This window comes from Helicobacter pylori (assembly GCF_003637685.1).
Lineage (GTDB): Bacteria > Campylobacterota > Campylobacteria > Campylobacterales > Helicobacteraceae > Helicobacter > Helicobacter pylori_CJ.
In genome coordinates this window covers 1-57,671 of sequence record NZ_MVWW01000003.1, presented here as the reverse complement: position 1 = coordinate 57,671, position 57,671 = coordinate 1, and the positions used below count along the sequence as shown (strand labels likewise).

At 39.2% G+C, this 57,671-nt stretch carries 43 protein-coding genes and 5 pseudogenes (1 of these 48 running past the window's edge); 38 read left to right on the top strand and 10 right to left on the bottom strand.

All coding sequences use genetic code 11. The features are described 5' to 3' along the window. The 16 genes and pseudogenes from gatB to xerH all read left to right on the top strand — a co-directional run. Positions 1-107, top strand: partial view of an Asp-tRNA(Asn)/Glu-tRNA(Gln) amidotransferase subunit GatB gene (gene gatB / locus EAL44_RS03290; protein ID WP_162970339.1) — the 3' end only. Its footprint begins 1,318 nt before the window's first position; the window shows 107 of its 1,425 coding nt (coding positions 1,319-1,425); its start codon lies beyond the left edge, outside the window; the stop codon is at positions 105-107. Next, entirely contained in the window at positions 107-1,351 is a 1,245-nt protein-coding gene (locus EAL44_RS03285; protein WP_121074656.1) for a peptidylprolyl isomerase, read from the top strand. The genes gatB and EAL44_RS03285 overlap by 1 nt, the downstream gene beginning before the upstream one ends. Positions 1,352-1,361: 10 nt before the next feature. Next, entirely contained in the window at positions 1,362-2,372 is a 1,011-nt protein-coding gene (locus tag EAL44_RS03280) for a tetratricopeptide repeat protein (RefSeq protein WP_121074653.1), read from the top strand. A 1-nt stretch (position 2,373) separates the two neighbouring features. Then, positions 2,374-2,860: pseudogene (rnhA, locus tag EAL44_RS03275) on the top strand (ribonuclease HI). Next, positions 2,817-3,536, top strand: a complete 720-nt coding sequence (rnc, locus tag EAL44_RS03270; RefSeq protein WP_162970338.1) for a ribonuclease III — start codon at positions 2,817-2,819, stop codon at positions 3,534-3,536. The pseudogene rnhA and the gene rnc overlap by 44 nt, the downstream one beginning before the upstream one ends. Further along, complete coding sequence (aroC, locus tag EAL44_RS03265) at positions 3,533-4,630, top strand: chorismate synthase (protein WP_121074644.1); 1,098 nt, start codon at positions 3,533-3,535, stop codon at positions 4,628-4,630. Before rnc ends, aroC begins: the two co-directional genes overlap by 4 nt. Positions 4,631-4,666: 36 nt before the next feature. Further along, the gene (locus tag EAL44_RS03260) at positions 4,667-5,182 is read left to right on the top strand and encodes a DUF2603 domain-containing protein (RefSeq protein WP_000413470.1); all 516 of its coding nucleotides are present in this window, start codon (positions 4,667-4,669) and stop codon (positions 5,180-5,182) included. Then, positions 5,182-6,555 carry an oxygen-independent coproporphyrinogen III oxidase gene (gene hemN / locus EAL44_RS03255; protein WP_121074641.1) on the top strand — a complete coding sequence of 458 codons (1,374 nt, stop codon included), beginning with the start codon at positions 5,182-5,184 and terminating at the stop codon, positions 6,553-6,555. Before EAL44_RS03260 ends, hemN begins: the two co-directional genes overlap by 1 nt. Next, positions 6,552-7,853 (top strand): (Fe-S)-binding protein, encoded by a 1,302-nt coding sequence (locus EAL44_RS03250; protein ID WP_121074638.1) that lies wholly within the window; start codon positions 6,552-6,554, stop codon positions 7,851-7,853. The genes hemN and EAL44_RS03250 overlap by 4 nt, the downstream gene beginning before the upstream one ends. Before the next feature lie 76 nt (positions 7,854-7,929). Then, positions 7,930-12,749 (top strand): annotated as a pseudogene (locus tag EAL44_RS03245) (type ISP restriction/modification enzyme). Continuing rightward, complete coding sequence (locus EAL44_RS03235; protein WP_121074633.1) at positions 12,749-13,810, top strand: ComEC/Rec2 family competence protein; 1,062 nt, start codon at positions 12,749-12,751, stop codon at positions 13,808-13,810. The pseudogene EAL44_RS03245 and the gene EAL44_RS03235 overlap by 1 nt, the downstream one beginning before the upstream one ends. A 21-nt stretch (positions 13,811-13,831) precedes the next feature. Next, positions 13,832-14,239, top strand: a complete 408-nt coding sequence (locus tag EAL44_RS07840; protein WP_162970337.1) for a hypothetical protein — start codon at positions 13,832-13,834, stop codon at positions 14,237-14,239. A gap of 174 nt (positions 14,240-14,413) precedes the next feature. After that, a complete protein-coding gene (locus EAL44_RS03230) occupies positions 14,414-15,226 on the top strand; it encodes an outer membrane protein (protein ID WP_120868629.1) in 813 nt (270 codons plus the stop codon). Between the two features lie 158 nt (positions 15,227-15,384). Then, positions 15,385-16,557, top strand: coding sequence for a pyridoxal phosphate-dependent aminotransferase (locus EAL44_RS03225; RefSeq protein ID WP_121074630.1), 1,173 nt, complete (start codon positions 15,385-15,387; stop codon positions 16,555-16,557). Positions 16,558-17,424: 867 nt separating this feature from the next. Continuing rightward, positions 17,425-17,959: pseudogene (locus EAL44_RS03215) on the top strand (hypothetical protein). A gap of 6 nt (positions 17,960-17,965) precedes the next feature. After that, positions 17,966-19,036, top strand: coding sequence for a tyrosine recombinase XerH (gene xerH, locus EAL44_RS03210; RefSeq protein ID WP_121074627.1), 1,071 nt, complete (start codon positions 17,966-17,968; stop codon positions 19,034-19,036). A gap of 62 nt (positions 19,037-19,098) precedes the next feature. Here the strand turns inward: xerH and EAL44_RS03205 are convergent, their stop codons facing one another. From EAL44_RS03205 to glmU, 7 genes are all read right to left on the bottom strand, one after another. After that, positions 19,099-19,605, bottom strand: coding sequence for a methylated-DNA--[protein]-cysteine S-methyltransferase (locus EAL44_RS03205; protein ID WP_121074624.1), 507 nt, complete (start codon positions 19,603-19,605; stop codon positions 19,099-19,101). Between the two features lie 3 nt (positions 19,606-19,608). Continuing rightward, on the bottom strand, positions 19,609-20,376 hold the full coding sequence (locus EAL44_RS03200; RefSeq protein ID WP_121074621.1) for a sulfite exporter TauE/SafE family protein: 768 nt from the start codon (positions 20,374-20,376) through the stop codon (positions 19,609-19,611). A gap of 108 nt (positions 20,377-20,484) precedes the next feature. Further along, positions 20,485-21,432 carry a Gfo/Idh/MocA family protein gene (locus EAL44_RS03195; RefSeq protein WP_121074618.1) on the bottom strand — a complete coding sequence of 316 codons (948 nt, stop codon included), beginning with the start codon at positions 21,430-21,432 and terminating at the stop codon, positions 20,485-20,487. 61 nt (positions 21,433-21,493) lie between these two features. Continuing rightward, complete coding sequence (locus EAL44_RS03190) at positions 21,494-23,860, bottom strand: ribonucleoside-diphosphate reductase subunit alpha (RefSeq protein ID WP_121074616.1); 2,367 nt, start codon at positions 23,858-23,860, stop codon at positions 21,494-21,496. 173 nt (positions 23,861-24,033) lie between these two features. Next, positions 24,034-24,516, bottom strand: a complete 483-nt coding sequence (locus tag EAL44_RS03185; RefSeq protein ID WP_121074614.1) for a hypothetical protein — start codon at positions 24,514-24,516, stop codon at positions 24,034-24,036. Between the two features lie 25 nt (positions 24,517-24,541). After that, positions 24,542-24,904 (bottom strand): pantothenate kinase, encoded by a 363-nt coding sequence (locus EAL44_RS03180; protein WP_162970336.1) that lies wholly within the window; start codon positions 24,902-24,904, stop codon positions 24,542-24,544. Between the two features lie 275 nt (positions 24,905-25,179). Beyond that, the gene (gene glmU, locus EAL44_RS03175; protein ID WP_121074608.1) at positions 25,180-26,481 is read right to left on the bottom strand and encodes a bifunctional UDP-N-acetylglucosamine diphosphorylase/glucosamine-1-phosphate N-acetyltransferase GlmU; all 1,302 of its coding nucleotides are present in this window, start codon (positions 26,479-26,481) and stop codon (positions 25,180-25,182) included. Between glmU and EAL44_RS08105 the strand changes: the two are divergent. Further along, positions 26,438-26,533, top strand: a pseudogene (locus tag EAL44_RS08105) (flagellar biosynthesis protein flip); the annotation flags it as partial. The gene glmU and the pseudogene EAL44_RS08105 sit on opposite strands and share 44 nt — an antisense overlap. A gap of 35 nt (positions 26,534-26,568) precedes the next feature. Further along, positions 26,569-27,315, top strand: a complete 747-nt coding sequence (gene fliP / locus EAL44_RS03165) for a flagellar type III secretion system pore protein FliP (protein ID WP_121074814.1) — start codon at positions 26,569-26,571, stop codon at positions 27,313-27,315. 38 nt (positions 27,316-27,353) lie between these two features. Here the strand turns inward: fliP and EAL44_RS03160 are convergent, their stop codons facing one another. Together EAL44_RS03160 and feoB are read right to left on the bottom strand one after the other, a co-directional pair. Next, positions 27,354-29,657 carry a TonB-dependent receptor family protein gene (locus tag EAL44_RS03160; protein ID WP_121074605.1) on the bottom strand — a complete coding sequence of 768 codons (2,304 nt, stop codon included), beginning with the start codon at positions 29,655-29,657 and terminating at the stop codon, positions 27,354-27,356. 250 nt (positions 29,658-29,907) lie between these two features. Further along, positions 29,908-31,836 (bottom strand): ferrous iron transport protein B, encoded by a 1,929-nt coding sequence (gene feoB / locus EAL44_RS03155; RefSeq protein WP_121074602.1) that lies wholly within the window; start codon positions 31,834-31,836, stop codon positions 29,908-29,910. A gap of 127 nt (positions 31,837-31,963) precedes the next feature. Between feoB and EAL44_RS03150 the strand changes: the two are divergent. The 16 genes and pseudogenes from EAL44_RS03150 to EAL44_RS03075 all read left to right on the top strand — a co-directional run. Continuing rightward, a pseudogene (locus EAL44_RS03150) lies at positions 31,964-32,791 on the top strand (3'-5' exonuclease); the annotation flags it as partial. Positions 32,792-33,171: 380 nt separating this feature from the next. Next, complete coding sequence (locus EAL44_RS03145) at positions 33,172-34,347, top strand: acetyl-CoA C-acetyltransferase (protein WP_121074596.1); 1,176 nt, start codon at positions 33,172-33,174, stop codon at positions 34,345-34,347. A gap of 10 nt (positions 34,348-34,357) precedes the next feature. Further along, the gene (locus EAL44_RS03140; protein WP_121074593.1) at positions 34,358-35,056 is read left to right on the top strand and encodes a CoA transferase subunit A; all 699 of its coding nucleotides are present in this window, start codon (positions 34,358-34,360) and stop codon (positions 35,054-35,056) included. Then, positions 35,053-35,676, top strand: coding sequence for a 3-oxoacid CoA-transferase subunit B (locus EAL44_RS03135; protein WP_001206234.1), 624 nt, complete (start codon positions 35,053-35,055; stop codon positions 35,674-35,676). The genes EAL44_RS03140 and EAL44_RS03135 overlap by 4 nt, the downstream gene beginning before the upstream one ends. 19 nt (positions 35,677-35,695) lie before the next feature. Then, on the top strand, positions 35,696-37,060 hold the full coding sequence (locus EAL44_RS03130; protein ID WP_121074590.1) for a TIGR00366 family protein: 1,365 nt from the start codon (positions 35,696-35,698) through the stop codon (positions 37,058-37,060). Between the two features lie 130 nt (positions 37,061-37,190). Further along, positions 37,191-38,192: a lipid A deacylase LpxR family protein gene (locus EAL44_RS03125; protein WP_000465234.1), complete on the top strand. Its 1,002-nt coding sequence runs from the start codon at positions 37,191-37,193 to the stop codon at positions 38,190-38,192. Positions 38,193-38,425: 233 nt separating this feature from the next. Next, complete coding sequence (locus EAL44_RS03120) at positions 38,426-40,567, top strand: hydantoinase/oxoprolinase family protein (RefSeq protein WP_121074587.1); 2,142 nt, start codon at positions 38,426-38,428, stop codon at positions 40,565-40,567. Between the two features lie 11 nt (positions 40,568-40,578). Then, entirely contained in the window at positions 40,579-42,876 is a 2,298-nt protein-coding gene (locus EAL44_RS03115) for a hydantoinase B/oxoprolinase family protein (RefSeq protein WP_121074584.1), read from the top strand. Between the two features lie 23 nt (positions 42,877-42,899). After that, complete coding sequence (locus tag EAL44_RS03110) at positions 42,900-43,400, top strand: acetone carboxylase subunit gamma (RefSeq protein WP_162970335.1); 501 nt, start codon at positions 42,900-42,902, stop codon at positions 43,398-43,400. A gap of 202 nt (positions 43,401-43,602) precedes the next feature. Next, positions 43,603-43,794, top strand: a complete 192-nt coding sequence (locus tag EAL44_RS03105; protein WP_121074578.1) for a DUF262 domain-containing protein — start codon at positions 43,603-43,605, stop codon at positions 43,792-43,794. Positions 43,795-43,803: 9 nt separating this feature from the next. Beyond that, positions 43,804-44,832: a hypothetical protein gene (locus EAL44_RS03100; protein WP_121074575.1), complete on the top strand. Its 1,029-nt coding sequence runs from the start codon at positions 43,804-43,806 to the stop codon at positions 44,830-44,832. Continuing rightward, a complete protein-coding gene (locus EAL44_RS03095; protein ID WP_121074571.1) occupies positions 44,825-45,211 on the top strand; it encodes a diacylglycerol kinase in 387 nt (128 codons plus the stop codon). Before EAL44_RS03100 ends, EAL44_RS03095 begins: the two co-directional genes overlap by 8 nt. A 15-nt stretch (positions 45,212-45,226) precedes the next feature. Further along, positions 45,227-47,713 carry a DNA topoisomerase (ATP-hydrolyzing) subunit A gene (gene gyrA, locus EAL44_RS03090; RefSeq protein ID WP_121074568.1) on the top strand — a complete coding sequence of 829 codons (2,487 nt, stop codon included), beginning with the start codon at positions 45,227-45,229 and terminating at the stop codon, positions 47,711-47,713. Then, the gene (locus EAL44_RS03085) at positions 47,713-48,183 is read left to right on the top strand and encodes a hypothetical protein (protein WP_162970334.1); all 471 of its coding nucleotides are present in this window, start codon (positions 47,713-47,715) and stop codon (positions 48,181-48,183) included. Before gyrA ends, EAL44_RS03085 begins: the two co-directional genes overlap by 1 nt. Beyond that, complete coding sequence (gene flgR, locus EAL44_RS03080) at positions 48,183-49,328, top strand: transcriptional activator FlgR (RefSeq protein ID WP_121074562.1); 1,146 nt, start codon at positions 48,183-48,185, stop codon at positions 49,326-49,328. The genes EAL44_RS03085 and flgR overlap by 1 nt, the downstream gene beginning before the upstream one ends. A 167-nt stretch (positions 49,329-49,495) precedes the next feature. Beyond that, positions 49,496-50,293 (top strand): hypothetical protein, encoded by a 798-nt coding sequence (locus tag EAL44_RS03075; protein WP_121074559.1) that lies wholly within the window; start codon positions 49,496-49,498, stop codon positions 50,291-50,293. A gap of 639 nt (positions 50,294-50,932) precedes the next feature. On the opposite strand, the gene uvrA is transcribed toward EAL44_RS03075, so the two are convergent. Next, a complete protein-coding gene (gene uvrA, locus EAL44_RS03065; RefSeq protein ID WP_205585218.1) occupies positions 50,933-53,758 on the bottom strand; it encodes an excinuclease ABC subunit UvrA in 2,826 nt (941 codons plus the stop codon). Positions 53,759-53,922: 164 nt separating this feature from the next. On the opposite strand from uvrA, the gene hopE reads away from it, so the two are divergent. From hopE to EAL44_RS03045, 4 genes are all read left to right on the top strand, one after another. Beyond that, complete coding sequence (gene hopE, locus EAL44_RS03060; protein WP_152034211.1) at positions 53,923-54,744, top strand: Hop family outer membrane protein HopE; 822 nt, start codon at positions 53,923-53,925, stop codon at positions 54,742-54,744. Positions 54,745-54,923: 179 nt separating this feature from the next. Further along, on the top strand, positions 54,924-55,850 hold the full coding sequence (rsmH, locus tag EAL44_RS03055; protein ID WP_121074550.1) for a 16S rRNA (cytosine(1402)-N(4))-methyltransferase RsmH: 927 nt from the start codon (positions 54,924-54,926) through the stop codon (positions 55,848-55,850). Positions 55,851-55,870: 20 nt separating this feature from the next. Continuing rightward, positions 55,871-56,215: a hypothetical protein gene (locus EAL44_RS03050; protein ID WP_001022704.1), complete on the top strand. Its 345-nt coding sequence runs from the start codon at positions 55,871-55,873 to the stop codon at positions 56,213-56,215. Positions 56,216-56,457: 242 nt separating this feature from the next. Then, positions 56,458-57,360 carry an SAM hydrolase/SAM-dependent halogenase family protein gene (locus tag EAL44_RS03045; RefSeq protein ID WP_121074547.1) on the top strand — a complete coding sequence of 301 codons (903 nt, stop codon included), beginning with the start codon at positions 56,458-56,460 and terminating at the stop codon, positions 57,358-57,360. The last annotated feature ends 311 nt before the right edge of the window (positions 57,361-57,671 follow it).

The window sequence follows — 57,671 nt, the reverse complement described above, 5'->3', positions numbered from 1 at the left end:
GCGGTAAGGACAAGCTTTTTGGGTTTTTTGTAGGGCAAGCGATGAAGAATCTAAAAGGGGCTAATCCTAGCGTGGTGAATGCTATTTTGAAAGAGAAATTGGATTGATGAGGAAAATTTTTTCTTATATTTCTAAGGTTCTATTATTTATTGGGGTGGTTTATGCAGAGCCTGATTCTAAAGTAGAAGCCTTAGAAGGGAGGAAGCAAGAGTCTTCTTTGGATAAAAAAATCCGCCAAGAATTGAAGAATAAGGATTTGAAGAATAAAGAAGAAAAGAAAAACACCGAAGAAAAGAAAACAACCAAAACCAGAGCAAAACCTAGAGCAGAAGTCCATCATGGGGATACCAAAAATCCTGCTCCAAAGATCACGCCTCCTAAAATCAAAGGGAGTGGTAAAGGAGTTCAAAATCAAGGCATGCAAAATCAAGGCGTTCAAAATAACGCGCCAAAACCTGAAGAAAAAGAAACAACCTCTCAAACTCTTGAAAAAAATAAAGGAGCAGGTCCTGGCTCGCAATTCAATTCTATTTTTGGGAATCCTAATGACGCTACCAACAACACCCTTGAAGATAAGGTCGTAGGGGGCATTTCATTGCTTGTTAATGGTTCGCCTATCACGCTGTATCAAATCCAAGAAGAGCAAGAAAAATCTAAAGTGAGTAAAGCTCAAGCTAGGGATCGTTTGATCGCTGAACGCATTAAAAACCAAGAAATTGAACGCTTAAAAATCCATGTAGATGATGACAAGCTAGACCAAGAAATGGCGATGATGGCGCAACAGCAAGGCATGGATTTGGACCATTTCAAACAAATGCTTATGGCTGAGGGGCATTATAAACTCTATAGAGATCAGCTTAAAGAGCATTTAGAAATGCAAGAATTGTTGCGTAATATTTTGCTCACCAATGTGGATACCAGCTCTGAAACCAAAATGCGCGAGTATTACAACAAACACAAGGAGCAATTCAGTATCCCCACAGAAGTAGAAACCGTGCGCTACACTTCCACCAATCAAGAAGATTTAGAAAGGGCTATGGCAGATCCTAACTTGGAAATTCCAGGGGTCACTAAGGCCAATGAAAAAATAGAGATGAAAACCTTAAACCCTCAAATCGCTCAAGTCTTTATTTCTCATGCTGAAGGTTCTTTTACGCCCGTTATGAATGGAGGTGGGGGGCAGTTCATCACCTTTTATATCAAAGAAAAAAAGGGTAAAAACGAAGTGAGCTTCAGCCAAGCCAAGCAATTCATCGCTCAAAAATTAGTAGAAGAGTCTAAAGATAAGATTTTAGAAGAGCATTTTGAAAAATTGCGCGTCAAGTCTAGGATTGTGATGATTAGAGAGTGATCTTTAGATCGTGCAACACTTCAATTTCCTCTATAAAGATTCTTTATTTTCTATCGCTTTATTCACTTTCATTATCGCTCTTGTCATTCTATTAGAACAGGCTAGAGCGTATTTCACCCGAAAGAGAAACAAAAAATTTTTACAAAAATTCGCCCAAAATCAAAACGCTTACGCGAGCAGCGAGAATTTAGACGAGCTTTTAAAGCATGCTAAAATTTCTAGTTTGATGTTTTTAGCTAGGGCGTATTCTAAAATCGCTGACATAGAAATGAGTATTGAAATCTTAAAAGGGCTTTTGAATCGCCCCCTAAAAGATGAAGAAAAAATCGCTGTTTTAGATTTATTAGCTGAAAATTATTTTAGCGTGGGGTATTTGCAAAAAACAAAAGACACCGTGAAAGAAATTTTGCGCTTTTCCCCAAGGAATGTGGAAGCGTTGTTGAAACTTTTGCATGCGTATGAATTAGAGAAAGACTATTCAAAGGCTTTAGAGACTTTGGAATGTTTGGAAGAATTAGAAGTGGTTGAAATTGAAACGATTAAAAATTACCTTTATCTCATGCATTTAATAGAGAATAAGGAAGAGACGGCTAAAATCTTACATGTTTCAAAAGCGTCTCTAGATTTGAAAAAAATCGCTTTAAATTATTTAAAATCTTATGATGAAAATCTTTTTTGGCAAGAAATTGATGCAACCGAACGGCTAGAAAATTTACTCGATCTTTTATGGGATATGAATATCCCTGCTTTCATTTTAGAAAAACACGCCCTTTTGCAAGACATCGCGCGATCCCAAGGGCTGCTTTTGGATCACAAACCTTGCCAAGTTTTTGAATTAGAGGTTTTACGCGCTTTATTGCATAGCCCTATGAAAGCGCGTCTGACTTTTGAATACCGTTGCAAGCATTGCAAACAAATCTTTCCTTTTGAAAGCCATAGGTGTCCTGTGTGTTACCAGTTAGCGTTTATGGATATGGTGCTTAAAATTTCTAAAGAAACGCATGCTATGGGAGTGGATTAAGATGCAAGAAATTGAAATTTTTTGCGATGGCTCTTCTTTAGGCAATCCCGGGCCAGGCGGGTATGCGGCGATTTTACGCTATAAAGATAAAGAAAAAACCATCAGTGGGGGCGAAAATTTCACCACGAATAACCGCATGGAATTAAGAGCGTTGAATGAAGCGTTAAAAATTTTGAAACGCCCATGCCATATCACGCTTTATAGCGATTCACAATACGTGTGCCAAGCGATCAATGTGTGGCTGATTAACTGGCAAAAAAAGAATTTTTCTAAAGTTAAAAATGTGGATTTATGGAAAGAATTTGTAAAATTCTCTAAAGGGCATTCTATTGTGGCTGTTTGGATCAAGGGGCATAACGGGCATGCCGAAAATGAACGATGCGATAGCCTCGCTAAATTAGAGGCGCAAAAACGGGTCAAAACGACCACTTAAAGGGAAAAATGATGAAAAACAAACGCTTTCAAAACAGCCCTTATGCAACGCCTAATAACCCTTATCTAACGCTAGAAAAAGCTTTAGGGTATTCTTTTAAAGACAAGCGTTTATTGGAGCAAGCCTTAACGCATAAATCATGCAAGCTCGCTTTGAACAATGAGCGCTTGGAATTTTTGGGCGATGCGGTGTTGGGCTTGGTGATAGGGGAGTTGCTATACCATAAATTTTATCAATACGATGAGGGCAAACTCTCTAAATTAAGGGCTTCTATCGTGAGCGCGCATGGTTTTACGAAATTAGCGAAAGCGATTGCTTTACAAGATTATTTGCGCGTTTCTTCTTCTGAAGAAATTTCTAATGGGAGGGAAAAACCCTCTATTCTGTCAAGCGCTTTTGAGGCTTTAATGGCTGGGGTGTATTTAGAAGCAGGGTTAGCTAAGGTGCGTAAAATCATACAAAAATTACTCAATCGCGCTTACAAGCGTTTGGATTTGGAGCATTTGTTTATGGACTATAAAACCGCTTTGCAGGAATTGACCCAAGCGCAATTTTGCGTGATCCCTTCGTACCAATTACTCCAAGAAAAAGGCCCCGATCACCATAAAGAATTTGAAATGGCTCTATACATTCAAGATAAAATGTATGCGACCGCTAAAGGCAAAAGTAAAAAAGAAGCCGAACAGCAATGCGCTTATCAAGCGCTTCAAAAACTTAAGGAAGCCAAATGAACACTTTGGGGCGTTTTTTAAGGCTCACGACTTTTGGGGAATCGCATGGGGATATGATAGGGGGGGTATTAGACGGCATGCCTAGCGGGATTAAAATAGACTATGCATTATTAGAAAAGGAAATGAAGCGCCGCCAAGGGGGGAGGAATGTTTTCATTACGCCACGAAAAGAAGACGATAAAGTGGAAATAACAAGCGGAGTTTTTGAAGATTTTAGCACAGGGACGCCCATAGGGTTTTTAATCTACAACCAAAGGGCTAGGAGCAAGGATTATGATAACATTAAAAACCTTTTTAGGCCTAGCCATGCGGATTTCACTTATTTTCATAAATACGGTATCAGGGATTTTAGGGGTGGGGGGAGGAGCTCGGCCAGAGAGAGCGCTATAAGAGTGGCAGCTGGGGCGTTTGCTAAAATGATTTTAAGAGAAATTGGTATTGTTTGTGAAAGCGGGATCATTAAAATTGGGGGCATTGAAGCCAAAAATTACGATTTTAATTACGCTTTAGAAAGCGAGATTTTTGCCCTAGACAAAGAACAAGAAGAAGCGCAAAAAACAGCCATTCAAAACGCTATTAAAAACCATGACAGCATCGGGGGCGTGGCTTTGATTAGAGCAAGGAGCGTGAAAAGAAATCAAAAACTCCCCATTGGCTTAGGTCAAGGGCTATACGCTAAATTAGACGCTAAAATCGCTGAAGCGATGATGGGGCTTAATGGGGTGAAAGCGGTTGAAATAGGCAAGGGGGTAGAAAGCTCTTTATTAAAAGGCTCAGAGTATAACGATTTAATGAATCAAAAAGGGTTTTTGAGCAATCGTAGTGGGGGGGTTTTAGGGGGCATGAGCAATGGGGAAGAAATTATTGTTAAGGTGCATTTCAAACCCACGCCAAGCATTTTCCAACCTCAACAAACCATAGACATTAATGGCAATGAATGCGAATGCTTGTTAAAGGGCAGGCATGATCCTTGTATTGCGATTAGAGGGAGTGTGGTGTGCGAGAGTTTGCTTTCGTTAGTGTTAGCCGATATGGTATTACTCAATTTGACTTCAAAAATAGAGTATTTAAAAACAATTTATAATGAGAATTAAACGAAATTGGATACAATCAGCTTAAAAAGGATATAAATGGAAAAATTACCTAAAAAACGAGTTTCTAAAACCAAATCACAAAAACTTATCCATAGCTTAACCACCCAAAAAAACAGAGCCTTTCTCAAAAAAATCAGCACTAATGAAATGCTTTTAGAGTTAGAAAAAGGGGCGTTTAAAAAGAATGAAGCCTATTTTATTTCTGATGAAGAAGATAAAAATTATGTTTTAGTGCCGGACAATGTGATCTCTCTTTTGGCAGAAAACGCCAGAAAGGCTTTTGAAGCCAGGCTCAGGGCGGAATTAGAAAGGGATATTATCACCCAAGCGCCGATTGATTTTGAAGACGTGCGCGAAGTTTCCTTGCAATTATTGGAAAATTTACGCCAAAAAGACGGGAATTTGCCCAATATCAACACCTTAAATTTTGTCAAACAAATCAAAAAAGAACACCCTAATTTGTTTTTTAATTTTGACAACATGTTCAAACAACCCCCTTTTAATGAGAATAATTTTGAAAATTTTGACAATAGCGATGAGGAAAATTTTTAATGCAAACGATTGATTTTGAAAAATTTTCACAATATTCCAAGCCCGGTCCGCGATACACTAGCTACCCCACAGCGGTGGAGTTTAACGAAAATTTTAACGAAGAGAGTTTGAAAAAAGCGTTTTTTAACCATGACAACCTCAAAAACCCCATGCCTTTATCGCTTTATACGCATTTGCCCTTTTGCAGGAGCGCGTGTTATTTTTGCGCTTGTTCAGTCATTTACACCAGCTTAGAAGAGAAAAAAGTCCGCTATATCAGTTACCTTAAAAAAGAACTCGCCCTTTTAAAAAACGCCATGGATACCAACAGAGAAGTGGCGCAATTCCACTATGGAGGCGGCACGCCGACCTTTTTTTCGCCCCCTCAATTAGATGAAATCACGCAAAGCATTCAAGAAGTTTTCCCTAATTTCAGCAAAGATATTGAAATGAGTTGCGAGATTGATCCTAGGCATTTCACTAAAGAACACATGCAAACCTTGTTTGATAGGGGGTTTAACCGCTTGAGTTTTGGGGTTCAGGATTTTGATTTGGAAGTCCAAAAAGCCATTCATAGGATCCAGCCTTTTGAAATGGTTCAAGAATCCGTAAAACTCGCTAGAGATTACGGCATCAAATCCATTAATTTTGATTTGATTTATGGCTTACCCAACCAGACTAAAGAGAGTTTTTTAAAAACTTTGGAATGGGTTTTGAAATTAGATCCGGATCGATTAGCGGTGTTCAATTACGCGCATGTGCCTTGGGTGAAAAAAACGATGCGTAAAATTGATGAAACCTTATTGCCAAGCCCTAGAGACAAACTAGAGATTTTAGAAGCTCTCATTAGTTTTTTAGAAAAAGCTAACTACCAAATGATAGGCATGGATCATTTCGCTAAAAGCGATAACGAATTGTATTTAGCCCTTCAAAAAGCGGAATTACGGCGTAATTTTCAAGGCTATACCACGAAAAAATTCACTCAAACCATTGGTATTGGCGTTACAAGTATTGGCGAAGGGAGCGATTATTACACGCAAAATTATAAAGATTTGCATCAGTATGAAAAAGCCCTTGATTTGGGGCATTTACCGGTAGAAAGGGGCGTAGCGCTCAGCCAAGAAGATGCGTTAAGAAAAGAAGTGATCATGCAGATGATGAGTAATTTAAAATTGGATTACTCTAAGATTGAAGAAAAATTTTCTATTGATTTTAAAGCGCATTTTAAAAAAGAATTAGAAAAATTAAAGCCTTATGAAGAAGCGGGCTTACTTTCTTTCAATGCTAAAGGCTTTGAAATGACAAGAACAGGGGGCATGCTCGTAAGAAACATGGCCATGGAGTTTGACGCGTATTTGCGTGGGGGCGAAAAACATTTCAGTAAAACGCTATGAATGAGAATATTAATGAAAATATTTTTGAAGAAGTAGGGGACGCTTGCGTTAAATGCGCTAAATGCGTGCCAGATTGCACCATATACCGCATTCATAAAGACGAGGCGACTTCGCCTAGGGGCTTTTTAGATTTGATGCGCCTAAACGCTCAAAACAAGCTCAAATTAGACACGAATTTAAAACACCTTTTAGAAACTTGTTTTTTATGCACCGCTTGCGTTCAAACTTGCCCCTTTCATTTGCCCATAGACACCTTAATAGAAAAAGCCAGAGAAAAAATCGCTCAAAAGCATGGCATCGCTTGGTATAAAAAATCCTATTTTTCCCTTTTAAAAAACCGCAAAAAAATGGATAGGGTGTTTTCGGTGGCGCATTTTTTAGCCCCTTGCGTTTTCAAGCAAGTGGGGGATAGTTTAGAGCCTAGGGCGGTGTTTAAAGGCTTGTTCAAACGCTTTAAAAAAAGCACACTGCCTCCTTTAAATCAAAAAAGTTTTTTACAAAAGCATGCAGAAGTTAAGCCTTTAGAAACCCCCATTCAAAAAGTGGCGATCTTTATAGGGTGCTTGAGCAATTACCATTACCAGCAAGTAGGGGAAAGCTTGTTGTATATTTTAGAAAAACTCAACATTCAAGCGATCATCCCTAAGCAAGAATGCTGCTCAGCCCCTGCGTATTTTACCGGCGATAAAGACACCACGCTTTTTTTAGTGAAAAAAAACATAGAATGGTTTGAAAGCTATTTAGAGGAAGTGGATGCGATCATCGTGCCTGAAGCCACATGCGCTAGCATGCTTATTAATGATTATTACAAGGTGTTTTTAGGCGAAACAGATAGGGATTTGTATGTGAAGCGCTTGGAAAAGATCACGCCTAAAATCTATCTTGCGAGCGTGTTTTTAGAGAAACACACCCCTTTAAAAAGTCTTTTAGAAAAAATCCCTAAGGGGAAAAAAGAGGCTATCACCTATCATAACCCTTGCCATGCCAAAAAAACCCTAAACGCTCATAAAGAAGTGCGAAACTTGCTCAATTCGCATTATGAAATTAAAGAAATGCCGGACAATTGCTGCGGTTTTGGGGGGATTACGATGCAAACCGAAAAGGCGGGGTTTTCTTTAAAAGTGGGGCTTCTTAGGGCTAAAGAAATCATAGACACCAAAGCCAGAATTTTGAGTGCAGAATGCGGGGCATGCCACATGCAACTCAATAACGCTTTAAAGTCTTTAGATGACCCTAACACCCCCACTTTTTCACACCCTTTAGAACTCATCGCTAAAGCTTTAAAAAGCGCTGAATAAAAGCCTTTTTAACCCCATTTTTCAATATCTTTTTATATAATGTAAAACTTTATAACACCACTATAAGGAATGAAAAATGCAAGAAATCAGCGCCTATAAACTCATTAAAGAAAAACTGCAAGCCATACCCAACCAACGCCTTAAAGGGAGCTGGTTTGAAAAAGTTTCTAAGCATTTTTTACAAGAACATGACAGCGCTAACGAATACGAGTCTATTGAGCTTTGGAACGATTGGGAATTAAGGAATAATGAAGGCGATAGGGGGATTGATATAGTCATTCAAACGGCTTCAAAAGAATACATCGCCGTGCAATGCAAATTCCATCAAGATAAAGTCTCGCTTAACAACATTCAAATTTTTTAACTAAATTGCAAAGCGGGGTAGGGGAGATCAGGTTTAAAAAAGGGATCATCATCTCCACTTCTGATTTAACTTCTACGGCCCAACAAGAAATTGAGCAGATCAGAAGCATAGGAATGGGTATTGATATTGACATTATCAGTGAAGAGGATTTTATCTATTCTCGCATTGATTGGGAAAAGTTTGATCCCACAAAAACCGAAGACGAAATCCCCTTATGCGATAAGAAAAAGCCACGCCCCCACCAAACAGAAGCCATAAACGCTACCAAGGAGTATTTTTCTAACCCTAAAAACGCTAGAGGCAAGCTCATTATGGCATGCGGGACAGGCAAAACCTACACTTCTTTAAAAATCATGGAAGCTTTAGATCCCAAGATCACGCTTTTTCTAGCACCAAGCATCGCTTTGCTTTCTCAAACTTTTAGAGAATACGCGCAAGAAAAAAGCGAGCCGTTTTACGCTTCTATCGTGTGCAGCGATGATAAAGTCGGGCAAAATAAGAATGAAGACAATGACGACATTAAATTTTCTGAGCTCCCTATAAAGCCCTCCACCCGCCTTGAAGACATTTTAAGCGTTTATGAAAAAGCACAAAAAGAAAACAAGCGTTTCATTATCTTTTCAACTTACCACAGCGCGTTGCGTATTAAAGAAGCGCAAGAAGCGGGTTTGAATGAGATCGATCTCATCATTTGCGATGAAGCGCACAGAACGGTAGGGGCTATGTATTCCACGAATGAAAGGGACGATAAAAACGCTTTCACGCTGTGCCACAGCAATGAAAATATCAAAGCTAAAAAACGCCTGTATATGACCGCCACGCCTAAAGTATATAGCGAAAGTTCTAAAGCTAAAGCCAAAGAGAAAGATAATGTTATCTATTCTATGGATGATGCGGAGGTTTTTGGCGGAGAAATTTATACGCTCAATTTTGGAAGAGCGATCGCTTTAGATCTCCTCACCGATTATAAAGTCATCATTTTAGCGGTGCGTTCAGAAAATTTAAGCGGCGTTACTAACAGCGTGAATAAAAAGATCAAAGAGCTTGAAGCCAAAGGCACTAAATTGGATAAAAAGCTCATCAATAACGAATTTGTGTGTAAGATCGTTGGCACGCATAAAGGGTTAGCCAAGCAGGATTTGATCGCTTTAGACGAGGAGAACAAAGAAGACAACGACTTGAAAAACAAAGCAGACACCTTTGTTTCTCAAAGAGCCATAAGCTTTTGTAAAAGCATACAAACGAGTAAAAATATTAACGACTCCTTTCAAACGATCATGAAATGCTATAATGAAGAGCTGAAGAAAAAGAGTTTTAAAAACCTAGAAATCAGCATCGATCATGTTGATGGCACCATGAATTGTAAGAAGAGGCTTAAGAAATTAGAAAACTTGAACCAATTCCAACCCAACACTTGTAAGGTTTTAAGTAATGCCAGGTGTTTGAGCGAAGGGGTGGATGTCCCGGCGTTGGATAGCGTTATCTTTTTTGATGGCAAAAGCGCGATGGTGGATATTATCCAAGCGGTGGGTAGGGTGATGCGCAAAGCCAAACACAAAAAAAGAGGCTATATCATTTTGCCCATCGCTTTAGCAGAGAGCGAAATTAAAAACCTAGATGAAGCCGTCAATAACACCAATTTCAAAAACATTTGGAAAGTGATAAAAGCCTTAAGAAGCCATAATCCAAGCTTGGTTGATGAAGCCACTTTTAAAGAAAAAATCAAAATCTTTGGAAGCGATGATGGCAAAAAGCAAGACGATGAGGAAGAGTTAAAAAAAGATAAAACCGAACAATCTCCAAACGATCCCAAACAAGCCCAAAAAACCCTTTTTGACGCTATCTTTTTACAAGATCTAGCGAACGCTATGTATAATGTCATGCCCACTAAATTAGGGGACAGGAACTATTGGGAAAATTTCGCTAAAAAAACGGGCCACATCGCAAGAACCTTGAATGAGCGCCTGAAAGACATTTTTAGTAAAAACCCTGAAATTTTTGACAACTTTTTAACTTCTTTAAGGGACAATATCCATCAAGGCATCAAAGAAGATGAAGCCTTGGATATGATCGTTTCTCACATCATCACTAAGCCCATTTTTGACGCGATTTTTGGGGACAATATTAAAAACCCTATCGCTAAAGCGTTGGATAAAATGGTTTTAAAACTCTCCGATCTAGGGCTAGAAGGAGAAACTAAAGATCTTAAAAACCTCTATGAAAGCGTGAAAACCGAAGCAGCGCATGCCAAAAGCCACAAAAGCCAACAAGAGCTCATTAAAAACCTCTACAACACTTTCTTTAAAACCGCCTTTAGAAAGCAAAGCGAAAAACTAGGGATCGTTTATACGCCTATAGAGGTGGTGGATTTCATTTTAAGGGCCACTAACGGCATTTTGAAAAAGCATTTCAACACGGATTTTAACGATAAAAACATCACGATTTTTGACCCGTTCACCGGTACCGGGAGTTTTATCGCTCGTTTGCTTTCTAAAGAAAATAATCTCATTAGCGATGAAGCCTTGAAAGAGAAGTTTTTAAACCATTTGTTCGCTTTTGACATCGTGCTTTTATCTTATTATATCGCTTTAATCAATATCACCCAAGCCGCGCAAAATAGGGACAGCTCGTTAAAAAATTTCAAAAACATCGCGCTCACGGACAGCTTGGATTATTTGGAAGAAAAAACAAATAAGGGGGTATTCCCTTTCTTTGAAGATTTGAAAGAAAACAAAGAAATCAAAACCACTCTAGCCGGCCAAAAAATCCAAGTCATCATCGGCAACCCGCCTTATTCAAGCGGCGCTAAAAGCGAAAACGATAACAACCAAAACCTCTCACACCCTAAGCTTGAAAAATTAGTTTATGAAACTTACGGCAAAAATTCCACCGCCAAAAACAAGGGAGCTACCACACGAGACACGCTCATCCACAGCATCCGCATGGCGAGCGATCTTTTAAAAGATAAAGGGGTGCTAGGCTTTGTGGTGAACGGGAGCTTCATTGACTCTAAAAGCGCGGATGGGTTCAGAAAATGCGTGGCCAAAGAATTTTCGCATCTTTATGTGCTGAATTTGAGGGGCAATCAGCGCACTTCAGGGGAAGTGTCAAAAAAAGAAGGAGGGAAAATCTTTGATAGCGGATCCAGGGCGACGGTAGCGATCATCTTTTTTGTCAAAGACAAGAACGCCCCCAATAATACGATTTTTTACTATGAAGTGGATGATTATTTGAAAAGAGAAGCCAAACTCCACTTGCTTGCGGGTTTTGAAAATTTGGATTTTGTGCCTTTTAAGGAAATTACCCCCAATGACAAAGGCGATTGGATCAACCAAAGGAATGACGATTTTGAAAAGCTCATCCCTTTAAAAAGAGACAAAAAACTCAAAATATTCAATAGTATTTTTGATCTCAATTCTGGCGGGGTGGCAACAAATCGTGATCCTTGGGTGTATAATTTTTCGCCAAACGCTTTAAAGCAATCGGTGCAAAACTGCATTGACACTTATAACGCTGATTTGAAGCGCTTCAATGAGCGTTTCAGGGAAGCCTTCAAACACCGCACTAAAGGCGTTAAAAAAGCCGTTCTCTACAAGCACCTAAACGATAAAGAAATCACCACCGATCAAACGAAAATTTCTTGGACTGATGGCTTGAAAAACAAACTCATCAACAATGAAAATTTGCCAGAAAGCAGCAAAGAGCGCATAAGGTTAGCCTTGTACCGCCCTTTTAACAAACAATGGCTTTATTGGGATAAGGATTGGATACACAGACAATCTCAATTGCCCAAAATTTTCCCAGACAAAAGCGCGCGTAATGTGGTGATTAATACCACCACAAGAAATTTTTCCTGCTTGATTGCAAACGAGATTACTGACATCCAAACAATGGCGAACAATCAAGCTTATCCCTTGTATTATTATGATGATCTAGGGAACCGCTATAACGCGATCAGTGGCTATGCGCTCAATCTCTTCAGGAGGCATTATAAAGATAATGCTATCACTGAAGAAGAGATTTTTTACTACATTTATGCGATTTTCCACCATAAAGGCTATGTGGAAAAATACAAAAACTCTCTCACCAAAGAAGCGCCACGCATCGCTTTGAGCGAGGATTTTAAAGAACTCTCTATTCTTGGCAAAGAATTAGCCGAGTTGCACCTGAACTATGAGAGCGGGGAAATGCACGCAAGCGTTGAATATAAAACGCTAATGAACGCCGCAATAGAGGGCTATTATGATGTGGTTAAAATGAAAAAAGAAAAGGATCGCATCCTTTACAACCACCATATCACCATCACCAAAATCCCCCAAAAAGCTTTTGACTATGTGGTGAATGGCAAAAGCGCGATTGACTGGGTGATCGAACGCTATTCAATCACTACCGATAAAGACAGCTTGATTGAAAACAACCCGAACGATTACGCCGGCGGAAAATACGTTTTTGAACTCCTTTGTAGGGTCATCAAACTTTCTGAAAAAAGCGTGGATTTGATTGAAAAGATCAGCATGAAGAGATTTGAGTGATGGATACTAATCTAAAATACAGCTATGAGATAGATTTTTTACCAGTAGGCGATGGAAAAAAGAGTGGGGACGCCATAGCCATGAGATGGTGGTGTGGCAAATGGAATAAGGAAAGACAAAAAGTTATGGTGATTGATGGAGGAACAAAGGAGTCTGGAAAAAAACTAGTGGAACATATAAAAGAATACTATAAGACAGAGCGTGTTGATCATGCAATCAATACGCATCCGGATCAAGATCATGCATCAGGATTGACTGAAGTGTTAGAAAATTTGGAAGTTAGAGAATTATGGATGCATAGACCTTGGGAGCATATCGAAGAAATTGTCAAGTTTGTTGATAAAAACAGCAATTTCAAAGGAGACAAAAGGGCAACTGTGGATAGTATAAGAGATAGATTTTCTTGGGACTACTATCAATATGCCAAAGAATTAGAAAAGATTGCTTTGAGTAAAAAGATTTCTGTCCAAGAACCCTATGCGGGAAAAAAGATTGGAGAGTTTTGTATTTTATCTCCAAGTCAATCTTGGCATTTGTTTGATCTTATACCAAACTCTGACAAAACAAAGGAATTTAAACCTACTAAAGAAAATCCAAAGAGCGATGGAAAAACAAGCAGAGAAAACGAAAGCAGTGTGATCCTTTATGGGAATTTAGGGTATGGAGGAATTCTTTTTACTGGAGATGCTGGGGTTGAAGCTTTAGAAGGAGCTTATGAATATGCTAAAAACCAAGGAATTAATATTGCAAAAAATTTAAAATTTATACAAGTTCCTCACCATGGAAGCCGGAGGAATGTTAGCTCACAAGTTTTAGATCATTTGATAGGAGAGATAGAAACAAACAAAGAAAAATCAATAAGCGCCTTTGTTTCTGCGGGAAAAAATGACAGCTCACACCCTAGGCAAGTGGTTGTTAATGCTTTTATTGATAGAGGATGCAAGGTTTTTGCTACACAAGGAGCAAAAATAAGACATAGTAGGGGAGATGATGTCCTAGAAAGAGAAGGTTGGACAACTGCCGATTCTCTTCCTTATAAAGAAGTTAAAAGTCATGATTGAATTAAAACAACGCTAGTCGTTATGTTGTCTAGTATTTTTGGCTTTATTTCTGCTTCATCAAGTAAAATGCTTGAGCGATTTATTTGGATCAAATGTGAAAACCCAACGATCAAATACTTTAAAAAAGAAGCCCCAAAATTATATAAAAAAATATGTCAAGAGCATGGAGAAAAAGAAGCAATATCACACATTAGAGCCAAAACAAGAGATGATGCAAAACTTTTTTGGAAAAATATAGCCTATGGTTTCTTTAGAAATTCTATTCTTTTATCTTTAGCTACTTTGTCCCTCTCGTGTTCAAGCGAATATTTTTACCTAAATATTTCCATTATTTTGATTACAATCGCAATGACTAAAATATGCTCTGAAAATTATGCACAACAAGCACTTGAAAGTTATAAAGAAAGAAGGATTACCCTTTTTTCTTAAGTTTATCCCAAAATCCCCCAAAAACAGAAAAAATCGCAGAGCCAAACCACTAAAACCCCCTAGAAAATTTAAAATTTTAAGTTTTAGGGGTGTTTTTCTTAAGAATTTAGGTTTTTTATAGATTATTATGTTATTATTATACGAAATGTAGACTTTTAGAAGGAAAAATGTTGTATGAAAAAGTTTGTAGTGTTTAAAACGCTCTGTTTATCGGTAGTGTTAGGTCATAGTCTTTTGGCAGCAGAAGGTAGCACAGAAGTGCAAAAGCAATTGGAAAAGCCAAAAGAGTATAAAGTAGTGAAAGGCGAGAAAAACGCTTGGTATTTGGGGATTAGCTATCAAGTCGGTCAGGCTTCACAAAGCGTTAAAAACCCCCCCAAAAGCAGCGAATTTAACTATCCTAAGTTCCCTGTGGGTAAAACCGACTATCTAGCCGTTATGCAAGGCTTAGGGCTTACTGTGGGTTATAAGCAGTTTTTTGGGGAGAAGAGATGGTTTGGTGCCCGTTATTACGGCTTTATGGATTATGGGCATGCCGTGTTTGGAGCGAACGCTTTGACTTCAGATAATGGTGGGGTGTGCGAGCTTCACCAACCATGCGCGACCAAAGTAGGGACAATGGGCAATCTGTCTGACATGTTCACTTATGGTGTGGGTATTGACACTTTATACAATGTCATTAATAAAGAAGATGCGAGTTTTGGTTTCTTTTTTGGGGCTCAAATCGCGGGCAACTCTTGGGGTAATACGACAGGGGCCTTTTTGGAAACTAAAAGCCCTTATAAGCACACTTCCTATAGCCTTGATCCGGCGATTTTCCAGTTCCTTTTTAATTTAGGGATCCGCACCCATATTGGTCGGCATCAAGAATTTGACTTTGGCGTGAAGATTCCTACTATCAATGTTTATTATTTTAACCATGGGAATTTGAGCTTCACTTACCGCCGTCAATACAGCCTTTATGTGGGGTATCGTTACAATTTCTGATTTAAAACGCTTGTTTTTCTCTAATTGGATTTTCAATTAGAGTTTTCTCGCATGAACCATCGCTTTCTTTTGAAACATTTTTGAAAGTTTTTTGAAAATTAGAATTAAAATCTTTTTGATCATGTTATGATAGTTCAAAAATTTAACAAGGATTAAGCATGTTATATTCCTCTAAAATCCAATCCCTTTCAGAATCCACAACGATCGCTATCAGCACGCTCGCTAAAGAATTAAAATCGCAAGGAAAAGATATTTTGAGTTTTTCAGCGGGCGAGCCTGATTTTGACACCCCACAAGCGATTAAAGATGCGGCTATAAAAGCCCTAAATGACGGCTTTACGAAATACACTCCAGTGGCTGGGATTCCTGAATTACTCAAAGCGATCGCTTTTAAATTGAAAAAAGAAAACAACTTGGATTATGAGCTGAGTGAAATTTTAGTGAGTAATGGCGCTAAGCAAAGCTTGTTCAATGCGATTCAAGCTTTAATAGGGGAGGGCGATGAGGTGATTATCCCTGTGCCTTTTTGGGTAACTTACCCTGAGCTTGTGAAATATAGTGGGGGAGTGAGTCAATTCATTCAAACCGATGAAAAAAGCCATTTTAAAATCACTCCCAAGCAGCTTAAAGACGCCTTAAGCCCCAAAACAAAAATGCTCATTCTCACCACCCCATCAAACCCCACCGGCATGCTTTATAGCAAGGCGGAATTAGAGGCTTTAGGCGAAGTTTTAAAAGACACTAAAATTTGGGTGCTTAGCGATGAAATTTATGAAAAGCTTGTTTATAAGGGGGAGTTTGTTTCTTGTGCGGCGGTGGGTGAAGAGATGAAAAAACGCACCATTACCATTAATGGCTTGAGTAAGTCAGTGGCGATGACAGGCTGGCGTGTGGGCTATGCGGCGAGTAAGGATAAAAAATTAGTCAAATTGATGAACAACTTGCAAAGCCAATGCACTTCCAATATCAATTCTATCACGCAAATGGCTTCTATTGTGGCACTTGAGGGGTTGGTGGATAAAGAAATTGAAACGATGCGTCAGGCTTTTGAGAAGCGCTGTCATTTAGCCCACGCAAAAATCAATGCGATTGAAGGGCTGAGTGCTTTAAAACCTGATGGGGCGTTTTATCTTTTTATCCATATCGGCAGTCTTTGTGGGGGGGATTCGATGCGATTTTGCCATGAGTTGTTAGAAAAAGAAGGCGTGGCGTTAGTGCCTGGAAAGGCTTTTGGATTGGAAGGTTATATTCGTTTGTCTTTTGCATGTTCAGAAGAACAGATTGAAAAGGGGATTGAACGCATCGCTCGCTTTGTCAAATCAAAGGGGTAAAAAATTGGTATTTAAAAAAGGGGGGACTTAATCTTGTTTGGAATTTGATATTGTGGTTAGTGGCATAGCGTGGTATAATGGCTTGACTTAAAAGTTTGAAAAGTGTAGTTTTCATAACTAAATGAACTTAAAAGGAAAAATATGGCAAATGAAAATGTAATGGCTGATTTGATCAATGACGGCTCGTCTTTTGGGGTTATCTTTATCGCTAATAATATCGATAATTTTTTTAATGATAGAAGAAAAACTAAACAACAATTAATAAGATCGATTTTAGAGCGTAAGAGCGGGCTTGATTTTATAAGGTTTATTGAAGCTAATGCTTCTGAATTTAATTTTCATAAGAAAATTATAAATAATGGCTTACCTTTTGGGATTATTTTTATCGTTAGCGACCCTGAAAACCTTATTGATATTAATGATAAAAACAAAAAGTTAGAATCATGTTTTCATTATAATGAGAACGAAAAACCATTCAATTTAAAACAACACTTGTTGGAACTCAAAAAGGAATTAGGGTTTGAGCCATCGGGTATTTTCTATTGCGAAAATGCAAGTACTCACAAAATTGAATTGATTAGTAATGAGCCTAAGGATTTCAAAGGGGTATTGCTTGAATTTTCACAAATTACATCTTTATCCCCTAATGAATTACCACAATTTCTTGCAAACTTTAAGTTTTCAAAAAGTACCTATGGAATAGATAAGGCTGAATTTTCTCTATCAAGTCTCTCTTTAGAAAATATGACCCTTATTGACAACTTATCTACTCTTAAACGCAATATAAAGAATACCTTTGATCGTTATTCATGGCATGGTTATTCTAAAATTCCACAAGAAAAAAGGATAACTCAAATAAAAAAACAAGTGTCTGAAGAATGTAAAGTAAACCCTTTTTTTCATAGTTGGAGAGTAAGCTCTGAACAAAACCGCAAAGTCAATAAAATTGCTGAAGATTTGAAAAGTGGTAAGATAGTTGGTGAAAAGATTATTGATAATGTATTTGATATTAATGCTAGCTTATTGTTTTATCACTCCTGAAGATTTAAAGAATTTAAAGGAACGATTGTTTATACAGCAAGATATTGATATCACCCATGTTATCAATCAAAAAAAGGGAGAAGCGTTCGATCATATCTTAATAAATGACATTAAGTATAATTTGCTTGATAACACATTCCATTTTATCTTTAATGCTGGCAACTCTTTATTAAAAGAGTCAAGTCAGTTAATTATTGAAGTGCCTAGAGAAGCGTTGGATCTAGAGAATGTTGATCGGCTTATTGAAAATACGCTATCGCTATCGCCCTCGCCCTATGATAATATTTTGAGCGAAAATTCTTCAATATGTCATCTTAATCAAGGTTCTTATATCATTGATTTGCACTTAATAGATGACTAAACCCCAATGAAACACCCCCTAGAAGAATTAAAAGACCCTATAGAAAATCTTTTGCTGTGGATTGGGCGCTTTTTGCGTTACAAATGCACAAGCCTGTCTAATTCTCAAGTGAAAGACCAAAACAAGGTTTTTGAATGTTTGAACGAATTCAATCAAGCGTTCATCAGCTCAAGCCAATTGGAAAAAGTTTGCAAAAAAGCCCGTAATGTTGGATTACTAGGTATCAACACCTATGCGCTGCCCCTACTCAAATTTTACGAATACGCTCAAAAGCTTTCTTTAAAATCGCTCAAAAACATAGACGAAGTCATGTTGGCTGAATTTTTAAGCATCTATACAGGAGGTTTGAGTTTAGCCACTAAGAAAAACTACAGAATTGCTCTATTAGGGCTTTTTGGCTATATAGACAAGCAAAATCAAGATGAAAATGAAAAATCTTATATTTATAATATCACGCTTAAAAACATCAGCGGAATCAATCAAAGTGCAGGCAACAAGCTCCCTACTCATTTGAATAATGAAGAATTAGAAAAATTTTTAGAAAGCATTGATAAAATAGAAATGTCCGCTAAAGTGCGTGCGAGAAACCGCCTGCTCATTAAAATCATCGTTTTTACAGGCATGCGCTCTAATGAAGCCTTGCAGCTTAAAATAAAGGATTTTACTTTAGAAAATGGTTGTTACACGATTTTAATTAAAGGTAAGGGCGATAAATACAGAGCGGTGATGCTCAAAGCTTTCCACATTGAGAGCCTTTTGAAAGAATGGCTCATAGAAAGGGAATTGTATCCTGTTAAAAACGATTTATTGTTTTGCAACCAAAAAGGCATGGCTTTAACGCAGGCTTATTTGTATAAGCAAGTGGAACGCATCATCAATTTTGCAGGACTCAGGCGGGAGAAAAATGGGGCGCACATGTTAAGGCATTCTTTTGCGACCTTGCTCTATCAAAAACGCCATGATTTGATTTTAGTTCAAGAAGCTCTAGGGCATGCGAGCTTGAACACGAGTAGGATTTACACGCATTTTGACAAGCAGCGTTTAGAAGAAGCGGCGAGCATTTGGGAAGAAAATTAAAAACACCCCCTACTCCTTAAAAAAAAATGATTTTTACCATAAAACAACTAAAACCCCATTTTTTAAGAAATTAAAAAATTTTTAGCTTGTTCATTTAAAATTTTGCTTTCAAATTCCAACAGCCACTTTTTGACTTCTATGCCCCCATTATACCCCCCTAAAGCGCCATTTTTACGCACCACTCTATGACAAGGCACGATCAAAGAAATAGGGTTATTATGATTAGCGTTGCCAATCGCTCTGCAAGATTTAGGGTTATTAATGAGCTTTGCGATTTCATCGTAACTTTTTGTTTTACCATAAGGGATAGTCATTAACGCAGACCAAACTTGTTTTTGAAAGGGAGTTCCTATCAAATCTAAAGGCGTATTAAATTCAAAAAGTTGTCCCAAGAAATAATGCTCTAAGGCTTGAACGCTGAGTTTTAATGGGGTATTCATAGGGGTGTTATGAGAAAAATTGGCCGTATCAAAATCCAATCTCAATAAATGGCTCTCATTAGCGCACAAATGCAAATACTCTAAAGGGAAACTCTTAGGGGTCTTAAAATAGTAGTGGTATAAAACCATTAATTAAAAAAAGAGTTTGTATAAAATAATCAATAGCGACAAACCATACACCCCTAAAATCAAAATTTTATGCATTTTTTCATTCAAAAGCCCTATGATCCATTTAATCCCAATGCTCACGCCCATAACAGAGCCTAATCCCACAATCGCCCCTGCTACTAGCACTTCTTTATTGATGATGTGGTGATAGATTAAAGAAAAAGCTCCTGAAATGGAAGAAAATAGAATAAAAAATAGCCCTAACGCCACGCATTTTTTAGAATCATACCCTAAAAAATAATGCATCAAAGGCACCATGAGCATCCCCCCACCAATCCCTAAAGTGATGGCAAAAAACCCTGTGAGCGCGCCAATTAAAAATAATTTCAAACCTTGCAAATGGTAGCGTTTAGTGTCCGCTATCAAATCTTTTTTTTTGGGTTTTAGAACAAATTGGATCATAGAATACACGACTAAAAGCGCGAAAATAACCATTAAAATTTTACTGGAAACGATTTTTAAAACAAATCCGCTAAAACTCGCCCCTATCAGCCCCCCTACCCCTATCAACAAGCCTAAAGAAAAATCAAGCGATTTTTTTTTGAAATTCAAAACAGATCCCACGAACGATGAAAGCGCCATTTGCAAAATGGAAATACCGATGGATTCTTCAAAAGAATGCCCGGTTGCGAGCATGATAGGGACAATGATCATCCCCCCACCAATGCCAAAAATCCCTGATAGAATGCCAGTAAAAAGCCCTATCGCTATGTATAACGCATAAATATCCATAAAAAACCCTTAAAAAGTAAACCCCTCTAAAAGAAAATTAAAAATAACCCTATTCTAATCAAACGCTAATACCAAACCCCCTAAACAACGCTTTTAAAAGTGATGCTTTTATTGGTCTGTTTTGTTTTTGCAACACAAAACATGCGAATCATTATTGGGTTCGCTAAGAGAGAGGTTTCTCAATTCATAAGCCAATTTGATAGACGCCATAGCGTCATCCAAGCCAAACCCCCCTTGAGCTAAAATCTGTTTGTAGCTTTCTATATACAGATTATCAAAGCTCTGCGTGAGATTGACTTCTTCGCCCTCTAGGATCATTTTATGATAAACTTTTTCTTTAGCCACTCCCATGTGTTCTGGATTGATGGAAAAAAACCATCTTATTTTGGCATGCTCTAAAAAGAGTATCCCGCACACGCAATCAGGCTCTTCTCTATTGATAACCTTGTCTTTAACGCCTCCAAACAAATACAATAAAGTGTCAAAGATATTCACTCCCATTTGAGTGGCTAGCCCCCCACTCCTATTCACATCCGCCCGCCATGAAGAAAAATACCATTTCCCTTGAACGCTGATATAAGTGAGCGTGATGTCAAACACCTTTTCAGGGTTTTTGTCTAATTCGCTCTTAATTTTTTCTTTCAAAGCCAGCGTGTCGTAATGCAGGCGCAAGGGTAAAAGACTGAACACCCTTTTTTGGTGTTTCACCTCTAAATCTTTTAATTCTTGTATTTCGCCAGGGTCTAAAACTAAGGGTTTTTCACAAATCACATGCATGCCGTTTCTTAACCCGAAACGGATGTGATCAAAATGCGTGTGCGTGGGCGTGCAAACACTCAAATAGTTGATTTCTTTACCCATAGCCTTAGACTGATCTAAATGCTTTTCAAAATCTTCAATATTGGTAAAAAACTCTGATTGTGGGAAATACTCATCTAAGACCCCCACGCTATCATGAACATCAAAAGAGCAATCCAAAAAATGCCCTGTATCTCTAATCGCTTGCAAGTGCTTGGGTGCGATAAACCCCCCTGAACCAATCATAGCAAAAAGCATTCATCTTCCTTAAATCATTTTGAATCTCATTTTAGCAAAGATTAGCTTATTTAAGCTTATATTATTGGCAATTAAAACATTCCACCGATCGATCCAGCACGCTTTTTTCATCTATGCTAGGGCTTTCGCTGCGCAAGTAATAAGTGGATTTGAGCCCTAATTTCCAAGCGAGCGTGTAGATTTCATGCAAGGTTTTACCGCTGGCGTTTTCTATGCGCAAAAACACATTGATGCTTTGGCCTTGATCGATCCATTTTTGGCGCACGGCCGCTGCTTTAATCAAATCTTTAGCGTCAATATCATAGGCTGATGTGTAAAAATTCCAAGTTTCTACATTCAAATTAGGCACTACCACAGGAATTAGCCCGCTCAAATTTTCTTCAAACCATTTTTTCTTATAAATGGGTTCAATCGTTTGGGTTGTACCCACTAAAATAGAAATAGAGCTTGTGGGAGCGATCGCCATTAAATAGCCATTACGCATGCCATTAGATTTGACTTTTTCCCTCAAACCTTGCCAATCGCAAGCGTGATTGAAAAGCCCTTTTTCGGTGAGCTTTAAGGCTTCATTGTTGGCTTTATCAATGGGGAAAATCCCCTTACTCCATTCTGAATTTTCAAAATCCTTATAAACCCCTTTTTCTTTCGCTAAATTCGCGCTCGTTTCAATCGCATGGTAGCTGATTTGCTCCATTAAAGCGTCAATTTTTTCTAAATGCTCTTTAGACCCCCAAGCGATTTGGTGTTCTGCGAGCATTTGCGCTTCACCCATAACCCCTAACCCTATGGCTCTATTTTGTAAATTAGTGGCTTTGACTTTGCGGTTAGGGTAGAAATTCAAATCAATCACATTGTCTAAAAGCCTAACCATGATCGGCACGACCCTTTTAATGTCTTCTTCAGTGTTGATTTTGCTTAAATTGATGCTCGCTAGATTACACACCGCCGTTTGCCCGTCTTTAGCGACCTTAGTAGCGATATAGATTTTTTTGCCTTTAAGAATATCGGTGCTAGTGAGCTTGTTAGCGCATTTAGTGATATTATTATCTGTCGTTACCAACTCTTTTTCTTCAAAAAACTCTATAGTGCCATCAGTGTATTCTATTTGCATGTAGTAGTGGTTGGGCGCGGTGTTTTGAAAAATCTCTGTGCATAAATTAGACGATCGAATGATTCCTGCATGAGCGTTTGGATTGCACCGATTGGCGTTATCTTTAAAGGCTAAGAAAGGCAAACCAGCTTCAAAATAATTCATTAAGATTTTTTTCCATAAATCTTTAGCGTTAACGTATTCTTTAATGATTTTGGGATCTTTTTCATACTCTAAATAGCGTTTTTCAAAATCCTGCCCATAAAGCTCAGTCAAATCCTTACACTCATAAGGGTCAAACAAAGTCCACATCGCGTCTTCTAAAACCCTTTTCATGAACAGATCGCACACCCAAAGAGCCGGGAACAAATCATGCGCTCTTCGCCTTTCATCGCCGCTATTTTTCCTTAAATCAATGAACTCCATCACATCAATGTGCCAGATCTCCAAATACACCGCAATCGCACCCTTTCGTGTGCCTAATTGATCAACCGCAATCGCCACATCGTTAGCGATTTTTAAAAACGGGATCGTGCCAGCGCTCGCATTCTTATGCCCATCAATATAGCTCCCAATAGATCGCACCAAAGAAAAATCCCAGCCAATCCCTCCGCCGTATTTGGACAATAGCGCCATTTCCTTATAGCTGTCAAAAATCCCCTCAATATTATCCGGCGTGCTGCCAATATAGCATGAGCTTAGCTGGTGCTTGGTGGTGCGTGCGTTCGCTAGAGTGGGGGTCGCGCACATCGCTTCAAACTTGCTTAAAACTTCATAAAATTCTAAAGCGATTTTGTTGGGTTCTTGTTCGTTTTGCGCTAAAAACATCGCAATGCTCATAAACATGTGTTGGGGCAATTCAATAGGGTGATTGTTAGCGTCTTTTAACAAATAGCGATCATACAAGGTTTTAATCCCCAAATAATTGAATTGGAAATCCCTTTCAGGCTTGATCTGGCTATTTAAAAACTCTAGATCAAATTTTTCCTTAAAGCCCTTAAGGATGCGGCCCTTTTCTTCAGCGTTTTCAAAATACTCTTTCAAATGTCTATACCCTGTAAAACCGCTCACTTTATGGTATAAATCATACAAAAAAAGTCTTGAGGCGACAAAGCTCCAATTAGGCGTGTCAATATCTATCTTATCCACAGCGGTTTTAATCAAAGTTTGTTGGATTTCTTCAGTAGTGATCTTGTCTCTAAATTGCAACCTCGCATCCACTTCCAGCTCACTTTGGCTCACGCCCTCTAAATTGTCCGTAGCGTCCTTAGTGTATTTTTGGATTTTGGTAATGTCCAAAGGCTCAATGCGCCCGTTTCGTTTAACCACCGTAATCAAAATTTTTCCTTTAAATCAAATCGTTTTCTTTTAAATTTGGCATTGTATCAATAAAAAACTTAAGACTTAAGAAAGAGAGAAGTTCAAGTTGGATCTGTTTTATTAATGAGAATGAGTTTTAAAGTTTCTTTAATGTTTTTATTCCCCCTCCATTTAATGACATTTGGGTTAAATCACCACCCCCATTTAGCGCAAAGCTTAAAAAAACCTTGAAACCCCAAAATGACCAAACACTCTACAAGAAAGTTGCTAGGATGCCCACAATACGCCGAAATCTCATGCATAGCGATAATAAAGGGTATCGTTAAAAGCACCATATAAAAGTCTCTCAATCTTGCTCCTAACACAGCGTCATAAAACGCACCAAAAAACCTAGCCTTAAAAATGGCTTTAAAAAACTTGGGGAACCCTTGCCAAGTTTCAGCAATTAAATAACCCGCCGACCTGCCTTTTGGGTTGAACAAGAGGTTAGACAATAAGGCCGCTATTAGAGCCATTGACCACACATAATAGCTGTATTTAGGGTTAAAGATCGGATCGCTAGCTGAACCATTTAGTTCATAAAAAATCCTATTGGTTATGGAGAGACATCCCCCATAGACTAGAGCCACTGCCCATTGATATTCGGAGATGCTCAAACGCTCTTTGATATTCATGCTCTCTCTCCTTTCTCACCCAAAACTACCTGTCATACCCAAAATGACGATCATAATATTCATAGGTGGGTTCTCTTGGGGCTTGTGGCTCTCTATCAACGCCACGGATGTAATCTTCTACTCTATCGCCTATTTCCCGACCAAACTCTCTCCCCACAGAACCACCAACTAATCTGCCAGCCCAACCACCCACAGGACCACCAACGGCTCCCCCCATTGCACCACCAACACCACCCCCAATTGCACCACCAACAGCGCCCCCCCAAAATCTGCCTAATTCACCCCTTGCCTCTATTTTAGGACCAGCTACAGCCACATTAGCCATTGCACCGCATAAAACCACTACACAACTAAATGTTCTTAATCCACTCATAACAAATCCTTTCATAAATTGAGATTCAAGGCATGTTTGGCACACCTTGATAAGAATATTTATACCACAACCCTATTAAAAGCATTGTTACAAATCAGCAAAAGATCACAAAAAGCTCAGTAAGTGTTTTGTTTCTACACAAATTATAGGATTAAAGTAAATGATTATAGTGGTTTTTGGATTTTTCATTATTTAAGATTTAAGCAAATCCAAAAGGATAAAAAAGAACTTTTTAATCCATTAAAAATACGCTCAATAAGGTTTTAAAACAGCAATTCTTTTCAAGCTCTTTAAGATTTCTTAAAAAACTTAAAATACCCGTTTTCAATGTTAGTTTGAGGGGCGCGTGAAAGGCTCAACGAACCGCTAGGAATGTCTTTAGTGATGGTGGTGCCGCTGCCGATTAAGACATTAGAGCCGATAGTTACAGGCGCGACTAGCTGGCTATCGCTCCCTATAAAAACATTTTCACCGATGATCGTTTGGTGTTTCTTTTTGCCATCGTAATTGCAAGTGATCACGCCAGCCCCTACATTTGTGTTTTTCCCTATCTCACAATCCCCTAAATAGCTCAAATGCCCTGCTTTAGCGCCTTGAAGTTTGGCGTTTTTAGTTTCTACAAAATTCCCCACATGGCTGTTACAAATCACGCTTTTAGGGCGCGCATGGGCAAATGGCCCCACACTGCTATTAACAATCTGGCTCTCTTCTATCACGCTATAAGCCTTAATGCGCGCGTTTTCTATCAAACAATTCCCACTCAAACGCACCCCTTGCTCTAAAACGCACTCCCCCTTAAAACTCACGCCTTTTTCTAAATAAATACTACTAGGTAATTGCATCACTACCCCTAAGTCCATGGCGTTTTTTCGCAGTCTTTCTAGCATGATTTCTTCAGCCTTCGCCCTTTCTGTTTGGCTATTCACCCCTAAAAAACACTCTTCTTCTAAAAAAATAGCGTCAATTTTTTCATTCCCCTTAATACCCAAAGCGATTAAATCCGTGAGGTAGTATTCTTTTTGGGCGTTTTGGTCATTAAGCTTGGGCAAGTATTTTTCTAAAAACTTTCTTTCAAAAAAATACACGCCAGCGTTCACGCTTTTAATGGTCTTTTCTTCATCATTAGCGTCCTTTTCTTCTACAATCTTTTTAACCTGATGGTTTTCTAAAACAACGCGCCCATAACCTTTGGGGTCAGCTAAATGCAGTAAGCCTATGGCGTTATTCTGGATTTCTAATAAGGGGGTGAGGGCGTCTTTAGTGATTAAGGGCATGTCCGCATTCAAAATCAAAACCCGCTCATGTTGAGTGAGGATAGGCGTCTTGTCTTCTTGCATGATAGCCCCACCTGTCCCTGAATATTTTTCCACGATTTGAGTGTGAAAAAGGACGCCCTTAAAACGCTTTAACACCGCTTCTTTAATGCGTTCTTGTTGGTGGTGTAAGATAAGATGCACATCATTGCTGATTGAAAAAGCCACTTCTAAAATGTAAAACAGCATAGGCTCCCCGCAAATCGTGTGCAAAGTTTTAGGCAGGCTAGAATGCATGCGAGTGCCTTTGCCAGCGGCTAGTATGATTACAGAAAGCATTAAAATCCTTAAACTTATTTTAGGGAATTTTAACATGCCTTATCTTATAATTTGACTTTGTTTCATCAAAGATTTAAGGCTAGAATTTTGCGTTTTTTCATTTTTTTCATTCTCATTTACCCTTTAATATGCCCTTTAATGAGCGCTGATAGCGCTTTGCCTAGCGTCAATCTCTCTTTAAACGCTCCTAATGATCCTAAACAGCTTGTAACCACCCTTAATGTCATCGCCCTGCTCACGCTTTTAGTTTTAGCCCCGTCATTGATTTTAGTGATGACGAGTTTCACCCGTTTGATCGTGGTGTTTTCTTTTTTAAGGACCGCTTTAGGCACGCAACAAACCCCCCCCACTCAAATTTTAGTCTCGCTCTCTTTGATACTGACTTTTTTTATCATGGAACCTAGCTTGAAAAAGGCTTATGATACAGGGATCAAACCTTATATGGATAAAAAGATTTCTTACACCGAAGCGTTTGAAAAAAGCGCTCTGCCTTTTAAGGAGTTTATGCTTAAAAACACACGAGAAAAGGATCTAGCCCTTTTTTTTAGGATCAGAAACCTGCCTAACCCTAAAACCCCTGATGATGTGAGTTTGAGCGTTTTGATCCCGGCATTTATGATAAGCGAGTTGAAAACAGCGTTTCAAATCGGCTTTTTACTCTACTTGCCTTTTTTGGTGATTGATATGGTTATCAGCTCTATTTTAATGGCGATGGGTATGATGATGCTCCCGCCTGTAATGATTTCTCTGCCTTTTAAAATTTTGGTGTTTATTCTAGTGGATGGGTTTAATTTATTAACCGAAAATTTAGTAGCGAGTTTTAAAATGGTTTAATATCAAAAACATTCAAGCTATAAAAGCTTGAAATTAATTTAAAACTCATAATTCAAATACGCTGTAATGGATCTCCCTGGTGCGGGCTCTCTCCCTGTAGGGCTTGTGCCAATCCCCCTAAAATAATACTTCATGTTAAAAAGGTTGTTGATTTGCAAACTCCCTGTGATTTTATGCCTACCGCTTTGCCATAAAACTGAGCTTACTTGGACGTTCAACACAAAATACAAGGGCAATAACCCCACTGAATTACAACCATACTCTAGCCCCCCTGTGTATTCTGGGTTTAAGGGAAGGCACACGGTTTGATCTTTGACTTGATTGAGCATAGAGCTATAAGCGCGGCTATAAAAATAACTGCTAATTCCAAAAGTCGTGTGCTTGTAAGTATACATCATGTCAAATATGAATTGGTTAGGGCTTACATAAGGCAAACGCTTCCCTTTAATGTCAAAGGGTTTATTGACAATGCCTGTAAAATAATAAGCAATGTCATCAGCGTTAGAAGTGATGCGCGCATCAATGTAAGTGTAAGCCACATGGAATTGCAAACCCCTAATCGGCGCGTAATACAATTCCAATTCCACCCCTTGGCTCCTAGCGTTAATAGGTTGCGGGCTATAGCCTCCCGCATAGTAACGATTGGCAAAAATCACAAAATAATTGGTATTAAAGCTCAATAGATTTTTATAACTATAGCGTTGCCCCACTTCAATTTCATTAAAAATTTGGTTGTAATTAGTCCTAGTAATGCCTACCATTGTGTGTTGTGGGGGGATAAAACTGCGGCGGTAGTTCGCATACCATATCCAATTTTCCATAGGTTTATAGCCAATGTTAAGGGCGGGACTCCATTCGTTTTGACGCTGTTTTTTACTGGTCCATACGGAAAAATCGTTCTTTTCTGGCTCTTTGTTATCGTAGTTTAAAAAGGTGTATCTAAGCCCTGGAGTTATCACCAATTTAGAATCAAAAAGCTCTATTTTATCGCTCAACCATACCGCTGTATAGTTGTTAAACATTTCTTGATTGTTACTAGGCTTTTTAGAAAGAACATATGGGGGCATATGGCACACCCCATCAATAATATCTGATTTTTCGCATGTGCTTTGATCGGATCTAATGAACATGTCCATCGTCATAAAACGCATGCCCACATTAAAAGTTTGCTTAACCTTATTGGTATTGACAACCAAATTCAAATTCGGCTCAAAGGCGTTCATCACATAACGCCTTAAATGATCAAAAATAAAAAATCCTGGATAATTTTGATCCGTATAAACAGGACCTAATTTAGGATTGGTATTGACATTTAAATAGTTAGAATCAAATTTAAAATCCCTTGACATGTCATGCCCATAGTAGCTAAAAGTGAAATCCCCACCTACCCTATCCGTGTCCCCAAAAAAATTTTGATACACAGCTCCCCATCGCTTCGCTCTCCCGCTTTTATCGTTATTAGGGCGGTTATTTTGAAAACGATTTTGATTATAAGCGGCTATACCTAAAGACCCAGGGTCTGTTAAAAAATAGCTGTAATATTGAAAAAAAGCAGTGATTTTATTGTTATCATTGATTTGATACAACGAATCTAGCAAGTAGTTTTGAATGTTGGTAGGGCTGTTGTATCTAAACCCTTGCCCTTTGAGCCAATTGACTTGAGCTTGGATTCCAAAATGCTTATTCATCATACCACCCGTTCTTAAATAGGTGTTAAAAAGCATGTTATTAACTAAGCTTTTATCAATGTTTTTAGAATTTTGATTGAAAAACCCCCCATTTTCAGATTTGCCCCAAAAAGTGGTCCTCTCGCTCACTTGACTTTCCCAATTGGTAGGAATGCCTTTGGTGATAATGTTGATCACACCGCCAAAAGCGTTAGGGCCATAACGCACGCTCTCCCCACCTTTAGTTACACTGATTCTATCCACAGATTGGAAGGTTACAGGAAAAATAACCGTGCCAATTTCAACATAGGGCGCGACATAAATAGGAATCCCATTGACTAGAATCATTCCCGTATTAGAATGCCCTGGGCCTCCCGCACCAAACCCCCTAATGGAAATGCTAGGCACAGCCCCAATACCTGTAGAGTTTCTAATATGCACGCCTGGCACATTTTGCAAAGCTTCTTCAATGCTTTGATTCGCGCTTTTAGTGAGTTGTTTGTTAGAAATCACCGTGCGAGATCCCATATAGTTTCTCACTTCCTTACTCCTCCAGCTTAAAGGCGCTTCTTTATCGTTAGCCACCCCTGAAGCTTCCACCCTTTCTAAATTATGAGTTTTGACAGCATGCGCGCTATGACTCAAAACAGCCAAAGAGACTAAAATTCTTTTCATTTACCACCTTTTATGAAAAATGTTCTTTTTTACAACAATGTGTAATTTATAATAACCATTATTAGTTTTAGCTTAAATTTTTAAAAAATTATTATTTAGATAATATTAATGACTTTTTTATCAAAAATGCCGATTAATGCGAATGTTGATAGAAAGGATTGGGATATAAAGAAAAATAAAAATTTTTTAATATTTCTAATGGGGTGAATTTAAACGGATAAAGGGTTTAAAAACCCTTTATGGCTAGCCTTTAAACCAAAATTTGAGTTGCATAAAAAGCTATCAGTGAAAAGAAATACGCTACAACGGTTGTAAAGATAAATAAATACGCTACAAACTTTATCCCCCCAGCTTCCCTACCAAAAGTGATGGTCGCTGCAAAACAAGGGATATAAAACATCACAAACACGATAAAAGCGATCCCGCTTGGCACGCTGACTTCTTTTCTAATCACTTCTCTAAAAGCGTCAGATTTTTCATTTTGATCCCCTAAAGAAAACAACACCCCCAAAGTAGAAACCACCACCTCTTTAGCCATAAACCCGGTTACAAGTGAGACGCTCAAACGCCAATCAAAATCCATAGGGCTAAAGACTTTTTCTAAATACGCCCCCCCTCTCCCTACAACGCTATTTTTTAAATTCTTTTTATCCAATTCTGTTTTTAATTCTTTTAATTTTTCTTCTTTGGCTTCGCTTGAAAGAGTGGTATCCTTATTCACTAACAAGCTTTCTTGTTTATAAGTTTTCATAGCCGCATCGCTTTTAGGGTATTGAGACATAAACCAGATTAAAATCGCTCCCACTAAAATATAAGTCCCGGCCTTTTTAAGGTAAGAAAGCGATTTGGTATAGATACTGAAATAAATCATTCTAGAACTTGGCAAGCGGTATTTGGGCATTTCCATGATAAAAGATTCACTCTGTCCTTTAAACACGCTTAATTTGAGTAATTTGGCCATCACTAACGCCACAACCGCCCCCAAAATATAAATACAAAACAGCACAAACCCAGCGCTAGAAGAAGGGAAAAACGAGCCTACAAACAGCACATAAATAGGCAGTCTTGCCGAGCAACTCATAAAGCCGATCACAAAAAGCGTGATCAGTCGTTCGTTATAGTTTTGTAAAGTTCTTGTCGCCATGTAAGCGGGAACTGAGCAGCCAAAACCGGTGATTAAAGGGATAAAGCTCTTCCCATGCAAGCCAAATTTATGCAAGATCCCATCTAATAAAAACGCTACCCTACTCATATAGCCTGTCGTTTCTAGTAAAGAAATCCCAAAATACAACACCACAATTAAAGGCAAGAATGAAACCGTCGCTCCCACTCCCCCAATAATGCCATCGCCCACCAAAGACGCTAAATCTTCATTAGCCACATTTTCTTTAATACTATCGCTCAAAAACTTGAACCCCTCTTCAAGCGCTTTTTGCACTCCCCCCCCTATTAAAAAGCTCAAGGAAAAAATGATAAACATGAACCCTAAAAAAATGAAAATCCCATAACGCGGGTGCATTAAAATCTTATCAATCTTATAAGTGTGTTCAAAACTCGCGTTTTGCTTGTTTTCACTGATCACTAATTTAGCGATTCTTTGAGCGCTCTGGCTGTATTTTAAAGACTCCTTAAAGCTTTGAGATGGGACTTTTATGTTTTCATTGTTTATAGTGTTTTGAGAATAAAGCCTGACAATTTCGTCTAATAAAATCTCGGTATTCAAGCGATCCTCTTTGGATCTTGCGCTTGTTGGCACGCACACAACCCCTAATTCTTGAGAAAGCTTTTCTGTATTGATTTTAATGCCCTCTTTTTGCGCTTCATCCCACATGTTGAGCGCAAGAAGCATTTTTTTATTCGTGTCTAATAACTGCGCGCTTAAGGCTAAATTACGCTCTAAATTGGTGGAATCCACCACATTAAGAATGAGATCGTATTGCCCTTTTTCTAAAAAATCTTTAGTAACCTTTTCTTCAGTGGTGAAGTCATTGAGCGCGTAAGTGCCAGGTAGATCAATGATAGTGATTTGATGCTCTTTATGGATCAAACTCACTTCCATTTTATCCACGGTAACCCCGGCAAAATTCCCCACTTTCAAATGGGCGTTACTCAAAGCGTTGATGAGGGACGATTTCCCCACATTAGGTTGGCCCACAAGGGCGATAGTGATTTCTTTCATTGGGTTTGAATGCTCCGCATTAAAGTTTTTTAATTTTTGGTTATATCGTTTTTAGATTAAAAGTTGGCACTATAGCGCTATAAGACTAATTGTTATATAATAAAAGCGAGACAAGAATGTTAAAAAGCGAAAGGAGCGTGTGATGTTGTGCGTGTTTGATATAGAAACCATTCCTAGCGTGAGCTTGTGTAAAGAGCATTTTCAATTAAAAGAAGATGATGCGCTAAAAATCTGTGAATGTAGTTTTGAAAAGCAAAAAGAAAAAAGCGGGAGCGAGTTTTTGCCCCTTTATTTGCATGAAATTATCTCTATTGCAGCAGTCATTGGCGATGATTATGGGCAATTTATCAAAGTGGGGAATTTTGGTCAAAAACACGAGAATAAAGAGGGTTTTACAAGCGAAAAAGAGCTTTTAGAAGACTTTTTCAAATACTTTAACGAAAAGCAACCGCGCTTAATAAGCTTCAATGGCAGAGGTTTTGATATGCCCCTACTCACGCTCAAAGCCCTTAAATACAATTTAACCTTAGACGCTTTTTACAGCCAAGAAAACAAATGGGAGAATTACCGCGCGCGTTATAGCGAGCAGTTTCATTTGGATTTAATGGATAGCTTGAGCCATTATGGATCCGTTAGGGGGTTGAATTTGAATGGCATTTGTTCTATGACGAATATTCCTGGTAAATTTGATGTGAGCGGGGATTTAGTGCATGCGATTTATTACAACCCTAATATAAGCCAAAAGGAGAAAAAAGAGATTATTGACAGCTATTGCCAAAGCGATGTGCTTAACACTTACTGGCTTTTTTTAAAATACGAAGTGCTAAAAGGGGCTTTAAATAAGGAACAATACCTTGGGCTATTGAATGATTTTTTAGCCAAATTCCCTAAGGAAAAATCCTATTCAAGCGTTTTTACTAACGCTTTAGAGAAAGAAATTAGGGAGTTTATTTAAACCTTATTGGATAATCAATACCAATTAGTATAAAAAGGTATCAGCAAAGCCATCATTATTTATTAGTAGAAGATAAAGATGAAAATATAGGTATTTATACTAATTTACGCGCTAATAAAACTTTTAGTTTTTAATAAATAATATAGTCTATCATTAAGACAGGCTATAGCTTAACAACTAATAATTATAGTTTTAAACTAATCTGTGTTGAATGAAAAATTGTGCAATAATCATTGAACGCTAAAATAATATTTTTGTGAAAAAAATAAACGGATCGCCCTCAATCCAAAACAAAACCTAAAATAAAATCAAACTTGTTAGGGTGTCAATCATCTAAAAGTGATACCATGATCTGAGTAAATCAACTTAAAGGCAAAGACATGAATGAAGTGGTTATAGTGGCGGCAAAGCGTAGCGCTGTAGGGAGTTTTTTAGGCTCTCTAAAGAATGTAGGCGCTAGAGAAATGGGTGTTTGCGTGCTTAAAGATGCTTTGAATGCGAGCACTCTTAAGCCTAGCGATGTGGATTCTGTCATTTTAGGCAATGTTTTAGGCGCTGGTTTGGGTCAAAATATCGCCAGACAGATCCAACTAGACGCCGGTATCCCTAATGACAGAAACGCTTTTAGCGTCAATATGGTTTGCGGATCGTCTATGAAAGCTATCCAGTTAGCGCATGACAGCATCATGCTTGGGCGCGATGAGGTGGTGGTGTGCGGTGGCGTGGAAAACATGAGCGCAGCGCCCTATTTGTCGTTTGACATGCGAGATGGGAAAAGAATGGGGAATGCGAACATGATAGACTCCATGATCCATGATGGATTGTGGGATGCGTTCAATGATTACCACATGGGGATTACCGCTGATAATGTCGCTCAAGCATACCACATAAGCCGAGAAGATCAAGACGCATTCGCGCTCCAATCGCAACTCAAAGCGAGAGCCGCCATTAATGCTGGGAAATTCCAAGAAGAAATCACGCCTATTGAAATAGCGAATAAAAAAGGCGTGGTGGTTTTCAAAGAAGATGAATACCCTAGAGACACGACGCTAGAATCCCTTGCAAAGCTCAAACCCGCTTTCAAAAAAGACGGCTCGGTAACGGCAGGAAATTCATCAGGGATCAATGATGGCGCGAGTATTATCATTTTATGCAACGCTAAAAAAGCGCAAAAACTGGGGTTAAAAACAATGGCCACCATCAAGGGGTTTGGTTTGGGTGGTTGCAGTCCGGATATTATGGGCATATGCCCAAGCATCGCTATTAAAAACAATCTTAAAAATGTCAAAATGAATCTCAACGACATCAATCTTTTTGAACTCAATGAAGCCTTTGCCGCGCAAAGCATTGCCGTGTTAAAAGAGCTTGAATTAAACCCCAATATCGTGAATGTGAATGGAGGCGCGATAGCGATTGGCCACCCTATTGGCGCGAGCGGCGCTAGGATATTAGTCACTTTATTGCATGAAATGAAAAGGAGTGGGCATGGCGTGGGTTGTGCGTCATTGTGCGTGGGTGGCGGTCAAGGGCTATCAGTAGTAGTGGAACAAAAATAAGGAGAATGAGATGAACAAGGTTATAACCGATTTAGACAAAGCATTGAATGGGTTAAAAGACGGAGACACTATTTTAGTGGGCGGTTTTGGGCTGTGCGGGATACCCGAATACGCCATTGATTACATTTATAAGAAAGGCATTAAGGATTTGGTTGTCGTGAGCAATAATTGCGGCGTTGATGACTTTGGGCTTGGTATTCTTTTAGAAAAAAAGCAGATTAAAAAGATTATCGCTTCGTATGTGGGAGAGAATAAGATTTTTGAATCGCAAATGTTGAATGGAGAAATTGAAGTCGTTTTGACACCGCAAGGCACGCTGGCTGAAAACTTGCGCGCTGGAGGGGCTGGGATACCCGCTTACTACACCCCAACAGGGGTTGGGACTTTGATCGCTCAAGGCAAGGAATCAAGGGAGTTTAACGGCAAAGAGTATATTTTAGAAAGAGCGATAACAGGCGATTATGGGCTTATCAAAGCCTATAAAAGCGACACTCTTGGGAACTTGGTATTTAGAAAAACGGCTAGAAATTTCAACCCCTTGTGCGCGATGGCGTCAAAAATATGCGTTGCTGAAGTGGAAGAAATTGTCCCGGCTGGGGAATTAGACCCCGATGAAATACACTTGCCAGGAATCTATGTGCAACACATCTATAAGGGCGAGAAATTTGAAAAACGGATAGAAAAAACCACCACAAGGAGTGCGAAATGAGAGAGGCTATCATTAAACGAGCGGCAAAGGAATTAAAAGAGGGCATGTATGTGAATTTAGGGATAGGCTTGCCCACGCTGGTGGCTAATGAAGTGAGCGGGATGAATATCGTTTTCCAAAGCGAGAACGGGCTATTAGGGATTGGCGCTTACCCTTTAGAAGGGGGCGTTGATGCGGATCTCATCAACGCAGGAAAGGAAACTATAACCGTGGTGCCGGGCGCTTCGTTTTTCAATAGTGCGGATTCGTTTGCGATGATTCGTGGGGGGCATATTGATCTAGCGATCTTAGGGGGGATGGAAGTCTCACAAAATGGGGATTTGGCTAATTGGATGATCCCTAAAAAACTCATAAAGGGCATGGGAGGGGCTATGGATTTGGTGCATGGCGCTAAAAAAGTGATTGTCATCATGGAGCATTGCAACAAATACGGGGAGTCTAAAGTGAAGAAGGAATGCTCATTGCCCTTAACGGGAAAAGGCGTGGTGCATCAATTGATAACGGATTTAGCGGTGTTTGAGTTTTCCAATAACGCCATGAAATTAGTGGAATTGCAAGAAGGGGTCAGCCTTGATCAAGTGAAAGAAAAGACAGAAGCTGAATTTGAAGTGTGCTTATAGCTTATAAAAGGGGGTGTTTATGTTTTTATTAAGGCATTTGACTTCAGCGTGCGTGTTTTTGGCGTCTAAATGTTTGCCGGACTCTTTTGTCTTGGTCGCTCTTTTATCGTTTGTCGTGTTTGTTCTTGTTTATTGCTTGACAGGGCAAGACGCTTCGTCTGTCATTTCTAGTTGGGGGAATGGCGCTTGGACGCTTTTAGGTTTTTCTATGCAAATGGCCCTTATTTTGGTGCTAGGTCAGGCTCTAGCTAGCGCTAAATTGGTCCAAAAACTTTTAAAATACTTGGCGTCTTTGCCTAAGGGGTATTACACGGCTTTATGGTTGGTTACTTTTTTATCGTTAATCGCTAATTGGATCAACTGGGGTTTTGGCCTAGTGATCAGTGCAATTTTTGCAAAAGAGATCGCTAAAAATGTTAAAGGGGTGGATTACAGGCTGCTCATCGCTAGCGCTTATTCGGGTTTTGTCATCTGGCATGGGGGTTTATCAGGCTCTATCCCTTTAAGCGTTGCCACCCAAAATGAAAATCTGTCCAAAATGAGCGCTGGGGTGATTGAAAAAGCCATTCCTATCAGTCAGACGATTTTTTCTGCTTATAACTTAATCATTATAGGGATCATTCTTGTAGGGTTACCCTTTTTAATGGCGATGATCCACCCTAAAAAAGAAGAAATCGTTGAGATTGATCCAAAGCTTTTAAAAGACGAATACAAAGAGATTGAACTCATTGACCACCAACAAGACAAAACGATCGCGCATTTTTTAGAAAACAGCACTTTGCTTTCTTATCTTTTGGTTTTTTTGGGTTTTGGATATCTTGGTATTTATTTTTTTAAAGGGGGAGGGATTAGTTTAAACATTGTCAATACGATTTTCCTTTTTTTAGGGATTTTGCTCCATAAAACCCCTTTGGCTTATGTGAAAGCGATCGATCGTTCCGCTAGGAGCGTGGCTGGGATTTTACTCCAATTCCCTTTTTATGCCGGGATTATGGGGATGATGGCAAGCCATAGCGTGGGGGGGCATTCTTTAGCGCAAATGCTTTCTTTAGCTTTCACGCACATCGCCAATGAAAAAACTTTTGCGCTCATGACTTTTTTGAGCGCAGGGATTGTCAATATTTTTATTCCATCAGGCGGAGGGCAATGGGCGATTCAAGCTCCTATCATGCTCCCAGCTGGGCAAAGCTTGGGGGTGGATCCGGGCGTGGTTTCTATGGCTATCGCTTGGGGAGACGCTTGGACGAATATGATACAGCCTTTTTGGGCTTTGCCCGCTTTAGCCATTGCCGGTTTGGGCGCTAAAGATATTATGGGCTATTGCGTTTTGACTTTAATTTTTGTAGGCTTAGTCGTGTGTGGGGTGTTTTATTTTTTAGTGTGAGTTTTTTATGCCTAAAACCACGCTCTTTTCAATGGGGGTAAAAGTTTTCTCTTTTTACCCTTTAAACGCTCTTGTAATTAAGCCTTATTTCGTTACAATAACCAACCCCACAATAACCTAAGGAAGTGTTTTGTTTTTCAAATTTATTTTATGTTTATCATTAGGAATATTTGCATGGGCAAAAGAGGATATTCCCACCCCATTAACGCCCTCTAAACGCTATTCTATCAATTTGATGACTGAAAATGATGGTTATATCAATCCTTACATTGATGAGTATTACACGGCAGGCAATCAAATAGGCTTTTCTACTAAAGAGTTTGATTTTTCTAAAAATAAAGCGATGAAATGGTCTTCGTATTTAGGGTTTTTCAATAAAAGCCCTAGGGTTACTCGTTTTGGTATTTCTCTCGCCCAAGACATGTATACCCCATCACTTGCAAACAGAAAACTGGTGCATTTGCATGACAACCACCCTTATGGGGGGTATTTACGGGTGAATTTGAATGTGTATAACCGCCATCAAACTTTTATGGAATTGTTCACGATTTCTTTAGGCACGACAGGGCAAGATTCTTTGGCCGCTCAAACACAGCGTCTCATTCATAAATGGGGTCATGACCCTCAATTTTATGGCTGGAACACGCAGCTCAAAAACGAATTTATCTTTGAATTGCACTACCAATTGCTCAAAAAAGTCCCCCTTTTAAAGACTCGTTTTTTTTCCATGGAGTTGATGCCTGGGTTTAATGTGGAATTGGGTAATGCGAGGGATTATTTCCAACTCGGCTCGCTCTTTAGGGCTGGGTATAACTTGGACGCTGATTATGGTGTCAATAAGGTCAATACCGCTTTTGATGGGGGCATGCCTTATAGCGATAAATTTTCCATCTATTTTTTTGTAGGGGCTTTTGGGCGCTTCCAACCCCTTAACATATTCATTCAAGGCAATAGCCCTGAAACTAGGGGCATTGCCAATTTAGAATACTTTGTTTATGCCAGTGAAATAGGAGCGGCTATGATGTGGCGTAGCTTTAGGGTGGCTTTTACGATCACTGATATTAGTAAAACCTTTCAATCCCAGCCTAAGCACCATCAAATCGGCACATTAGAATTGAATTTCGCCTTTTGATTTAATATCAGTTTAGTATTTTTCTTCCTATATAATATTTATATGATATTTTTGGGTAATTTAAGATGAATATCAGTAGCGTTTTGAATGAATTTGTTACTACTTTTCACTTTATTACGCCAAATTTTCCCTTATTACAAACAACTTTGAAATAAACGATTTCCATTTTACAATCTGTCCTATACTTCTAATAGGTTGCCTTGAGCAACACTTTAATTCAAAGGAGTATAACAATGAAAGACGCAAAAGTTCAGGTGATGGGTATTGATGCCGGTGGCACCATGACGGACACATTTTTTGTGAAAGAAAATGGCAGTTTCGTAGTCGGTAAAGCCCAAAGCAACCCAGAAGATGAGAGTTTAGCTATTTATAATAGCTCACAAGACGCTTTATCGCATTGGAAATCAGATGTCAGTAAGGTTTATCCAGAGTTGGTCACTTGCGTGTATTCTGGCACGGCGATGCTCAATCGGGTCGTCCAAAGGCGCGGGATGGAAGTGGGTCTGATTTGCAATAAGGGTTTTGAGCAAATGCATTCTATGGGCAGGGCGTTGCAATCCTACTTGGGGTATGCGCTAGAAGAAAGGTTGCATATCAACACGCACAAGTATGACGATCCGCTGATTCCTTTAAAAAGGATTAGAGGCGTTACAGAAAGAACTGATGTCAAGGGGCAAGTGGTTATCCCGGTGCGTCCAGAAGAGGTTAAAATCGCTGTTAAGGAGCTTTTAGAAGCAGGCGCGAAAGCCATTGTTATTTGTTTGTTGCAATCTCATAAAAACGCTGAAAGCGAGCGGATTGTTAGAGATATAGCGTTAAAAGAAATTGAAAAATTGGGTAAAAATATTCCTGTGTTCGCTTCTGTGGATTACTACCCTCAAAGAAAAGAAAGCCACAGAATGAACACTACCATCTTAGAAGCTTATGCGGCTGAGCCAAGCAGGCAAACCCTCTCTAAAGTCAGTAACCGCTTCAAAGAGCATGGCGCTAAATTCGATCTTCGTGTGATGGCAACGCATGGAGGCACCATTAGCTGGAAAGCTAAAGAGCTTGCTAGGACTATTGTGAGCGGCCCTATTGGAGGCGTGATTGGATCTAAATTGCTAGGCGAAACGCTGGGTTATGACAATATTGCATGCAGCGATATTGGCGGCACGAGCTTTGATATGGCGCTTATCGTTAAGAGCAATTTTAATATCGCTTCTGACCCTGATATGGCACGCCTTGTTTTATCTCTACCGCTTGTGGCTATGGATTCTGTTGGTGCGGGTGCGGGGAGTTTTGTGCGCATTGATCCGCACAGCCAATCGGTTAAACTAGGGCCTGACAGCGCAGGGTATAGAGTTGGCACTTGTTGGAAAGACAGCGGATTAGACACGGTTTCAGTAACCGATTGCCATATTGTTTTAGGCTATTTGAACCCGGATAATTTCTTAGGCGGTTTGATTAAATTAGATGTGGATAGGGCTAAAAAACACATTAAAGAGCAAATCGCTGATCCGCTAGGCATTAGCGTAGAAGATGCGGCTGCGGGTGTGATTGAGCTGCTTGATTTGGATCTTAAAGAATACTTGCGATCCAATATTAGCGCTAAAGGGTATAGCCCGTCTGATTTTGTGTGCTTTTCATATGGTGGCGCGGGGCCTGTGCATACCTATGGTTATACAGAAGGTTTAGGGTTTAAGGATGTGGTAGTGCCTGCGTGGGCGGCTGGATTTAGCGCTTTTGGTTGCGCTTGCGCTGATTTTGAATACAGATACGACAAGAGCGTGGATATTGCTATTCCGCAGTATTCTTCAGACAAGTCCAAAATAGAAGCATGCAAAATCATTCAAGACGCATGGGATGAATTGACCTTAAAAGTGATTGAAGAGTTCAAAATCAATGGATTCTCTGAAAAAGATGTGATCTTAAGACCTGGATACAGGATGCAGTATATGGGGCAATTGAATGACTTAGAGATCACTTCTCCTGTATCAAAAGCTGCAAGCGTGGCTGATTGGGAAGAGATTGTCAAAGAATATGAAAAGACCTACGCTCGCGTTTATTCTGAATCAGCGTGTTCTCCAGAGCTTGGTTTTAGCGTGACTGGCGTGATCATGCGTGGTGTTGTGGCTACGCAAAAACCTGTGATTCCGGTTGAAAAAGAGCATGGCGCTACGCCTCCAAAAGAAGCCAAAATAGGCGTTAGAAAATTCTATCGGCATAAGAAATGGGTGGATGCAGATGTGTGGCAAATGGAAAAATTATTGCCCGGAAATGAAGTCATAGGGCCTGCGATCGTGGAATCAGATGCGACCACTTTCGTGATACCCAAAGGCTTTGCAACAAGACTAGACAAACACCGATTGTTCCACTTGAAAGAAATTAAATAAAGGAGTTCAAAATGGCAAATTTATTGAAAAACGGCAAAACTTTAAAACAAGCTAGAGATGAAATTCTAGCTAGGACAGAAAAAACAGGACATTATAATGGCCTTAAAAAACTAGAGTTTAAAGAAAGAGATCCGATCGGCTATGAGAAGATGTTCTCTAAATTAAGAGGCGGTATCGTGCATGCCAGAGAAACAGCTAAAAGGATTGCTGCAAGCCCTATTGTTGAGCAAGAGGGTGAATTGTGCTTCACGCTTTATAACGCTGTGGGCGATAGCGTGCTGACTTCTACGGGCATCATTATCCATGTAGGCACTATGGGATCGGCTATTAAATACATGGTAGAGAATAATTGGGAAGATAGCCCTGGTATCAACGACAAGGATATTTTCACCAATAACGACTGCGCGATTGGGAATGTGCACCCATGCGATATTATGACTCTTGTGCCTATTTTTCACGATGAAAAATTGATTGGGTGGGTAGGCGGTGTTACGCATGTGATTGATACCGGATCGGTTACTCCAGGATCGATGAGCACCGGGCAAGTTCAAAGATTTGGGGATGGATACATGATCACTTGCCGTAAGACAGGGGCGAATGATGAGAGCTTTAAAGATTGGTTGCATGAATCTCAAAGATCGGTAAGAACGCCTAAATATTGGATTCTAGATGAAAGGACTAGGATTGCAGGGTGTCATATGATTAGGGATTTAGTGATGGAAGTCATTAAAGAAGACGGCATTGATTCTTACATGCGATTTATTGATGAGGTGATTGAAGAGGGGAGGAGAGGCCTTATCTCTAGGATCAAATCCATGACCATACCGGGCAAGTATAGAAAGGTAGCGTTTGTGGATGTGCCTTATGCGCATAAGGATATTGGCGTGTGCTCTGAATTTGCTAAACTGGACACGATCATGCACTCTCCTGTGGAAATCACTATCAATAAAGACGCTACATGGAAATTGGATTTTGATGGCGCGTCTAGGTGGGGATGGCACTCTTTTAATTGCAACCAAGTGTCTTTTACTAGCGGTATTTGGGTGATGATGACTCAAACATTGATCCCCACTTCTCGCATCAATGATGGCGCTTATTTTGCGACTCAATTCAGGCTCAAAAAAGGGACTTGGATGAATCCAGATGACAGGCGCACTGGGCATGCTTATGCGTGGCATTTCTTGGTATCAGGCTGGAGCGCTTTGTGGAGAGGCTTGTCTCAAGCGTATTACAGCCGAGGGTATTTAGAAGAGGTCAATTCTGGAAACGCTAACACTTCCAATTGGCTGCAAGGCGGTGGTATCAACCAGGATGGAGAAATCCATGCGGTGAATAGCTTTGAGACGAGTTCTTGTGGGACTGGAGCTTGTGCGATAAAAGACGGATTAAATCACGCAGCGGCTATTTGGAATCCAGAAGGCGATATGGGCGATGTTGAAATTTGGGAAATGGCAGAGCCTCTTCTTTATTTAGGCAGGAATGTCAAAGCCAATACCGGTGGGTATGGGAAATATCGAGGCGGTAACGGGTTTGAAACCTTAAGAATGGTGTGGGGTGCGCATGATTGGACCATGTTCTTTATGGGTAATGGCTATATGAATAGCGATTGGGGTATGATGGGAGGCTATCCAGCGGCTAGTGGCTATAGGTTTGAAGCGCACAACACCGATTTAAAAAACAGGATTAAAAATAACGCTAGCTTGCCTTTGGGAGGCGATTTTAACCCAACTGATCGAGATTATGAAAAGCACATTTCTCATGCATCTCAAGTCAAAAGGGATAAGCAGTGCATCACCACCGAGAATTGCTTTGACAATTACGACTTGTATTTGAACTACATCAAAGGCGGTCCTGGATTTGGCGATCCTATTGAAAGGGATTTGAATGCGATTTTAGAAGATCTAAACAGCAAACAGCTATTACCAGAATACGCTTACAAGGTTTATGGTGCGATTGTGAGCCAGAATAAAGACGGCATTTGGGTAGGAGATGAAGCTAAAACGAAAGCCAGAAGAAAAGAAATTCTTGAAAACAGAAAGGCTAGATCCATACCGGTAAAAGAATGGATGGAGCAAGAAAGAAACGCTATTCTTGAAAAAGAGGCCTCCAAACAAGTTAAGCACATGTATGCGACTAGCTTTGATCTCTCGCCTAAGTTTTTGAATGATTTTAAAACATTCTGGAACTTGCCAAAGAATTGGAGCGTGAAAGAAGATGAGCTTGGCGTATTCACCTATGGATCTAAATACAGGATGGATTTGAGCAAATTGCCTGATGTGCGCACAGTTGTGTTGGTTGATGAGAAATAAGATTTTTGTGAAGGAGAATAATCATGTCAAAATACACACAAGAACAAATTAAAAATTTGGTAGAGGGGAACTTGGATTGGAACACTGTCTTAAAAATGCTGAGCATGCCTAAAGATCATGAAAGGTTCCAAATGTATTTGAAGGTGTTGCAAGATAAGGTAGATTTTGATGATAAAATCGTCTTACCCTTGGGGCCGCATTTGTTTGTGGTGCAAGATCCTCAAAAGAAGTGGGTTATTAAGTGTTCATGCGGTCATGCGTTTTGCACTCCGGAAGAAAACTGGAAATTGCATGCAAACATTTATGTGCGCGATACAGCAGAAAAAATGGAAGAGGTGTATCCTAAACTCTTAGCCAGTGATACTCACTGGCAAGTGTATCGGGAGTATATTTGCCCGGATTGCGGCATTCTTTTAGATATTGAAGCCCCAACTCCTTGGTATCCTGTGATCCATGATTTTGAGCCTGATATAGAGACATTCTATAAAGATTGGCTAGGCATACAGCCCCCAGAAAGACACTAAAATCGCTCAATCCTTTTTATGAAGAGGCTTTATGCCTCTTTGGTGCATTAAAAAGCTTGGGTTAATTTAACTCAAGCGAATTTTTCTTCAATCCCAACAAATTCAGCCACAAATTAGGACTTTTTCAAAATTTTAAGCTCTTTTTCTTTTTTTTTGATTTAATACTAGGTATAATTTTAATTCCACCTAACAAGGAAAAGCTATGAAAGTAACACAAGGCATCACTAACGACTTTTTTGCCCTAACAAACACGATATTTTCTGTCCTTGTACACCAGCGAAACCACACTTGGGAAGAAGAAAGTTGTGGAAAATTACTGCAAGATATTGTCAATATCTCTAAAAATAAGAAAACGCATTTTATGGGTTCTATCACTATGCTTTCAATAGAATAAAGGGTGTTTTTGACTAAAAAATTCATGTCTTGGATGGTGGTTATTGGGGCTTTAATTTGCGTGCTTTTAGGGGTGTTTATCTTCTTTACTAGCATATCGGTTAAAAAATCTTTAACCGCTTATCTTAACGCTTATTTGAATCAACGCCCCCATATTAAGGGCATGGGGATTGTAGGCTCTCCTTTTGAATGCGAAGGGTTTTTTAAAATTGCATGCGTTTCTAAAGGGCTGAGTTTTTTAGATTCTCAAAACTCCCCTATTGTGGATTTTAAAAATTTGAGTATTAAGCTCCATTCTTTAGATAAAAGCTCTCTTGTCCTTTCTGTCCATTCTCAAATCCAATCCCCTATTTTAGAACAAGATATTCAGCAAAAAATCAGCCAAATCCCCCTAAAAGATTTGAATACCTTATTAGAAAAAATGAAACCCACGCGCTTGAATTGCTCTTTAACATTCAACGCTTTAGATGAAAAAACCTTAAACGATAATTTAAAATGCGATTTGACTAATGCGGAAAATATCCTTGCTTACACTTTTTTTCAAGAGGGTTTAATGGAGACTCAAGAAAATCTCTCCCTTAAAAATATTTTTAAAACCTTGAGTTCTAAAGACGCTAAAGCCATAGAAGAGTTGCAAGACAAACTGCGTTTTTTAGCGCCAAAGTTGAGCGTTTCTATCCAAGCGCGCCATCTTAAAAATGTTTTAGAGTCCTTTTACCACCAAAATAAAGAGAGTTTGGGCTTTTTTTCCCCTTATTTTAGCTTGCGCTCTCAAACCCCTAGCGTCTCTTATGAAAGCGCGTTAGCTTCTTTAGAAAACTATTTTATGGCCTTGTTCCAATCCCATTTTAAAGACGATACCGTGCTCCAACAAGATTTTAAAGGATTGTTGCAAGCCTTTGTTTCTATGGCTAAAGACAAACGATCCCAGATCACTTTTAACGCCCAAATAAAAGACAACGCCAAGCTGACTTTTAACGCCTTGTTAGAAAGCCTTAGCATGAATTTCTTTCAATCTTACACAATAAGCCATGAGTGATTTCAAAGTCCCCCCCAAAGCTAAAGGGTTTAAACGCCTTTTTAAAGCCCTTTTTTATTCTAAAGACGGACTTAAATGCGCGTGGGCTGAAGAGAGCGCGTTCAGGCAAATTATTATCTTGGCTCTTTTTTGTATCGTTCTAGCGAGCTATCTAGCTAAAGATTTTTTAGAATGGGGGCTATTGATTGTGCCTTGTTTTTTATCAGTGGTGGTTGAACTCATCAACAGCTCCATTGAAAAGGCTGTGGATTTTACTGGCACCGAGTTCCACCCCTTAGCCAAAAAAGCTAAAGACATGGCCAGTTCAGCCCAACTGATAGGGCTTATTTTTTGGGCTTTGATTTGGGGGCGTTATCTTTTAACGCTTTATTTTAATTAAATTTTAGGGAGACACATGCAAGATAATTTAGTCAATGAAACAAAAAATATTGTAGAAGTGGGGATTGACTCTTCTATTGAAGAGAGCTATCTAGCCTATTCCATGAGCGTGATCATAGGGCGCGCTTTACCGGACGCTAGAGATGGCTTAAAGCCTGTGCATAGGCGTATTTTGTATGCGATGCATGAATTAGGCCTTACTTCCAAAGTCGCTTACAAAAAAAGCGCTAGGATCGTGGGTGATGTGATTGGTAAATACCACCCCCATGGCGATAATGCGGTTTATGATGCGCTAGTGAGAATGGCGCAAGATTTTTCTATGCGTTTGGAATTAGTGGATGGGCAGGGCAACTTTGGCTCTATTGATGGCGATAACGCTGCGGCGATGCGTTACACTGAAGCCAGAATGACTAAGGCGAGTGAAGAAATTTTAAGGGATATTGATAAAGACACCATTGATTTTGTGCCTAATTACGATGACACCTTAAAAGAGCCAGATATTCTACCAAGCCGTCTGCCTAACCTTTTAGTCAATGGGGCTAATGGGATCGCCGTAGGGATGGCGACTTCTATCCCCCCTCATAGGATTGATGAAATCATAGACGCTTTAATTCATGTCTTAGAAAACCCTAACGCTGAATTAGATGAAATTTTGGAATTTGTCAAAGGGCCTGACTTTCCCACCGGTGGGATCATTTATGGCAAGGCGGGTATTATTGAAGCCTATAAAACGGGGCGAGGGCGCGTGAAAGTGCGGGCTAAAGTGCATGTGGAAAAAACGAAAAGTAAAGAAATCATCGTTTTAGATGAAATGCCTTTCCAAACCAATAAAGCCAAATTAGTGGAACAAATCAGCGATTTAGCGCGAGAAAAACAAATTGAAGGCATTAGCGAAGTGCGCGATGAGAGCGATAGAGAGGGCATTAGAGTGGTGATTGAATTAAAAAGAGACGCAATGAGTGAAATTGTCTTAAACCACCTTTACAAACTCACCACCATGGAGACCACTTTTAGCATCATTTTACTCGCTATTTACAATAAAGAGCCTAAGATTTTCACGCTTTTAGAGTTGTTGTGCCTTTTCTTAAACCACAGAAAAACCATTATTATAAGACGCACGATTTTTGAATTGGAAAAGGCTAAGGCCAGAGTGCATATTTTAGAGGGCTATTTGATCGCCTTGGACAATATTGATGAAATCGTGCAGCTCATTAAAACAAGCCAAAACCCAGAAGCGGCTAAAAACGCCTTAATGGAGCGTTTCACTTTGAGCGAAATCCAAAGCAAAGCTATTTTAGAAATGCGTTTGCAACGCTTAACAGGCCTTGAAAGGGATAAGATCAAAGAAGAATACCAAAACCTGCTAGAGCTTATTGATGATCTCAATGGCATTTTAAAGAGCGAAGATCGCTTGAATGAAGTCGTCAAAACAGAGCTTTTAGAAGTCAAAGAGCAATTTTCTTCTCCAAGGCGCACTGAAATTCAAGAATCTTACGAAAGTATTGACACAGAAGATTTGATCGCTAATGAGCCTATGGTGGTGAGCATGAGCCATAAAGGCTATGTGAAAAGAGTGGATTTAAAAGCTTATGAAAAGCAAAATCGTGGCGGTAAAGGCAAGCTTTCAGGCAGCACTTATGAAGACGATTTCATTGAAAACTTTTTTGTGGCTAACACGCATGATATTTTGCTCTTTATCACCAATAAGGGGCAATTGTATCATTTGAAAGTCTATAAAATCCCAGAAGCGAGCCGGATCGCTATGGGTAAAGCCATTGTGAATTTAATCTCGCTCGCTCCGGATGAAAAGATCATGGCGACTCTAAGCACTAAAGACTTTAGTGATGAACGCTCTTTAGCTTTCTTCACAAAAAATGGCGTGGTGAAGCGCACCAATTTGAGCGAATTTGGCGGTAATAGGAGTTATAGCGGTATCAGAGCGATTGTTTTAGATGAAGGCGATGAATTAGTGGGCGCAAAAGTTGTGGATAAAAACGCTAAGCATTTGCTCATCGCATCTTATTTGGGCATGTTCATTAAATTCCCTTTAGAAGATGTGCGCGAGATCGGAAGAACTACTCGTGGGGTTAGAGGGATTAAGCTGAATGAAAATGATTTTGTTGTCGGTGCGGTCGTCATTAGCGATGATGGCAACAAGCTTTTAAGCGTGAGCGAGAACGGGCTTGGCAAGCAAACTCTAGCCGAAGCGTATAGAGAGCAATCTCGTGGAGGTAAGGGGGTCATTGGCATGAAGCTCACTCAAAAAACCGGCAATTTGGTGGGCGTTATCAGCGTGGATGATGAGAACTTGGATTTGATGATTCTTACTGTGAGCGCGAAAATGATTAGAGTTTCCATTAAAGACATTAGAGAAACCGGAAGAAATGCCAGTGGGGTAAAACTCATAAACACCGCTGATAAAGTCGTGTATGTCAATTCTTGCCCTAAAGAAGAAGAGCCAGAAAATTTAGAAATCTCGCATGCGCAAAATTTGTTTGAGTGATGCGTTTCTTTTCATTCTGTTATTTTTTATTTTATTTTTTAGGGGTTTCTTTGCAAGCCCTAAGCCCCCTAGAAGATCAAGAATTTTTAATTTCGTACCGCTTGAAAATCGTTGATTCCAGGGTGATGGGCGAAGAGTATTCTGTCTCTAAACCTATAATTAGCCGCATTAAAACAGCCCCCTATGTTTTAGATTATCATTGCTCCATCATCACTCGCAACTTACCCGATTTGAAAAACCCCTTGCTCCAAACCAAACTAGAACGCTTCCTTTTAGAAATAGCGTTAAAAAAGGAAAAAGAGCGAGTCATTGACTGCCTTTTAAAAAGCCAAGTCGCTATCACGCATTATGATCACAGCTATAAAAACGGCACCACTACCACGAGCATTCTTAACCTCAAAGCCTTAAGTGTTAAAGCAAGTTTAGTGGGAGATGCGCTGTTTTTAGATATTTTTAGAAAGGAAGAATAATGAAAATCGCCATTGTAGAAGATGATATTAACATGCGTAAAAGCCTGGAGCTTTTTTTTGAGCTTCAGGACGATTTAGAGATTGTGAGTTTTAAAAACCCTAAAGACGCTTTAGCGAAACTTGATGAGAGCTTTGATTTAGTCATCACGGATATTAACATGCCCCATATGGACGGCTTAGAATTTTTACGCCTTTTAGAGGGCAAGTATGAATCCATTGTGATTACCGGTAATGCGACCTTGAATAAAGCCATTGACTCCATTCGTTTAGGCGTGAAAGACTTTTTCCAAAAACCTTTTAAACCAGAATTGCTTTTAGAATCTATCTATCGCACTAAAAAAGTTTTAGAATTTCAAAAAAAACACCCTTTAGAAAAATCTTTAAAAAAACCACACAAACACAGCTTTTTAGCCGCTTCAAAAGCTTTAGAAGAGAGCAAACGGCAGGCCTTAAAAGTCGCAAGCACGGACGCTAATGTCATGTTATTAGGCGAAAGCGGGGTGGGTAAGGAAGTTTTTGCTCATTTCATCCACCAGCATTCTCAGCGCTCCAAACACCCTTTTATAGCGATCAACATGTCCGCAATCCCAGAGCATTTATTAGAAAGCGAGCTTTTTGGGTATCAAAAAGGGGCGTTCACAGACGCCACAGCGCCTAAAATGGGGCTTTTTGAAACCGCTAATAAAGGCACGATCTTTTTAGATGAAATTGCTGAAATGCCCCTTCAATTGCAAAGCAAACTTTTAAGAGTGGTTCAAGAAAAAGAGATCACGCGCCTTGGGGATAATAAGAGCGTTAAAATTGATGTTCGTTTCATTTCCGCTACCAACGCTAACATGAAAGAAAAAATCGCTGCGAAAGAATTCAGAGAGGATTTATTTTTCCGCTTGCAGATCGTGCCTATCACTATCGCGCCTTTAAGAGAGAGGGTAGAAGAGATTTTACCCATTGCTGAAATCAAGCTTAAAGAAGTGTGCGAGGCGTATCATTTGGGGCCAAAATCTTTTTCAAAAAACGCTGCAAAACGCCTTTTAGAATACTCTTGGCATGGGAATGTGCGAGAGCTTTTAGGCGTCGTGGAAAGAGCGGCGATTTTAAGCGAAGGGACAGAAATCCAAGAGAAAGATTTGTTTTTGGAAAGGTAGTTTGTAGGGCTTCTTTATAAATCATCTGCAACCAGATAAGTTTAATAAGTTTGAGCGATCACGCTATAATTTCATGGAGTTATTAAAAGCATTTATTAGAAACGCTTAATTTGGGATTTTTGCTTAAAAGGGTTTAAAGATTGGGGTTCAATTAATGGGGAGTTTTTATGTTAGCGAATGATTTTATGGTTAAGCAATTAAAAAACAAGGAATTGCATGGTTTGTTGTGTAACAAATTGAGTAAAAGAGTGGATAGATTTGGCTATAGAGCGATTGGTGTTGGAGTGAATCAAGAGACTAACGAAGTGATTGTTCAATTGAGTGAGGAAAAGATTGTTAGATTGAATAGTAAAACCGCTTTAGCAAATGATGATGATCTCATGGCGGGTATTTTTGATGAATTTAATGGATTAAAGGCTAATAAAGAACCACAGAAACCTCACTCGATCTATTATGGGTATGGCAGCTCTTATCAAATCATTGATGTTCTTAACGATAGGGATGGTGATTTTATCAGTTGCAGATTGTTTATTATTAAGGAATTAGGGGTTGATGAGTGTTTAGGGTTTTATGTGCCCCCTATGATTGATAATAACAACACCACTCTTGCTGATTTGCTTGAAAATGGCGAGCCTACAATATATTATGAAACCAATTCTGCAAATATCAGGCGTTTTTTGGATAGAGGGCCTTACAACATTGAGTGGTTGATGAGAAAGTATTTAGAGGTTGGGTTTAGGAGTTACCAAATAGAGCGGATACGAGAAACGGAATTTTTGATCAAATTCCGCTATAAAAAGTGGGGGTCTATGATTGATAGAGAAGTTAAAAGGCAATTCCCCAAATATCTTAAAGCCTCAAAGAGAACAGCCGTTAAAATAACAAGCAAGGTGTTTTACGAGTTGTTGAGGGGGCCATTGTTTGGCAACCTTCTTGGCAACAAAGATCCCATTAAGCGATTATAAGGCGGATGGAAAACAATAATAAATAAAATCTTGTTGGGTCTTAATTAGTTTTTTAAATTAAAAGTCATTTTTTAACCCCTAAGACCACACTACAAAAATTATCGTGCAATTAAAATCAAACTCTTTACTATTGATTATAAAAAAATGTTTTTTAGCATTTTTTATAATTTATGATTAACACTTAATGATAATAAAGCCTTATTAGTAGTTTTTGTGTGGGACTAAAAATAGTGGGTTTAGGGGGTTTTTAACCCTACTCCTTGTAATTTGGGCTACATGGCGAAAATAATAGCACCCGCTCTCACGATTATGGATTTAACTATGGCGTATTTTTCTTGCTTCATTCGTTGTGGCTCTTGTGTTTTAAACTCGTTTGTGGTGGGATTATTCCCATTAAGGTTTGAGACGCTATTGCCGTTTCTGTAATGATTAGAGAGTGTCGGCTTGGTCTATATTTTCCTTAATATTTTCTCATTTTTCAAACTCTCATGCGATGGATTTTAAAGGCATGGCTTTCTTGCTAACTCTTGCATGATCAAGTGGCTATTACTGCCGCTAGCCTTGTAATTTTTTGCTCTCTAATATTTGGCTGTCTGTTATTTTATTCAGCCTTACATCATTTCTACAAACAAATGCAAGCTATTTCAATTCCAAAGCTAAAAATTTTCCCGTATAGCTTTGGGTTTTTTCGCAATTTTGTGCCACCTCTAAAGGCGTGCCGCTCGCAATGACTCTCCCGCCCTTATCCCCCCCATCAGGCCCCATGTCTATAATATAGTCAGCGTTTTTGATAATGTCTAAATTATGCTCAATCACTAGCATGGAATTGCCTAACGCCACTAAAGAATGCAAAACCTGTAAAAGGTGATTCACGTCTTCAAAATGCAAACCGGTAGTAGGCTCATCTAAAATATAAAGGGTTTTGCCTGTGTCTTTTTTACTCAATTCTTTAGCCAATTTGATCCTTTGAGCCTCCCCCCCGCTTAAAGTCGTAGCGTTTTGCCCTAAAGTGATATAGTCCAAGCCCACATCTATAAGCGTTTTTAACTTCACAGCGATTTTAGGGAATTTAGCAAAAAATTCATAAGCCTCTTCTACGCTCATGTTCAACACATCGGCAATGGATTTGCCTTTCACCTTGATTTCTAAAGTTTGGGGGTTGTATTTAGCGCCCTTACAGCTATCGCATTGGACTAACACATCAGGCAAAAAGTGCATTTCTATTTTAATGTCCCCATCGCCTTGGCATTTCTCGCACCGCCCCCCTTTAACATTAAAGCTAAAACGGCTCGCGCTATAGCCTAAAATTTTAGCTTCTTTTTGCTCGGCAAATAAAATCCTGATTTCATCCATCACTCCCGTGTAAGTGGCAGGGTTGCTTCGTGGGGTTTTGCCTATGGGGGCTTGGTCTAAATAGATCACTTTATCCAAATGCTCCAACCCTACAATCTCCACCCCATTCAAGCTTTGAGTTTTTTTAGCATGGTTTAAAAGGGTTTGAGCGGTGGGTAAAAGGGTTTGTAAAATCAGCGAGCTTTTACCGCTCCCGCTCACCCCAGTAATGCATACCAATTGTTTTAAGGGGATTTGAACGCTCAAATTCTTAATGTTATTGATATTGACATTTTTAATTTCTAAAAAATGTTTTTCTTTAGGGAGTTCAAATTTAGGGCGCTCAATCTTTTTAGTGCCGTTGAGATACAAGGCGGTAGAATGGTTATTTTGCAATAACTCTTTCACGCTCCCGCTAAAAACCACTTCGCCCCCATGCCTTCCAGCCTTTGGCCCAATATCCACAACAAAATCCGCATGCTTAATCGTCTCTTTATCATGCTCTACGACAATGAGCGTGTTCCCCTTTTTTTGTAAATTCCTAAGGGTGTTGATGAGTTTGAGCGTGTCTTTTTCATGCAAGCCAATGCTAGGCTCGTCTAAAACATACAAAACCCCTGTCAAGCCACTCCCGATTTGACTAGCGATTCGTATCCTTTGGCTCTCCCCTCCGCTAATCGTTCGCGCATCCCTCCCTAAAGTCAAATACCCCAACCCCACATCGTATAAAAAAAACACCCTTTCTAAAATCTCTTTTAAAATGGGTTCAGCGATCTTTTTTTCTTGCTCGTTAAGATAGCTAAAATGCGTGGGATCATTAAAAAAATGATAGACTTCTTCAATGGGCTTAGTTAAAAAATCCGCTATTTTCAAGCCAGCGACTTGGACGCTCAAACTAGAGGCTTTCAAACGATGCCCCTTGCATGAAGAACAGGTTTTTTCGCTCATGTAATCGCTCAAATCTTTTTGCTCTTTAAACATGTCATAAGCGATTTGGATAATGCCTTTCCAGGGGCGTTTCAAAGAGCTGTTTTTAAAATGAAAGTTGATTTCAGTGCCATTCCCATACAAAAGAGCGTCTTGTTGCTCTTTATTCAATTCATTAAAACAAAGCGCGCTATCAATGCCATTATATTCGCAAAAGCCTTCAAACATTTGAGCGTAATAACTGCGGTTATACCCAAAAATCACCTTAATCGCTCCTTGATTTAAAGGCATGTTAGGATCTAAAATCTTACTAATATCTAAGCTAAATTTTGTCCCCAAACCCAAACAGCTCTCGCACGCCCCTTTAGGCGAATTGAAGGAAAAACTCAAAGGCTCTAATTCTTCAAAACTCATCTTGCATTTAAAGCATGCTTTATGCTCGCTGTAATGCTTCCTTATGCTTGGCGCGTTGTCTTGCAAGATTTCCACTTCTAATTCCCCATAGCTTTCTTTAAGGGCTTTTTCTACCGCGCTAGCGATCCGTGAAGCGTTTTCGCTATTAATAACCACCCTATCCACCACCGCTTCAATGGTGTGTTTTTTGGTTTTGTGCAAATGGATTTCTTCATCTAAACGCACCATCACCCCATCAACAAAAGCCCTCACATACCCCTTCAAACGCAAGCTTTCTAATTTATCGTTAAACGAACCTTTTTTATCTTTAATAATGGGGGCTAGAATAATGATTTTAGAATTTTCTTCTAAATGACAGATTTGAGAAATAATATCGCTTGTGCTCATAGAACTAATAGGCTCTAAACATGTGGGGCAAAATTGCTCCCCAACCCTTGCAAACAACAACCTTAAATAATCATAAATCTCAGTGATCGTCCCCACAGTGGATCTGGGGTTTTTAGAAGTGGTTTTTTGATCAATAGCGATCGCAGGGGTTAGGCCTTCAATCTTATCCACATTAGGCTTACCCACTTTGTCTAAAAATTGCCTAGCATAGCTAGACAAACTCTCTAAATAACGCCTTTGGCCTTCAGCGTATAAAGTGTCAAACGCTAGAGTGGATTTACCCGAACCGCTTAATCCGGTAAAAACAATAAATTGGTTTTTAGGGATTTCTAAAAAGATATTTTTGAGGTTATTTTCCCTAGCCCCTTGAATAATGATCTTATCCATAATGGTTTTATGTTGCAAGAGTTTCCTTAAAATAAGAAAATGGATTAAAAGGAGCTATTATACTTCAAAAAAGAATGGTTTTATTATCATTTCTTATTCATAAGAGTTAAAAATATTTGCTTGATTAAGGATAAACATGCTATTATTTTATGAGACAATTTTAAAGATAGGAATGTAAAGGAATGGAATTTATGAAAAAGTTTGTAGCTTTAGGGCTTCTATCCGCAGTTTTAAGCTCTTCGTTGTTAGCCGAAGGTGATGGTGTTTATATAGGGACTAATTATCAACTTGGACAGGCCCGTTTGAATAGTAATATTTATAATACAGGGGATTGCACAGGGAGTGTTGTAGGTTGCCCCCCAGGTCTTACCGCTAATAAGTATAATCCAGGACATACCAATATCAATTGGCATGCTAAATACGCTAATGGGGCTTTGAATGGTCTTGGGTTGAATGTGGGTTATAAGAAGTTCTTCCAGTTCAAGTCTTTTGATATGACAAGCAAGTGGTTTGGTTTTAGAGTGTATGGGCTTTTTGATTATGGGCATGCCGATTTGGGTAAGCAAGTTTATGCGCCTAATAAAATCCAGTTGGATATGGTTTCTTGGGGTGTGGGGAGCGATTTGTTAGCTGATATTATTGATAACGATAACGCTTCTTTTGGTGTTTTTGGTGGGGTCGCTATCGGCGGTAACACTTGGAAAAGCTCAGCGGCAAACTATTGGAAAGAGCAAATCATTGAAGCTAAAGGTCCTGATGTTTGTACCCCTACTTATTGTAACCCTAACGCTCCTTATAGCACCAAAACTTCGACCGTTGCTTTTCAAGTATGGTTGAATTTTGGGGTGAGAGCCAATATCTACAAGCATAATGGTGTAGAGTTTGGCGTGAGAGTGCCGCTACTCATCAATAAATTTTTGAGTGCGGGTCCTAACGCTACTAATCTTTATTACCATTTGAAACGGGATTATTCGCTTTATTTAGGGTATAACTACACTTTTTAAACCCTTTAAAAGGGTGTCTTTAAGCCCTTTTTAATCTTTATTAAAAAGGATTTTAGTTTGAATTTTCGTATCTTAAAAAGCTAAGATTGATTATAAAGAAACTTTTGAGCGTAACCAACAAAACCAATACCATTGAGTAGGCATTTGGAAAATTCATCTAGGGGTTTTAAGGGGATTGTTTGCAAGAAATAGAAAATCTGCACCAAAGCGTTTTGTTGCAAGAAGTTTTGCAAGCGTTCACGCCTTTAGAAGAAGGGGTTTTGATTGATTGCACTTTAGGGTTAGGGGGGCATTCTAAAGCCCTTTTATCCCAAAAACCGCACCTGAAACTCATTGGCATTGATAAAGATAAGTTCGCTCAAGAAATCGCTAAAGAACGATTGAAAGCCTTTGAAGGGCGTTATCATCTCTTAAGCGGAGGTTTTGCCAAACGCTTTAAAGAAGCCCTAGAAATGCATGGCGATCGAATCAAGGGGGTTTTAGTGGATTTAGGGGTGAGCTCCTTACAGCTTGATGATGATAACAGAGGGTTTAATTTCCACTCGCACGCTTTGGATATGCGCATGGATTTAGAGAGCGATTTGAACGCTCAAAAAGTCATCAACTCTTATCCTGTAATAGCGTTAGAAAAAATCTTTAGAGACTATGGCGAAATCAAAGAATACAAAAAAATCGCCCATAAAATTGCAGAAAGGCGCGCTAAAAAACCCTTCAAAGACGCTAAGGATTTGAGCGAGTTTTTAAGCTCTTTTTCTAAAAATAAAAAAATCCACCCAGCGACTTTGGTGTTTCAAGCTGTTCGCATAGAAGTCAATAGCGAATTAGAAGAGTTAAAAGAGTTTTTACAAAGCGCTAGAAACCTTAAGGGGGCGATTTTGTGCGTGATTTCTTTTCATTCTTTAGAAGACGCATTAGTGAAAAACGCTTTCAAAGATTACGCTAAAAATTGCATTTGCGATCCTTCAAGTTTCAAATGCACTTGCTCTAACAACCACGCTTTAGGCGCAATTTTAACCAAAAAGCCCATCACTCCAAGCCCAGAAGAAATTAAAAACAACAGGCGTTCACGAAGCGCTAAAATGAGGGTTTTTCAATTCAAACCATGAGTAAGTTATATGAGTAAGCCATGAATATCAAAACCCATTCTTCAAATGAAAAAGAACGCTTTGTGCGCATAGAAGAGGACGAAAAGAAAGAATTATTCGCTGGAACTGCAAATGAAAATTCGCATGGTCTTTCTTTAATGAATTTAATAGGGGTATTGGTTTTTGGGGGCGCGTTTTTAGCCTTATTAGCGCCTAAAATCTATTTGAGCAATAATATCTATTATATTAGCCGTAAAATCAACACCCTAGAAGATCAAAAACGCCTGCTTTTAGAAGAACAACAAATCCTAAAAAACGAATTAGAAAAAGAGCGTTTTAAATATTATATAGAGAATAGTGAAAACATTGGCGATATTGCGTTTTAAATAAAACCCCCTACTCCTTAAGAGAGCCTAATTAGCGGTAAATCATTTTAAATTATTTTAACATAAAGACTTATTTTAAAATTCTGTTTCAATACGAAATTTTAATCCCTTGTAAAAACTTTAAATTGTGAAAAACAAACAAATAATCCCCTTAAATTGTATAATAAAGGCACTTTAATCCAACAAAGGATAACCATGAGAAAACGCTTCACTCCACTTTTGTTATTCAGGAAATAATACAGATGAAAAAAACGATTTTAGCGTTGTTTTTATCAGCGTGTATAGGGTTATCGTCTGTTTGTGCGAGTAACGCTTTGATTTTACAAACGGATTTTAGCCTAAAAGACGGAGCTGTCTCGGCGATGAAAGGCGTCGCTTTCAGCGTTGATTCTAATCTTAAAATCTTTGATTTAACGCACGAAATCCCCCCGTATAACATCTGGGAAGGCGCTTACCGCTTGTATCAGACCGCCAGTTATTGGCCAAAAGGTTCGGTATTTGTGAGCGTAGTGGATCCGGGCGTAGGCACTAATCGTAAATCGGTGGTGCTAAAAACTAAAAACGGTCAGTATTTCGTCTCGCCGGATAACGGCACGCTGACTTTGGTGGCGCAGACTTTGGGGATTGATAGCGTGCGTGAAATTGATGAAAAAACTAACCGCTTGAAAGGTTCTGAAAAATCCTACACTTTCCATGGCCGTGATGTGTATGCTTACACCGGTGCACGCTTGGCTTCTGGGGCGATCACATTCGAGCAAGTTGGGCCAGAGCTTCCCCCAAAAGTCGTTGAAATTCCTTACCAAAAAGCGAAAGCCACAAAAGGGGAAGTGAAAGGCAATATCCCGATTTTGGATATTCAATATGGCAATGTTTGGAGCAATATCAGCGATAAATTACTCAATCAAGCAAAAATCAAACTCAATGACACGCTGTGTGTAACGATTTTTAAAGGTTCTAAGAAACAATACGAAGGGAAAATGCCGTATGTTGCGAGCTTTGGCAATGTGCCAGAAGGCCAGCCGTTGGTTTATCTAAACAGCTTGTTGAATGTTTCCGTGGCGCTGAATAGGGATAATTTCGCGCAAAAATATCAAATTGAATCTGGAGCGGAATGGAATATTGATATAAAGAAGTGCGCTAAATAAAGCGCTTTTTAGAAAATTAAGGGGCGTGAAACGCCCTAACCGCTAAAGATGTGCAAGTTTTTGCTAGGGGTTAAGGGTTTTGAGTGTCAAGTTTTTATTAAAATAACCTAATTAATGATAAATTAGCCTTAAAACAAACGCTTATTTTTGAAGATTTGTTTCTATTTGAAATACAAAGCTCTTTTAAACCCTTTTAAAACTTTAATTTTTGGAAAAAAATAAACAAACCATTCCCTTAAATTGTATAATAAAAACACTATAAACTAAAAAGAGATAACCATGAGAAAACTATTCATCCCACTTTTATTATT

What these genes read in the sequence shown, in the direction of transcription:
- EAL44_RS03285 (WP_121074656.1), top strand. Translation starts at nt 107, where the DNA reads ATGAGGAAAATTTTTTCTTATATTTCTAAGGTTCTATTATTTATTGGG.
- rnc (WP_162970338.1), top strand. Translation starts at nt 2,817, where the DNA reads ATGAAAAACAAACGCTTTCAAAACAGCCCTTATGCAACGCCTAATAAC.
- aroC (WP_121074644.1), top strand. Translation starts at nt 3,533, where the DNA reads ATGAACACTTTGGGGCGTTTTTTAAGGCTCACGACTTTTGGGGAATCG.
- EAL44_RS03260 (WP_000413470.1), top strand. Translation starts at nt 4,667, where the DNA reads ATGGAAAAATTACCTAAAAAACGAGTTTCTAAAACCAAATCACAAAAA.
- hemN (WP_121074641.1), top strand. Translation starts at nt 5,182, where the DNA reads ATGCAAACGATTGATTTTGAAAAATTTTCACAATATTCCAAGCCCGGT.
- EAL44_RS03250 (WP_121074638.1), top strand. Translation starts at nt 6,552, where the DNA reads ATGAATGAGAATATTAATGAAAATATTTTTGAAGAAGTAGGGGACGCT.
- EAL44_RS03235 (WP_121074633.1), top strand. Translation starts at nt 12,749, where the DNA reads ATGGATACTAATCTAAAATACAGCTATGAGATAGATTTTTTACCAGTA.
- EAL44_RS07840 (WP_162970337.1), top strand. Translation starts at nt 13,832, where the DNA reads ATGTTGTCTAGTATTTTTGGCTTTATTTCTGCTTCATCAAGTAAAATG.
- EAL44_RS03230 (WP_120868629.1), top strand. Translation starts at nt 14,414, where the DNA reads ATGAAAAAGTTTGTAGTGTTTAAAACGCTCTGTTTATCGGTAGTGTTA.
- EAL44_RS03225 (WP_121074630.1), top strand. Translation starts at nt 15,385, where the DNA reads ATGTTATATTCCTCTAAAATCCAATCCCTTTCAGAATCCACAACGATC.
- xerH (WP_121074627.1), top strand. Translation starts at nt 17,966, where the DNA reads ATGAAACACCCCCTAGAAGAATTAAAAGACCCTATAGAAAATCTTTTG.
- EAL44_RS03205 (WP_121074624.1), bottom strand. Translation starts at nt 19,605, where the DNA reads ATGGTTTTATACCACTACTATTTTAAGACCCCTAAGAGTTTCCCTTTA.
- EAL44_RS03200 (WP_121074621.1), bottom strand. Translation starts at nt 20,376, where the DNA reads ATGGATATTTATGCGTTATACATAGCGATAGGGCTTTTTACTGGCATT.
- EAL44_RS03195 (WP_121074618.1), bottom strand. Translation starts at nt 21,432, where the DNA reads ATGCTTTTTGCTATGATTGGTTCAGGGGGGTTTATCGCACCCAAGCAC.
- EAL44_RS03185 (WP_121074614.1), bottom strand. Translation starts at nt 24,516, where the DNA reads ATGAATATCAAAGAGCGTTTGAGCATCTCCGAATATCAATGGGCAGTG.
- EAL44_RS03180 (WP_162970336.1), bottom strand. Translation starts at nt 24,904, where the DNA reads ATGAAAGGATTTGTTATGAGTGGATTAAGAACATTTAGTTGTGTAGTG.
- glmU (WP_121074608.1), bottom strand. Translation starts at nt 26,481, where the DNA reads ATGCTTTCTGTAATCATACTAGCCGCTGGCAAAGGCACTCGCATGCAT.
- EAL44_RS03160 (WP_121074605.1), bottom strand. Translation starts at nt 29,657, where the DNA reads ATGAAAAGAATTTTAGTCTCTTTGGCTGTTTTGAGTCATAGCGCGCAT.
- feoB (WP_121074602.1), bottom strand. Translation starts at nt 31,836, where the DNA reads ATGAAAGAAATCACTATCGCCCTTGTGGGCCAACCTAATGTGGGGAAA.
- EAL44_RS03145 (WP_121074596.1), top strand. Translation starts at nt 33,172, where the DNA reads ATGAATGAAGTGGTTATAGTGGCGGCAAAGCGTAGCGCTGTAGGGAGT.
- EAL44_RS03140 (WP_121074593.1), top strand. Translation starts at nt 34,358, where the DNA reads ATGAACAAGGTTATAACCGATTTAGACAAAGCATTGAATGGGTTAAAA.
- EAL44_RS03135 (WP_001206234.1), top strand. Translation starts at nt 35,053, where the DNA reads ATGAGAGAGGCTATCATTAAACGAGCGGCAAAGGAATTAAAAGAGGGC.
- EAL44_RS03130 (WP_121074590.1), top strand. Translation starts at nt 35,696, where the DNA reads ATGTTTTTATTAAGGCATTTGACTTCAGCGTGCGTGTTTTTGGCGTCT.
- EAL44_RS03120 (WP_121074587.1), top strand. Translation starts at nt 38,426, where the DNA reads ATGAAAGACGCAAAAGTTCAGGTGATGGGTATTGATGCCGGTGGCACC.
- EAL44_RS03115 (WP_121074584.1), top strand. Translation starts at nt 40,579, where the DNA reads ATGGCAAATTTATTGAAAAACGGCAAAACTTTAAAACAAGCTAGAGAT.
- EAL44_RS03110 (WP_162970335.1), top strand. Translation starts at nt 42,900, where the DNA reads ATGTCAAAATACACACAAGAACAAATTAAAAATTTGGTAGAGGGGAAC.
- EAL44_RS03105 (WP_121074578.1), top strand. Translation starts at nt 43,603, where the DNA reads ATGAAAGTAACACAAGGCATCACTAACGACTTTTTTGCCCTAACAAAC.
- EAL44_RS03095 (WP_121074571.1), top strand. Translation starts at nt 44,825, where the DNA reads ATGAGTGATTTCAAAGTCCCCCCCAAAGCTAAAGGGTTTAAACGCCTT.
- gyrA (WP_121074568.1), top strand. Translation starts at nt 45,227, where the DNA reads ATGCAAGATAATTTAGTCAATGAAACAAAAAATATTGTAGAAGTGGGG.
- EAL44_RS03085 (WP_162970334.1), top strand. Translation starts at nt 47,713, where the DNA reads ATGCGTTTCTTTTCATTCTGTTATTTTTTATTTTATTTTTTAGGGGTT.
- flgR (WP_121074562.1), top strand. Translation starts at nt 48,183, where the DNA reads ATGAAAATCGCCATTGTAGAAGATGATATTAACATGCGTAAAAGCCTG.
- EAL44_RS03075 (WP_121074559.1), top strand. Translation starts at nt 49,496, where the DNA reads ATGTTAGCGAATGATTTTATGGTTAAGCAATTAAAAAACAAGGAATTG.
- hopE (WP_152034211.1), top strand. Translation starts at nt 53,923, where the DNA reads ATGGAATTTATGAAAAAGTTTGTAGCTTTAGGGCTTCTATCCGCAGTT.
- EAL44_RS03050 (WP_001022704.1), top strand. Translation starts at nt 55,871, where the DNA reads ATGAATATCAAAACCCATTCTTCAAATGAAAAAGAACGCTTTGTGCGC.
- EAL44_RS03045 (WP_121074547.1), top strand. Translation starts at nt 56,458, where the DNA reads ATGAAAAAAACGATTTTAGCGTTGTTTTTATCAGCGTGTATAGGGTTA.